This window comes from Methylobacterium phyllosphaerae (assembly GCF_001936175.1).
Classification (GTDB): domain Bacteria; phylum Pseudomonadota; class Alphaproteobacteria; order Rhizobiales; family Beijerinckiaceae; genus Methylobacterium; species Methylobacterium fujisawaense.
On record NZ_CP015367.1, the window covers coordinates 1,180,029 to 1,222,500 of the forward strand.

Annotated in this window: 37 protein-coding genes and 1 tRNA gene (2 of these 38 only partly in view); 24 read left to right on the forward strand and 14 right to left on the reverse strand. The window is 72.4% G+C overall.

All coding sequences use genetic code 11. The features are described 5' to 3' along the window. A protein-coding gene (gene cobD, locus MCBMB27_RS05175; RefSeq protein WP_075380014.1) for a threonine-phosphate decarboxylase CobD crosses the window boundary here: on the forward strand, nt 1-432 show its 3' portion. Its footprint begins 588 nt before the window's first position; only the last 432 of its 1,020 coding nucleotides appear in the window; the start codon falls outside the window, past its left edge; it ends in the stop codon at nt 430-432. On the opposite strand, the gene MCBMB27_RS05180 is transcribed toward cobD, so the two are convergent. Further along, nucleotides 425-1,600, reverse strand: coding sequence for an MFS transporter (locus tag MCBMB27_RS05180; RefSeq protein WP_043389410.1), 1,176 nt, complete (start codon nt 1,598-1,600; stop codon nt 425-427). The genes cobD and MCBMB27_RS05180 overlap by 8 nt on opposite strands. A 331-nt stretch (nt 1,601-1,931) precedes the next feature. Between MCBMB27_RS05180 and MCBMB27_RS05185 the strand changes: the two genes are divergently transcribed. The 3 genes from MCBMB27_RS05185 (at nt 1,932) to MCBMB27_RS05195 (ending at nt 5,431) form a co-directional block, all read left to right on the forward strand. Beyond that, the gene (locus tag MCBMB27_RS05185) at nt 1,932-2,123 is read left to right on the forward strand and encodes a hypothetical protein (RefSeq protein ID WP_043352836.1); all 192 of its coding nucleotides are present in this window, start codon (nt 1,932-1,934) and stop codon (nt 2,121-2,123) included. Nucleotides 2,124-2,371: 248 nt separating this feature from the next. Next, nucleotides 2,372-3,781, forward strand: coding sequence for a malonyl-CoA decarboxylase (locus MCBMB27_RS05190; protein WP_043389412.1), 1,410 nt, complete (start codon nt 2,372-2,374; stop codon nt 3,779-3,781). A 132-nt stretch (nt 3,782-3,913) separates the two neighbouring features. Continuing rightward, the gene (locus MCBMB27_RS05195; protein WP_043389413.1) at nt 3,914-5,431 is read left to right on the forward strand and encodes a malonate--CoA ligase; all 1,518 of its coding nucleotides are present in this window, start codon (nt 3,914-3,916) and stop codon (nt 5,429-5,431) included. Nucleotides 5,432-5,543: 112 nt separating this feature from the next. Here the strand turns inward: MCBMB27_RS05195 and MCBMB27_RS05200 are convergent, their stop codons facing one another. The 4 genes from MCBMB27_RS05200 to MCBMB27_RS05215 all read right to left on the reverse strand — a co-directional run bounded on the left by MCBMB27_RS05200 (nt 5,544) and on the right by MCBMB27_RS05215 (nt 7,796). Next, nucleotides 5,544-6,374: a hypothetical protein gene (locus tag MCBMB27_RS05200; protein WP_043389419.1), complete on the reverse strand. Its 831-nt coding sequence runs from the start codon at nt 6,372-6,374 to the stop codon at nt 5,544-5,546. Between the two features lie 105 nt (nt 6,375-6,479). Then, complete coding sequence (locus MCBMB27_RS05205; protein WP_170861816.1) at nt 6,480-6,851, reverse strand: DUF3618 domain-containing protein; 372 nt, start codon at nt 6,849-6,851, stop codon at nt 6,480-6,482. Between the two features lie 5 nt (nt 6,852-6,856). Continuing rightward, nucleotides 6,857-7,270 (reverse strand): phage holin family protein, encoded by a 414-nt coding sequence (locus MCBMB27_RS05210; RefSeq protein WP_043389422.1) that lies wholly within the window; start codon nt 7,268-7,270, stop codon nt 6,857-6,859. Between the two features lie 4 nt (nt 7,271-7,274). Then, nucleotides 7,275-7,796 carry a hypothetical protein gene (locus tag MCBMB27_RS05215; RefSeq protein WP_043352818.1) on the reverse strand — a complete coding sequence of 174 codons (522 nt, stop codon included), beginning with the start codon at nt 7,794-7,796 and terminating at the stop codon, nt 7,275-7,277. A gap of 392 nt (nt 7,797-8,188) precedes the next feature. On the opposite strand from MCBMB27_RS05215, the gene MCBMB27_RS05220 reads away from it, so the two are divergent. Both MCBMB27_RS05220 and glgX read left to right on the forward strand, forming a co-directional pair. Then, a complete protein-coding gene (locus MCBMB27_RS05220; RefSeq protein ID WP_043389425.1) occupies nt 8,189-9,610 on the forward strand; it encodes an alpha,alpha-trehalose-phosphate synthase (UDP-forming) in 1,422 nt (473 codons plus the stop codon). 54 nt (nt 9,611-9,664) lie between these two features. Further along, entirely contained in the window at nt 9,665-11,785 is a 2,121-nt protein-coding gene (gene glgX, locus MCBMB27_RS05225) for a glycogen debranching protein GlgX (protein WP_043756656.1), read from the forward strand. A gap of 24 nt (nt 11,786-11,809) precedes the next feature. Here glgX and MCBMB27_RS05230 read toward each other — a convergent pair whose 3' ends face one another. Together MCBMB27_RS05230 and MCBMB27_RS05235 are read right to left on the reverse strand one after the other, a co-directional pair. Continuing rightward, a complete protein-coding gene (locus tag MCBMB27_RS05230; protein ID WP_043356665.1) occupies nt 11,810-12,754 on the reverse strand; it encodes a ribose-phosphate pyrophosphokinase in 945 nt (314 codons plus the stop codon). 169 nt (nt 12,755-12,923) lie between these two features. Continuing rightward, nucleotides 12,924-13,160, reverse strand: a complete 237-nt coding sequence (locus tag MCBMB27_RS05235) for a DUF4170 domain-containing protein (RefSeq protein ID WP_043356667.1) — start codon at nt 13,158-13,160, stop codon at nt 12,924-12,926. Nucleotides 13,161-13,329: 169 nt separating this feature from the next. Between MCBMB27_RS05235 and MCBMB27_RS05240 the strand changes: the two genes are divergently transcribed. Next, a complete protein-coding gene (locus MCBMB27_RS05240) occupies nt 13,330-13,734 on the forward strand; it encodes a hypothetical protein (RefSeq protein ID WP_043356668.1) in 405 nt (134 codons plus the stop codon). 25 nt (nt 13,735-13,759) lie between these two features. Here the strand turns inward: MCBMB27_RS05240 and MCBMB27_RS05245 are convergent, their stop codons facing one another. The 3 genes from MCBMB27_RS05245 to MCBMB27_RS05255 all read right to left on the reverse strand — a co-directional run bounded on the left by MCBMB27_RS05245 (nt 13,760) and on the right by MCBMB27_RS05255 (nt 15,588). Continuing rightward, nucleotides 13,760-14,032, reverse strand: a complete 273-nt coding sequence (locus MCBMB27_RS05245; protein WP_043356670.1) for a hypothetical protein — start codon at nt 14,030-14,032, stop codon at nt 13,760-13,762. A 210-nt stretch (nt 14,033-14,242) separates the two neighbouring features. Then, a tRNA-Sec gene (locus MCBMB27_RS05250) sits at nt 14,243-14,335 on the reverse strand. Nucleotides 14,336-14,460: 125 nt separating this feature from the next. Then, a complete protein-coding gene (locus MCBMB27_RS05255; protein ID WP_236952910.1) occupies nt 14,461-15,588 on the reverse strand; it encodes an oxidoreductase in 1,128 nt (375 codons plus the stop codon). A 382-nt stretch (nt 15,589-15,970) separates the two neighbouring features. Here MCBMB27_RS05255 and MCBMB27_RS05260 point away from each other — a divergent pair, with 382 nt between their 5' ends. The 8 genes from MCBMB27_RS05260 (at nt 15,971) to MCBMB27_RS05295 (ending at nt 26,477) form a co-directional block, all read left to right on the forward strand. After that, complete coding sequence (locus MCBMB27_RS05260) at nt 15,971-18,304, forward strand: sensor histidine kinase NtrY-like (RefSeq protein WP_418287725.1); 2,334 nt, start codon at nt 15,971-15,973, stop codon at nt 18,302-18,304. Then, nucleotides 18,301-19,665, forward strand: a complete 1,365-nt coding sequence (gene ntrX / locus MCBMB27_RS05265) for a nitrogen assimilation response regulator NtrX (RefSeq protein ID WP_012318476.1) — start codon at nt 18,301-18,303, stop codon at nt 19,663-19,665. Before MCBMB27_RS05260 ends, ntrX begins: the two co-directional genes overlap by 4 nt. A 200-nt stretch (nt 19,666-19,865) precedes the next feature. Further along, entirely contained in the window at nt 19,866-20,117 is a 252-nt protein-coding gene (hfq, locus tag MCBMB27_RS05270; RefSeq protein WP_007563033.1) for an RNA chaperone Hfq, read from the forward strand. A gap of 279 nt (nt 20,118-20,396) precedes the next feature. Further along, nucleotides 20,397-21,821 (forward strand): GTPase HflX, encoded by a 1,425-nt coding sequence (hflX, locus tag MCBMB27_RS05275; RefSeq protein WP_043389440.1) that lies wholly within the window; start codon nt 20,397-20,399, stop codon nt 21,819-21,821. After that, entirely contained in the window at nt 21,821-23,146 is a 1,326-nt protein-coding gene (locus tag MCBMB27_RS05280; RefSeq protein ID WP_043389442.1) for an adenylate/guanylate cyclase domain-containing protein, read from the forward strand. The genes hflX and MCBMB27_RS05280 overlap by 1 nt, the downstream gene beginning before the upstream one ends. Nucleotides 23,147-23,323: 177 nt before the next feature. Then, on the forward strand, nt 23,324-24,250 hold the full coding sequence (locus tag MCBMB27_RS05285; protein WP_051976367.1) for a putative selenate ABC transporter substrate-binding protein: 927 nt from the start codon (nt 23,324-23,326) through the stop codon (nt 24,248-24,250). 5 nt (nt 24,251-24,255) lie between these two features. Next, complete coding sequence (locus MCBMB27_RS05290; RefSeq protein ID WP_043389445.1) at nt 24,256-24,936, forward strand: ATP-binding cassette domain-containing protein; 681 nt, start codon at nt 24,256-24,258, stop codon at nt 24,934-24,936. Next, on the forward strand, nt 24,936-26,477 hold the full coding sequence (locus MCBMB27_RS05295) for a PhnE/PtxC family ABC transporter permease (protein ID WP_075380017.1): 1,542 nt from the start codon (nt 24,936-24,938) through the stop codon (nt 26,475-26,477). Before MCBMB27_RS05290 ends, MCBMB27_RS05295 begins: the two co-directional genes overlap by 1 nt. Before the next feature lie 117 nt (nt 26,478-26,594). On the opposite strand, the gene MCBMB27_RS05300 is transcribed toward MCBMB27_RS05295, so the two are convergent. After that, a complete protein-coding gene (locus MCBMB27_RS05300; protein WP_043389447.1) occupies nt 26,595-28,871 on the reverse strand; it encodes a TonB-dependent siderophore receptor in 2,277 nt (758 codons plus the stop codon). A gap of 239 nt (nt 28,872-29,110) precedes the next feature. Continuing rightward, nucleotides 29,111-30,412 carry an alpha/beta hydrolase gene (locus MCBMB27_RS05305; protein ID WP_075380018.1) on the reverse strand — a complete coding sequence of 434 codons (1,302 nt, stop codon included), beginning with the start codon at nt 30,410-30,412 and terminating at the stop codon, nt 29,111-29,113. 291 nt (nt 30,413-30,703) lie between these two features. Here MCBMB27_RS05305 and MCBMB27_RS05310 point away from each other — a divergent pair, with 291 nt between their 5' ends. Continuing rightward, nucleotides 30,704-30,889 carry a hypothetical protein gene (locus tag MCBMB27_RS05310; protein WP_053609826.1) on the forward strand — a complete coding sequence of 62 codons (186 nt, stop codon included), beginning with the start codon at nt 30,704-30,706 and terminating at the stop codon, nt 30,887-30,889. Nucleotides 30,890-30,945: 56 nt separating this feature from the next. Here MCBMB27_RS05310 and MCBMB27_RS05315 read toward each other — a convergent pair whose 3' ends face one another. Continuing rightward, nucleotides 30,946-32,583, reverse strand: a complete 1,638-nt coding sequence (locus tag MCBMB27_RS05315) for an acyl-CoA synthetase (RefSeq protein ID WP_053609825.1) — start codon at nt 32,581-32,583, stop codon at nt 30,946-30,948. Between the two features lie 79 nt (nt 32,584-32,662). Beyond that, nucleotides 32,663-33,277 (reverse strand): PAS domain-containing protein, encoded by a 615-nt coding sequence (locus tag MCBMB27_RS05320; RefSeq protein ID WP_051044948.1) that lies wholly within the window; start codon nt 33,275-33,277, stop codon nt 32,663-32,665. 318 nt (nt 33,278-33,595) lie between these two features. Here MCBMB27_RS05320 and MCBMB27_RS05325 point away from each other — a divergent pair, with 318 nt between their 5' ends. From MCBMB27_RS05325 to MCBMB27_RS05360, 8 genes are all read left to right on the forward strand, one after another. Beyond that, nucleotides 33,596-34,243, forward strand: coding sequence for a ParA family protein (locus tag MCBMB27_RS05325; protein WP_043354541.1), 648 nt, complete (start codon nt 33,596-33,598; stop codon nt 34,241-34,243). Continuing rightward, nucleotides 34,227-34,565: a ribbon-helix-helix domain-containing protein gene (locus MCBMB27_RS05330; protein WP_043354543.1), complete on the forward strand. Its 339-nt coding sequence runs from the start codon at nt 34,227-34,229 to the stop codon at nt 34,563-34,565. Before MCBMB27_RS05325 ends, MCBMB27_RS05330 begins: the two co-directional genes overlap by 17 nt. A 281-nt stretch (nt 34,566-34,846) precedes the next feature. Continuing rightward, on the forward strand, nt 34,847-36,178 hold the full coding sequence (locus MCBMB27_RS05335) for a septal ring lytic transglycosylase RlpA family protein (RefSeq protein ID WP_043761076.1): 1,332 nt from the start codon (nt 34,847-34,849) through the stop codon (nt 36,176-36,178). Between the two features lie 172 nt (nt 36,179-36,350). After that, nucleotides 36,351-37,595 carry a D-alanyl-D-alanine carboxypeptidase family protein gene (locus MCBMB27_RS05340; protein ID WP_043354561.1) on the forward strand — a complete coding sequence of 415 codons (1,245 nt, stop codon included), beginning with the start codon at nt 36,351-36,353 and terminating at the stop codon, nt 37,593-37,595. Nucleotides 37,596-37,605: 10 nt separating this feature from the next. Further along, nucleotides 37,606-38,328 (forward strand): dTMP kinase, encoded by a 723-nt coding sequence (gene tmk, locus MCBMB27_RS05345; RefSeq protein WP_078947163.1) that lies wholly within the window; start codon nt 37,606-37,608, stop codon nt 38,326-38,328. A gap of 375 nt (nt 38,329-38,703) precedes the next feature. Continuing rightward, nucleotides 38,704-39,756 carry a DNA polymerase III subunit delta' gene (locus MCBMB27_RS05350; RefSeq protein ID WP_043354545.1) on the forward strand — a complete coding sequence of 351 codons (1,053 nt, stop codon included), beginning with the start codon at nt 38,704-38,706 and terminating at the stop codon, nt 39,754-39,756. Nucleotides 39,757-40,749: 993 nt separating this feature from the next. Beyond that, entirely contained in the window at nt 40,750-42,327 is a 1,578-nt protein-coding gene (gene metG / locus MCBMB27_RS05355) for a methionine--tRNA ligase (RefSeq protein WP_075380019.1), read from the forward strand. A 32-nt stretch (nt 42,328-42,359) separates the two neighbouring features. Then, on the forward strand, nt 42,360-42,472 hold the start of the coding sequence (locus MCBMB27_RS05360) for a TatD family hydrolase (RefSeq protein WP_075380020.1). Its footprint extends 691 nt past the window's final position; only the first 113 of its 804 coding nucleotides appear in the window; the start codon lies at nt 42,360-42,362; the stop codon falls past the right edge of the window.

Here is a 42,472-nt window from a genome sequence, read left to right on the forward strand (position 1 = left end):
CCGGGCCTCGTGGTGCTGCGCTCCTTCGGCAAGACCTACGGGCTCGCCGGCCTGCGCCTCGGCTTCGCGGTGGCCGATCCCGGCACGGCGGCCCGGATCGCCGAGGCCCTCGGACCCTGGGCGGTGTCGGGCCCGGCCCTGGCGATCGGGCGCGCCGCCCTGTCGGATGCGGGCTGGCGCGCGCAGGCCGCGGCGGCGCGGTCCGCGGACGCGGCCCGCCTCGACCGGATGATCGCCCGGGGCGGCGGCCGGATCGTCGGGGGCACCAGCCTGTTCCGGACCGCCGACTTTTCCGACGGGCCCGACCTCTACCGGCGGCTCGCGGCGGCCGGGATCGCGGTGCGGCGCTTCGCGGATCGCCCGGAGCGCCTCCGCTTCGGCCTGCCGGCCGGGAAGGCGGCGTGGTGCCGTCTGTCGCGGGTCCTCAGGTAGACCGCACGCCGGGCGGATGCGGATCGCGCGCCGCCACGATCACGGCCAGCGCCGAGAAGGCGAGGCCCACCGCGCAGACCCCCGCCCAGCCGACCAGCAGGAACGCCTGCGAGCCGGCATAGGCGCCGAGCGCCCCGAACACGAACAGGGTCGTGAACAGGACCGTGTTGATGCGGCCCCGCGCCCCGGGGACCAGGGCGTAGGCCCGCGTCTGGTTGGCGATGAGGGCGCCGTTTATGCCGATGTCGATCAGCAGCACCCCGAGGGCCACCGCGACGAGCGACCACGTCCCGCCGGCCCAGAGCACCATGAAGGACAGCGCCACGAGCAGGCTGCCGCCGAGCACCACGGGCTTGGCGCCCCGCCGGTCGGTGAAGCGGCCCGACAGGGGGGCCACGAAGGCGCCGCAGACGCCGATCACCCCGAACAGCCCCGCGCCCGCGGCGGAGAGTCCGAAGGGCGGCCCCTCCACCAGCAGCGCCAGGGTCGCCCAGAAAGCGTTGAAGGCGGCAAACAGCAGCGCCTGCGACAGGCTCGCCGTGCGCAGCACCGGCTGCGTGCGGGCGAGGTGCAGGATCGACAGCATCAGGGCGCGGTAGCGCAGCGGGTGCGTCTGCACCGTGTGGGGCAGGGTGGCCCGGGCGATGGCCGCCATGGCGAGCGCCAGCAGGGACGCGACCAGGAAGACCGGCCGCCATCCGAGATGCGCCCCCAGGACGCCGCTCGCCGTCCGGGCGAGCAGGATGCCGGTGAGCAGGCCGGTCATGACCTGGCCGACGATCCGCCCGCGGCTCGCATCCGGGGCGAGTTCCGCCGCGAACGGGACCGCCTGCTGGGCCGCGCTGGCCAGCACCCCGACCGCGAGGTGGGCGAGGGCGAGGCTCGCGAGGTTCGGGGCCAGGCCCACCGCCAGCAGCGCCAGGGCGAGTCCGAGGCATTGCCCCACGATCAGGGTGCGGCGCGGCAGGGCATCGCCGAGGGGCACGAGCCCGACGATGCCGAGCCCGTAGCCGACGAGCGCCGTGGTCGGCACCCACAGGGCGGCGCGGTCGCCGAACTCCGCCACGATCAGCCCGAGCAGCGGCTGGTTGTAGTAGATGTTGGCGACCGCTCCGCCGGCGATCAGCGTCAGGCCGAGCCGGGCCTTCGCGTCGAGCGTCGTGGTCACGGCTGGGTCGGGGGCAGGCAGGCACGCCGCCGCGGAAGGGCCATGGTCGGGTCCGTGTGCGGGAGAGGTCCGGGCCGCGAGCGATACGGGCGGAGCGTGCGGTGGAGCAAGCTGCGGCGATGCATCCCTGCCGGCACGTCCCCGGCCCCTTCACCGGAACCGAGGGCGCCCCATATGCGGAAGATGCAGCCGGCGCCGTCCGCACGCGAGCGGGCGCCGCAGGCCATGCACCGGGCGTCGAGCCGATAGAGGTTCCGAACCGGATTACGAACGAGAGGGCGGTTTCGTTCCGGATGAACGGGGCCGGAACCGCCGCAGCAGGGAGTACGGGATGCCGAACTACCGCATCGACTTTGCCAAGGAGATCCTCGGGGTACCGTTCACGGTCGGCTCCGTGGCGATCACGCGGGCCCGCGATCCCGAGCGCGCCCGCCGCGCCGCCGAACTCCGCTTCGCCCGCCAGCACGGCGTCGGCGACTGGCGGGAGCGGGCCGACCTCGCCACCGTCGCCGAACAGCTCTGACGCACCCGCCCCGGGATCGTCACACGACCTTCGTGCCGCTCCCGCACGCTGGGAGCGCGCCGTTCGGGCCGGTCAAGCTCTGGTCGCGGCGGCCGCGGCGCCGTAGAATGGCGGGCGGATCGGGACGCTGAGCGAGCCGCCCCGGAGTGGGCGGCGGCTGCCGGATCCGCACGCGCCCGTCCGACGAGCCGGCGTCGCGGGGCCGGAAGCGTCTCGAATCCGGGTCGACGGGGGTCAGTGCAAGGGTCATGGCGGCGATCTCCTTCTTCGGCGACCTGCTTCAGACCATCAGCGAGCGCGGCCGCGACCTGATCGGCATCGGGCGCGGGGACATGACGTCCCGGGCCAGCGCGGGCGACCTCGTCAAGCTGTGCGAGGACCTGATCTCCCGGCGCGGCGAGGCCTCCGGAGTGGCGCTCGCCCGCCTGATCCTCGACCGCTACGCCAGCTTCGGGCAGGCGGAGCGCCACGCCTTCCTGCGGGCCATCGCCCTCGATTTCGATGCGGACCACGAAGCCGTCGACGAGGCGATCGCCGCCTACCGGGCCGCCCCCTCCCGCGCCCGCCTCGGCAGCCTGCACGAGGCCGCCGAGCCGCGCAGCCAGGAGCTGATCCGCCGCCTCAACCTCGCCCGCGGCGGCACGCTCAGCCTCGTGCGGATGCGCGAGGACCTGTTCGACCTGCGCCGGGCGCTGCGCGCCGGCGACGAGGCCGACCCCGCCCTGATGGACGCCGTCGACAGCCTGGACAGCGATTTCGAGCACCTGTTCGCCTCGTGGTTCAACCGCGGCTTCCTGGTGCTGCGCCACATCGACTGGACGACGCCGGCCCATATCCTGGAGAAGATCATCCGCTACGAGGCGGTGCACGCCATCGCCGACTGGGACGACCTGCGCGCCCGCATCGAGCCGCCGGACCGGCGCTGCTTCGCGTTCTTCCACCCGGCGCTGGCCGACGAGCCGCTGATCTTCGTGGAGGTGGCGCTCACCGACCAGATCGCCCCGGCCATCGCCCCGATCCTGTCGCGGGAGCGCAAGCCGCTGCAGCCGCAGGCGGCCAACACGGCGGTGTTCTACTCGATCTCGAACTGCCAGAAGGGGCTCGCCGGCGTCACCTTCGGCAATTTCCTGATCAAGCAGGTGGTCGAGGACCTCACCCGCGAGGTGCCCACGCTCAAGACCTTCGTGACGCTGTCGCCGGTGCCGGGCTTCGCCGCGTGGCTGGCGCGGGAGCGCCGGGCCGACAGCCCGCAGGGCCTGCTGCCCGAGGATGTCGAGGTCCTGCGGGCGCTGGACGACCCGAACTGGCCGGCCGACAAGGCCCGGGCCGAGACGGTGCGCCGGGCGCTGATCCCGGCGGCGGCGGCCTATTTCCTGCGCGCCAAGAACGAGCGCGGCCGCCCCCTCGACCCGGTGGCCCGGTTCCACCTCGGCAACGGCGCGCGCCTCGACCGGATCAACTTCCTGGGCGACACCTCGAAGAAGGGTCTGGCCCAGTCGCACGGCCTGATGGTCAACTACCTCTACGACCTCGCCGCCATCGAGCGGAACCACGAGACCTACGCCAATCTCGGCACCGTGGTGGCCGCGCCGGCGGTGACCCGTGAGCTGCGCGCCAAGCTGCCGCCGCCGCGGGCCGTGGTGCTGGCCGAGGCGTAGGATCCGGGCCGGTCGGGGCCCGCCTGTCACCGCCGGGCCGCGGAGCCCCACCGGAAAGGGCTCGCCGGAAGGCCCTCCGGGCGGTTATGGGTGCGTCAGACAGACAGGTCCCGCGACAGCTCTAGCCTCACGATGACGAACCACCTCTTCTCCCTGGTGCGGGACGGCGTCCCCGATCCCGCCAAGACCGTGATCGAGACCCCTGAGGGCCGCCGATACTCCTACGCGGACCTGATCGCCCGCTCCGGCGCCTACGCGGCGGCCCTGCGGGCGGCGGGCGTCGAGACCGGCGACCGGGTGGCCGTGCAGGTCGAGAAGAGCCCCGAGGTGATCTTCCTGTATCTCGGCGCGGTCCGGGCCGGCGCCGTGTTCCTGCCGCTCAACACCGCCTACACCCCGGCGGAGATCGGCTACTTCCTGAACGACGCCGAGCCCGCCGTGTTCGTCTGCGACCCGGGCCGGCGCGACGCGCTGGCGGAGGCCGCCGCGGGCGTGCGCCGGATCTGGACCCTCGACGGGGCGGGCGGCGGCAGCGCCGCCGAGGCCGCGGACCGGGCCGGGGATGCGGGGAGCGCCTTCGCCGACGTGCCCCGGGGCCCGGAGGATCTCGCGGCGATCCTCTACACCTCCGGCACGACCGGGCGCTCCAAGGGCGCCATGCTGACCCACGACAACCTCGCCTCGAACGCCCGAACCCTCGTCGATTTCTGGCGCTTCACCGCCGACGACGTGCTGATCCACGCCCTGCCGGTGTTCCACACGCATGGCCTGTTCGTGGCGACCAACACGGTGCTGGCGAGCGGCGGCTCCATGCTGTTCCTGCCCCGCCTCGACCCGAAGCTGATCCTGAGCCTGATGCCCCGGGCCAGCGTGCTGATGGGCGTGCCGACCTTCTACACCCGCCTCCTCAAGGAGCCGGGCCTCACGCCGGAGGCGGCCGGAGGCATGCGCCTGTTCGTGTCGGGCTCGGCGCCGCTGCTCGCCGAGACGCATCGCGCGTGGCAGGCCCGTACCGGCCACGCCATCCTCGAGCGCTACGGCATGACCGAGACCAACATGAGCACCTCGAACCCCTATGCGGGCGACCGGGTCGCCGGCACGGTGGGCTTCCCCCTGCCGGGCGTGTCCCTGCGGGTGGTCGATCCGGAAACCGGCGCGGCCCTCGGTCCGGACGCGGTGGGCATGATCGAGGTGAAGGGCCCGAACGTGTTCCTGGGCTACTGGCGCATGCCCGAGAAAACCGCGGCCGAGTTCCGGGCCGACGGGTTCTTCATCACCGGCGACCTCGGCAAGGTCGATGACCGGGGCTACGTCCACATCGTCGGGCGCGGCAAGGACCTGATCATCTCAGGCGGCTTCAACGTCTACCCCAAGGAGGTCGAGACCGAGATCGACGCGCTGCCGGGCGTGGTCGAATCCGCGGTGATCGGCTTGAGCCATCCCGATTTCGGCGAGGCCGTCACCGCCGTGGTGGTGGGGGGGCCGGGATGCCCGGACGAGGCCGGCGTACAGGCCGCCCTGGAGGGCCGGCTCGCCCGGTTCAAGTGCCCCAAGCGCGTCCTGTTCGTGAGCGAGCTGCCGCGCAACACCATGGGCAAGGTGCAGAAGAACCTTCTGCGGGACGCGCATGCGGAACTCTACCGGGACTGACGATCCGATCCGCCGGCCGGGACCGGCGGATCGGGAATCAGGCCGCACCGTCGTCGCGCGCGGCGGGATGACGGTGCGGGCGTAACGCGACGGTGCCGATCCGGAACGCGGATCAGAGATTGTGCTCCTTCCGCTCGCCCTCCCGCGGCGTGTGGCTGTCCGGATCCACCACCTTGCGGGCGGCCGCGTTCAGGTTGTCCGGATCGAGGGCGGTCTGGACGAAGTCGCGGCCGATGCTGGTCACCTCGCGGGCGTAGCGCAGGCCCTGGTCGCGGACCTCGTCGGCCCAGGGACCGATGCTCCGATCCTCCTGGCGGGTGCGCGGCAGCAGCGCGCCGAGCAGAAGGCCGGCGGCCACGCCGACCACGCCGACGAGGAGGGGATTGTCGTCCACGAAGCGCTCGACGGCGGTGCGGCCGCGGTTGAGCCCGTCGATACCCTGGGTGGTCAGGTCGTCCAGCGCCCGCATGTTGCGCCGGCGCAGCGTGCCGGCCCGCTCCCGGACCTCGTCGTAGGCGGACGCCGCGCGGTCGCGGGCCTGATCGGCGGCGCCGCCGAGACGGTTGCCGACATCGTCCGCGAAGTCCGACACCGTCTGCCGTGCCTGTCCGGCGAGATCCGCGGCACGGTCACCGGCCGCCTGGACGCCCTCCTTCACGGTGGCGGAGGCGGCGTCCACCCGCGAGGCGCCGGTGGCGCCGCCGCTCGAATGGCCGCCGGCCGAGAGGGGCGCGGCGCCGTGCGGCAGCGGGTCGTGCAGCCCGCGGGGGTCGGGCCGGAGCGTGAAGTCTCCCGCCGCCGCGCCGGGGATCCCGCGCGGGTCGCCGAGACCGGCCGGATCGGGCCGCAGGCTCCCGTCCCGAGCGCCGTGCGGCGGCGCCTCGCCGGGGCGCGGCTCGGGAATGCTGGAGGGGGTGGCGGGGGTACCCGGCTTGTCGGTCATGGCGGTGTCCTCGAATGTCGGTCCCGGCAGCCCGCCTTCGGCGCCGGTCTGCCCGGCCGTCCGGCCGGGCGCGGGAGGTTTCTCGGTCCGGGCCCCGCCCGGTCGTCAGATCTCGGTCGTGTCCAGCGGATCGCGGGCCGGGCGCGCGGTCGGAAGGTCGGGGTCGTAGCCGCGGGCCGCGCCGGTGTTCAGGGTGGGCACGCGCTCCGCCGAGACCTCGGTGCGCCGGCGCTGGGCGTCGCGCGCCATCCGGTTGAACAGCAGGCCGACGCCGGCCGCGATCAGCAGCACCGGCACCGGGTTGCGGCGCACCGCCTCCAGGGCCGAGTCGTAGGTGCTGTTCAGGGCCGGCACCCGCCGGGCATTGCCCAGCATCTCGTCCACGAGGTTCGGCACCGAGAGCCGCCCCTGGATGCGGTCGATCGTGTCGTCGAGCCGGGCGCGGCTCTCCTCGATCTCCTTCTCGAGGTCGTTCATCGTACTCATCCGGACACGCGCTCCGACAGGGCCTGGGCATCCTGGCGGACCTGGCGCGTGGTGCGCTTCGGGGCCAGGGTCGAGAGGGACAGGACGCTGCGCGCCCACAGGGCCATCCCGAGGGCGAGGGCCAGCAGCACGCCGCCGACGATCAGGGCCGAGAGCCACTCGGACCCGACGATGGTGGCGAGCCATTTCACGAAGGCGCCGATCAGGACCAGCAGGGCGACCACGGCGAACACCGCCGAGCCGACCATGCAGGCGAGGCCGACGATGAGCTGGCGGATGTTGCCGGCCATCTCGGCCCGGAACAGCGCGATCTCCTTGCGGGCGAGTTCGTTGGTCTCCCGCAGGGCATCGCCGATGAGGCTCTGGATGCTGGAGGCGCCGGTCTGGCGCGGGTCGGAGCCGTGGGTCATGGCGTCAGGCCCGGAAGCTGTCGCGGGCATCGCCGTCCGGCGCCTCCGGCGGCAGGCTCGACGACTTGATGAAGCGGGCGGCGATCAGGCCGGCCACGAAGGTCCCCACCGCCACCGCCACCGGCGCGCGCCGGGCGAAGGCCTCGGCCTCGCTGTAGAAGTCGCCGAGGCTGCGGCGTTCGATGGAGGAGCCGAGCTGCTCCAGCCCGTCGGCGGCGCTGTCGAAGAAGGCGCGCACGTTCGGCTTGTCGCCGAGGTCGCGGCCGGAATTGCGGATCGTCTGGGCCAGATCGTGGACCGACTGGGCCGCATCGCTCTTGCGCTGCTCGACATAGGTCTGGGCCTGCAGCCGGGCCGCGTCGAGCAGCCCGCGGCCGCGTTCGGCCGCCACGTCGGCCAGCCCCTCGACATCGCCCTGCAGGGCGCGCCACTGGGCACGCTCCTCCGCGGCGGTGTGCGGCGCCGCGCCGTGCGGATCCGCAACCGGGTCCACGGGGGCGCCCTGCGGTAACTCGTTGCCGGCCATCTCGAAAATACTCCTCGCGGCGCGGGTACGGAGCCGCTCGCGGCGACCGCGAGCCCCGCGATGGCTGAGTAACCGACTCGGCTGTCACGGGTTCCGGTCCCGGTGCACAGTTCCGATCTGCGCACGGGCTCCGACGGGACGGGCGGCACCGCTCACTCCACGTTCAGGCACGATCTGCCAGAACCGCCACGCTTGCACAACGCGCCCGATCGGGACGGAGCGGCCCCCCTGTCCCGGAACGGTAGGGCCTCGACTTGACCCGCGCCCGGCTTCACGCTTGGGTTGCCTGACAAGCAACAAAGGATCGCGCAGGCCCCCCGCGCGTTCTGACATGTTAGTGAAGTCTCGATGCAGGCGCGGCCGGCCGCGCCCCTGATCCGGAGCCGACCCGCGTGGCACGCCTTGTGATCGTATCGAACCGCGTCGCCATCCCGGAAGAGGGCGGCAAGGCGGTGGCGGCGGGCGGCCTCGCCGTCGCGGTCAAGGAGGCCTTCACGGCCTATGAGGGGCTTTGGTTCGGCTGGAGCGGCACCATCTCCGAGGAGCCCTCCGAGGAGCCGACGCTGATCGACCGGGGCCGGGTCCAGTACGCGGTCGTCGACCTCTCGCCGCAGGACCACCTCGAATATTACGCCGGCTTCGCGAACCGCGCCCTGTGGCCGATCATGCATTACCGGCTGGGGCTCGGCGCCTTCTCGCGCTCGGATTATGCCGGCTACAGCCGTGTGAACCGGACCTTCGCGCGGGCGCTCGCCAAGCTGGTGGAGCCCGACGACATCATCTGGGTGCACGATTACCACCTGCTGCCGCTCGCCGCCGAGTTGCGCGGCCTCGGGCTCGACAACCCGATCGGCTACTTCCACCATATCCCCTGGCCCGCCGCCGACGTGTTCAACTCGCTGCCGGCGAGCGGCGAGCTGCTGCGTGCCATCGTCGATTACGACCTGATCGGCCTGCAGACCGAGGCGGACGTGCAGAACCTGCAGCGCAACCTCGTCGATACCCAGCGGGCGATCCCGCTGGGCGGCGGCTCGCTGATGGTGGATGGCCGCCGCACGCGGATCCGCGCCTTCCCGATCGGCATCGACGTCGCGGGCTTCAAGGAGGCGGCCGAGAAGGCCAACGCCAACAAGGTCGTGCGCGAGACCATCGCGGGCCTGCGCACCCGCAAGCTGCTGATCGGCGTCGACCGGCTCGACTATTCCAAGGGCGTGCCCGAGCGGATGGAGGCGGTGGAGAGCTTCTTCGCCTCGAATCCCGACCAGCGCGGCAACGTCACCTACATCCAGATCACGCCGAAATCCCGCAGCGAGGTGCCCGAATACGAGCAGCTCTCACGCGACGTGAACGAGAAGGTCGGCGAGATCAACGGCTCGCTGGGCGACCCGGCCTGGACGCCGATCCAGTACATCACCAAGGCCTATCCGCGCCCGGTGCTGGCGGGCCTCTACCGGGCGGCCCGGGTCGGCCTCGTCACGCCGATGCGCGACGGCATGAACCTCGTCGCCAAGGAATACGTGGTCGCCCAGTCCGAGGACGATCCGGGGGTTCTGGTCCTGTCGAAATTCGCCGGCGCCGCCCGGCAATTGCCCGAGGCGCTGCTGATCAACCCCTACGACCGGTTCGAGGTGGCGGAGGCGATCCGGGCCGCGCTCTACATGCCGAAGGCCGAGCGTGTGGCGCGCTGGAAGCCGATGGTCGAGCGCATGACCCGCGAGGACGTCGATTGGTGGGCGCGCAACTTCCTGGCGGAGCTCGAGAATTTCCGCACCATGGAGCGCGAGGCCCCCACCGCCGCCGCGGCCGCCGAATAGCCGGCGCAGCCCGCTGATTCCGCCTGCAGCCCCCCGTGTGACCGGACGCCCCACATGATCGCCGTCGATGACGGGGTGCCGGCGCCGCTCGGCGCCCATTTCGACGGGCGCGGCGTCAACTTCGCCCTCTTTTCCGAGCACGCCACCGCGGTCGATGTCTGCCTGTTCGAGGCGGGGGAGCGGCACGAGACCCGCACGGTGCGGCTGCCCTGCCGGACCGACGACGTCTGGCACGGCTACCTGCGCGGCGTGCTGCCGGGCCAGCTCTACGGCTACCGGGTGCATGGCCCCTGGGATCCGGCGTCCGGCCACCGGTTCAACGCCTCGAAGCTCGTCCTCGACCCCTACGCCCGGGAGATCCGCGGCCGGATCCGCTGGCACGATGCGCTCTACAGCCATCGCCGGGGCGGGCGCGAGGACCGGATCGACCGGCGCGACAGCGCGGTCTACATGCCGAAATGCGTGGTCACCGCCCCGGAGGTGCCCGATCTGGCCCTCACGCCGGTGCGGCGGCCGCTGGCCGAGACGGTGGTGTACGAGGCGCACGTCAAGGCGCTGACCCGCACCCATCCCGACATCCCCGAGGCGGAGCGCGGCACCTACGGGGCGCTCGCCCACCCGGCGATCATCGAGCACCTCGTCAGGCTCGGCGTCACCGCCCTGGAGCTGCTGCCGATCCAGGCCTTCGCGGACGACCGCTTCCTGGTGGAGAAGGGGCTCGTCAATTTCTGGGGGTATCAGCCCCTGGGCTACTTCGCCCCGGAGCCGCGCTACCTGGGGGAGGGCGGACTGGGCGGCCTGAAGGCGGCGATCCGGGAGCTGAACGCTGCCGGGATCGAGACCTGGCTCGACGTGGTCTACAACCACACCGCCGAGGGGGACCACACCGGCCCGACCCTGTCGTTCCGCGGCATCGACAACGCCAGCTACTACAAGCTCGATCCCGCCGACCCGCGCCGCACCATCGACTGCACCGGCTGCGGCAACACCTTCGACGCGAGCCATCCGCGGGTGATGCAGCTCGTGCTGGATTCCCTGCGCCATTGGGTCACCGCCTACGGCATCGCGGGCTTCCGCTTCGACCTGGCCTCGAGCCTCGGGCGCGCGCCCTTCGCCTTCACCCCGCAGGCGGCCTTCTTCCAGGCGGTGGCGCAGGATCCGGTCCTCGCCCGGGTGAAGATGGTGGCCGAGCCCTGGGATATCGGGGAGGGGGGCTACCAGCTCGGCGGCTATCCGCGCGGCTGGAGCGAGTGGAACGACAAGTTCCGCGACGCCGCGCGGGGCTTCTGGAAGGGGGATTCCGGCACGCTCGCCAAGGTCACGCAGGGGCTGACCGGCTCGCGGGAGGTGTTCGCCCCGTCCCGGCGCTCGCCGCTGGCCAGCGTCAACTTCATCGCCAGCCACGACGGCTTCACCCTGGCCGACACGGTGGCGTACGAGCAGAAGCACAACGAAGCCAACGGCGAGGACAACCGCGACGGCCATAACCACAACGTCAGCCGCAACTACGGCGTCGAGGGCGACACCGACGACACGGCGATCCTGGCTCTACGCGCCCGCCAGAAGCGCAACATGCTGGCCACCATGATGCTGGCCCAGGGCGTGCCGATGCTGCTGATGGGCGACGAGCGCTCCCGCAGCCAGGGCGGCAACAACAACGCCTATGCCCAGGACAACCCGACGAGCTGGATGGACTGGAGCGTCGATCCGGATCCCGCCCTCACGGATTTCGTCGCCAACCTGCTGGCCCTGCGCCGGGCCCAGCCGGCCCTGCGGCGGCGGCGCTTCTTCACCGGCGCGCTGATCGACCCCGACGAGCCCCTGCGCGACGTGCACTGGCTCTCCCCCGAGGGCACCGAGATGGAGGGCCGCCACTGGTCCGACGACGGGCTCCAGGTGTTCGGCATGCAGATCGGCAACGACGGCGATCCGGGCGACCGCCTCCTGATGCTGTTCAACGCCGGGGAGGGCGCCGTCCCGTTCCGCCTCGCCCCGGTGGTGGGCGGCCCCTGGACGCCGGTCTTCGACACCGGCGAGCCCGCGGGCGCCCGCGCGCCCGGCACGCCGGCCGTCGAGTCCGGGGCCGCCGTGCCGCTGCCGGGCCGCACGGTCCTCGTGCTCACCGCGCCGGGGACGGAGACCGGAAACCGGGGCGGCTGGGTGCCGGAACGCTAGGGGCAGGAGCCCCCCGCGGATCCGTCAGTCGAACAGGCTGGAGACGCTGGATTCCGTCGCCGTGCGCCCGATCGCCTCGCCCAGCAGCGGCGCGATGGTGGCCACGCGGATGTTGCGGGCGAGCTTGACGGCCTGCGTCGGCTGGATCGAGTCGGTGATCACCAGCTCCTTCATCCGCGAGGCGGCGATGCGCGAGACCGCGCCGCCCGACAGCACGCCGTGGGTGATGTAGGCCGAGACGTCCTTGGCGCCGGCATTGAGCAGGGCCTCGGCGGCGTTGACCAGGGTGCCGCCCGAATCGACGATGTCGTCCACGAGGATGCAGGAGCGGCCCTCGACCTCGCCGATGATGTTCATCACCTCGGACTCGCCCGGGCGCTCGCGGCGCTTGTCGACGATGGCCAGCGGGCAGTCGATCCGCTTGGCGATGGCCCGCGCCCGCACCACGCCGCCGACGTCGGGCGAGACCACCATGCGGTTGTCGCCCGGCAGCCGCTCCTTGATGTCGCGCACCATCACGGGGGCGGCGAACAGGTTGTCGGTGGGGATGTCGAAGAAGCCCTGGATCTGGCCGGCATGGAGATCGAGGGTCAGGACGCGGTCGGCGCCCGCCTCGGTGATGAGGTTCGCCACCAGCTTGGCCGAGATCGGCGTGCGGCCGGAGGTGCGCCGGTCCTGCCGCGCATAGCCGAAATACGGGATCACCGCCGTGATGCGCCGGGCCGAGGATCGGCGCGCGGCGTCGATCATGATCAGCAGTTCCATCAGGTGGTCGTTCGCCGGGAACGAGGTCGACTGGACGATGAACACGTCCTCGCCGCGCACGTTCTCCTGAAGCTCGACGAAGATCTCCATGTCGGCGAAGCGCCGGACCATGCACTTGGCCAGCGGCAGTTCGAGATAGGCCGCGATCGCCTCGGCCAGGGGCCGGCTGGCATTCCCGGCGATGATCTTGATCGAGGATTTCATGGGCGGCCGCTCACTCGCGGCCGGACCTTACCGCCGCTCTTGTCCAGACCGGTCTCCCGAGGAGCCGGAACGATCCGATGACGGGCGAGGCTCTTAGCAGCGGGCAGGAACTGTCACAATGCCTTCACGGCCGCCCAGCACTCGCCGCCGACAGGTAGAGCGGCGGCGCTCAGGGAGCCGGCGGCTCCAGCAGGCGGTGCAGGTGCACCACGAAATAGCGCGTCTGCGCGCTGTCGACGGTGGCCTGGGCCTTGGCCCGCCACGCGGCCTGGGCGGAGGCGTAGTCCGGGAAGATGCCGACGATGTCGAGGCCCTTGATGTCCCGGAACCGGACCCCGTCGAGATCCTGCAATTCACCACCGAAGACCAGGTGCAGCTTCTGGTCGCTGTCGATCGCCGTCGCCATGGCCTCTCCTCACGTTTCTCCGCGGCGCTCGCAAATGGCGGGCCTCCGGTCAAGCCTGCATGGTCGCAGCCGAGCCCTGAACCCGCCGCAGGTCTGCGCGGCGGCCGGGTTCCGGGCGCAGCGCCGCGCCGGATGCGCAACCTCGGATGCGTCATGCTACGAGCGGACCATGACACGCCGACCTCTCGCTCTCCTCGTCCCCGTCGCGGTGACCGTCAGCCTCAGCGCGGCGCAGGTTCTGGCGCAGCAGGCGCCCCGGGCGCCCCGCGCCGCCGGATCCGACAGGAGCGCCCCCGACCGGCGGGGCGGGCCACCGGTGATCGGCTGCCCGTCGCTCGCCAATTACCGGATGCTGATGCGCGACGGCGCGGCGGCGGCCGCGGCGCATCTGGCCGATCCCAAGGCGGACCATCTCGGCTGCTCGGCGCTGGCGCGCACGGAATTCACCGGCATCGTCGACAAGGTGACCCTGGGCGGCCAGAGCTACGATTGTGCCGGCGTGCGCGGCACCACGGCCTGCCACTGGATCGCGCCCGGGACGATTCCCGAGACGCCCGCGCCGGCCAAGCGCTGACCCCGACGGGACTCTCGGTCCGGCCTCAGCGCAGATGGCCGCTGGCGCGCAGGTCGCGTTCGACCGCCTCGTGGACGGCCTGGAGCGGATTGTCGTTGATGGCGGCGGGGGGAAGCAGCGGCGTCATCGCGGCGGGCCGCGTGTCGAAATCCGGCAGGATCGCGGATTGCGGCGCCGGCGGGCGCACCGGCACGTCTGCCGGCATGCGTGCCGGCAGATGTGCCGGCATGCGCGCCGCGAGGGTCCGCAGCGCCTCACGGGCGCCGGAGGGCAGGAGCGTCACGAGTCTGTTCAGCATGGCCGGCCTCAGCGCGCACGGCCGGCCGGGGCCGGCGGGAACGGGACGGTGGCGGCGGAACGGTTCTTCACGGGGACACCAGCACGGGATCGGTCGCGGGAAACGAACCGGCCCCCCCACAGTTCCGACAGATCAGTATTGCCAAATTTTCGGCGCGTGTCGCCTGGATACAGGCGAACACTGATTTGTCGGTTGAGGCAGTCTGAAGAATGGCGGAAGCGGATGGGAATCGAACCCACCGTACGCTGTTGGCGTACCGCTGGTTTTGAAGACCAGGAGGGCCACCAGACCCCGTTCGCCTCCGCCACCGGGGTTACGGGCCGCCGCCGGACGGGTCAAGGTCCAGGACACCGGCAGGCGGGCGTGGCGGCGGGCCAGCGCGCAAAGGTCGCGGGCCGGGGTCGGGGTCGCGGGTCGGGGGCTGCGGGTCAGGGATCCCGCTCGTCCGGCGCGCGCGTCAGGCGGACCGAGGTCCCGGTTCGCGCCGACATGAGCGCCGCCTCGAGGCAGGCCATCACCCGCACGGCCTCCAGCGCCTCGGTCTGGTCGACCGGGGTGCGGGCGATCGCCCCGGCCACGGCGCGGTAGAATGCGCGCTGGTCGCCGGCCAGCGCCGGTGCGCGCGCCACCCGCCCGGTCGCGTCGTGGATCTCCAGCCCGTCCGGATCCGCGCCCCAGCCGGCGGCCCCCGGCTTCACGCCGGCCAGCAGCTGCTGCTCCTGGATGTCGGCACGGTGTTTGATCAGGCTGCCGGCCTCGCCGTGCACCAGGAAGCGGGGCGATCCGCCGGCGGCCAGCATGCTGGCATGCAGCACCACGCGCAGGCCCGGATAGTCCAGCACCGCATGGGCCCAATCGTCGGCCTGCGCGCCGGGGCGGAGCCGCGCCAGATGCGCGCTCACCCGATCGGGCAGACCGAAGAGCTGGAGCGCCTGGTCCACCAGATGCGGACCGAGATCGTACCAGATCCCGCTGCCCGGGCCGGGCCCCTCCCGCCAGCGGTCGCGGACCTCCGGACGGAACCGGTCGAAATGCGATTCGAAGTGCCGGACGCGGCCGACGCGCCCCTCCGCGACGGCTTGGCGGACGCTGAGATAGTCGCTGTCCCAGCGCCGGTTGTGGAAGACGCGCAGCAGCCGGCCCCCGCGCCGCGCCGCGGCGGCCAGCCCGCGCGCCTCGGCGAGGTCGAGGGTGAAGGGCTTGTCGACCACGACGTGCTTGCCCGCCGCCAGGGCGGCCCGCGCCAGGGGCGCGTGGGTGTCGTTCGGGGTGGCGATCACGACGAGGTCGACGGCCTCCGCCGTGGCCACCGCGACCGGATCCGCCGACACCCTCACGTCGGGCAGGTCGGCCCGGACCCGGGCGGGCGCGCTCGAGCCGACCAGCCGGAGGTCGAGTTCCGCCACGGCGCCGATGAGCGGGGCATGGAAGGTCCGGCCGGAATAGCCGTAGCCGATCAGACCGACCCTGATCCGTTGCCCTGCCTGCATGCCGCGCCCCCAGCTCTCCGGGGCGACGCCGAGACCCGCCGCACCCGACTTCTGGCCCCCCGGCACCGCCGGTCCCAGCGCGCCACCCTACACCCCGCAGTCCGCGCGTGGCTGGACCGGCCGCGCGCCGCGCTCCGGAGGACGCGGGCGGCCACCGGGACCGGGGCCCGCGGTCCGGACTGTGGTCGTGGCTGTGGTCGTGGCTGTAGTCGTGGCGGTCGCATGCGACGGATCGCGCCGCCGATCCGCCGCCCGGAAGCCCGGATTCGTATTAATTCCGCCACACTGTTGTGGCCCTGCACCAGTCATGCCGTTCCTGAGACGCCCACGGACAGAGGAAGGCTCCACGCCGGCACCCGAGAGGGCCGGCGACGGGGCTGGACAAGACGTGGCTCAAGGGGCGGCTGAAGCCGCTGGCCAGCAGGCCGCGGACCAGCGGGACGCGGGTATGCCCGCGGGTTCGGACGCGCCCCCGCCGTCCGGGACGCCCCTGGCGGAATCCCTGCAGCCCGGCCCGCGCGGTCCGGGCTGGTTCGGCGCGGCCATGGTGGTCACCGCCCTGGTCTCGGCGCTGGCGACCTTCCTGATCCTGGCCGGGGTGATCCGGGTGACGCCGACGCCGGCCTACGGCGTGACCCTGCTCGCCATCAACGCCGCCCTGGTGCTCGGGCTGGCGGTCATCATCGCCTGGGAGGCGCGGGTCTTCCTGCACGCCCGCAAGGCCAATGCCGCGGTGGCGCGGCTGCACACCCGCATCGTCGGCCTGTTCAGCCTGATCGCGATCCTGCCGACGATCCTGCTCGCCGTGGTGGCGTCCGTAACGATCGACCGGGGCCTGTCGCTGGGCTTCACCGACCGGGTCCGCGACGTGGTGCTGAAATCCGTGGAGGTGGCCGACGCCTACCAGGAGAACCAGTGCCAGAGCCTCGCCCGGGAGATCCGCATCCTCGCCGACGACCTGACCCGGGCCCGGCCGAATTTCGACGTGAACCGGGACTGGTTCCAGACCTTCCTGACCACCCGGGCGACCAATCTCGGCCTGCCGGTGGCGCAGATCATGCGCGGTCCCACCGAGGTGGTGGCCCGGGCCAAGATCGACGTCCTGAAGACGAACCGCCTGCCCTCGGCGGCGGCCTTCGAGGACGCGGCCAACTCGGCCGACCCGATCTGCCTCCTGCCCACCGAGGGCCGGGTCTTCGCCGCGCTGCTGCGCATGCCGGCCTACGACGACGCCGTGCTGATGGTGCAGCGGGAGGTGAGCCAGCTCGCCATCGAGTTCCCCGGCGTGTCCCGGGCGGCGGCGGCCGAGTATCTCACCTACGATTCGCTGCGCCGCTCGATCCAGATCACCTTCGCGTCGGTGTTCCTGCTGATCGCGCTGATCGCGCTGCTCTCGGCCGTCTGGTTCGGGATGAACTTCGCCAACCGGTTCGTGGCGCCGATCCGGCGGCTGATCAACGCCGCCGACCAGGTGGCATCGGGCAACTTCTACGCCCAGGTGCCGACCAAGAAGACCAGCGGCGACCTCGCCCATCTCGGCGAGAGCTTCAACAAGATGACCCAGGAGCTGCGCCGCCAGCATGCCGGCCTGATCGCGGCGAGCGACCTGATCGACACCCGCCGCCGGTTCACCGAGGCCGTGCTGTCGGGGGTCTCGCCCGGGGTGATCGGCCTCGACGCGGCGGGCTTCGTCACCATCGCCAACCCGGCCGCCGAGCGGATGCTCGATCTGCCGAGCGACGCCCTGGTCGGCCAGCCGCTGGCCCGCGCGGTGCCCGAACTCGCCCCCGTGCTCGCCGAGAGCGAGGCGCGCTCGCGCAGCCTGCAGCAGCAGCAGATCCAGCTCACGCGCTCCCGGGGCGAGCGCACCATCACGGTGCGGGTCACGAGCGAGCAGGCGCAGGGCGCGTCCCGGGGCTCGGTGGTGACGCTGGATGACATCACCGACCTCGTCCAGGCGCAGCGCAGCTCCGCCTGGGGCGACGTGGCGCGCCGCATCGCCCACGAGATCAAGAACCCGCTGACCCCGATCCAGCTCTCGGCCGAGCGGATCCGGCGCAAGTACGGGAAGGTCATCACCGCCGACAAGGAGGTGTTCGACCAGTGCACCGCCACGATCGTGCGCCAGGTGGACGAGATCAAGCGCATGGTCGACGAGTTCTCGGCCTTCGCGCGGATGCCCAAGCCCGCGATCGCGCCGAACGACCTCACCGAGATCGCCAAGCAGAACCTGTTCATGATGCGGGTCGCGCATCCGGATATCGACTTCGCCTTCTCGGCCCAGAGCGGCGCCGGGGGATCCGAAAAGATCGTGGCGGCCTTCGACATCAGGCTGCTCAGCCAGGTGATCACCAACATCCTCAAGAACGCCGTCGAGGCCGTGGCCGAGGTGCCGGAGGCCGAGCTCGGCAAGGGCAAGATCGCCTTGAGCCTCGCCGTCGAGGACGGCTTCGCGGTGATCGCCGTCACCGACAACGGCAAGGGATTTCCCGCCGAGGGGCGCCAGCGGCTCCTCGAGCCCTACATGACCACCCGCGAGGGCGGCACCGGGCTGGGGCTTGCCATCGTCAGCAAGGTGCTTGAGGAGCACGGCGGCGGGATCGAGCTGAACGACAATCCCGCCGGCCGCGGCGGCCAGGTGCGGATGCGGGTCCCGCGCGAGCACGGGCCCGAACCGTCCGGCGCGGGTCCCGACACCAAGACCCCCGAGACGAGTCCCGTCACGACAGAGGAGAAGGGCGCCGCACCGACGGCCCCCCGGATCGCGGAGATGCACGCATGAGCGCCGATATCCTGATCGTCGACGACGAGGCCGACATCCGCGACCTCGTGGCCGGGATCCTGGACGACGAGGGCCACCGCTGCCGCACGGCCGGCGGCTCGGACGAGGCGCTGGCCGCCATCGAGGCGCGCCGGCCGCACCTCGTCTTCCTCGACATCTGGCTGCAGGGCTCCCGGCTCGACGGCCTGCAGGTGCTCGACCTGATCAAGGCCGCCAACCCCGACCTGCCGGTGGTGATGATCTCGGGCCACGGCAACATCGAGACCGCGGTCTCGGCCATCAAGGCGGGCGCCTACGACTTCATCGAGAAGCCGTTCAAGGCCGACCGGCTGATCCTCGTGGCCGAGCGGGCGCTGGAAGCCTCCCGGCTCCGGCGCGAGGTCCGCGACCTGACGGCGCGCTCCGGCGCCACCAACCGGATCGTCGGCACGTCGCTGGCCATCAACCAGCTGCGCCAGACCCTCGACCGGGTGGCGCCGACCAACGCCCGGGTGATGATCACCGGGGCCTTGGGCTCCGGCAAGGAACTCGCCGCGCGCAGCCTGCACAAGGCCTCGGCCCGGGCGAACGGCCCCTTCGTGCTGCTCAACGCGGCGGCGATCCTGCCCGAGACCATGGAGGCGGAGCTGTTCGGGGTCGAGGGCGAGAGCGGCCGCCGGGTCGGCGCCCTGGAGGAGGCCCATGGCGGCACCCTCTACCTCGACGAGGTCGCCGACATGCCGCGCGAGACCCAGAACCGGATCCTGCGCGTGCTGGTCGATCAGAACTTCCAGCGGGTCGGCGGCACGACCCGGGTCCACGTCGACGTGCGGATCATCTCGTCCTCCTCCCGGGACCTCCAGGAGGAGATCGCGGCGGGCCGCTTCCGCGAGGACCTGTTCCACCGCCTCTCGGTGGTGCCGATCCGGGTGCCGGCCCTGTCGGAGCGCCGGGAGGACGTGCCCGAGCTGATCCAGTTCTTCATGGACAACATCTCGTCCCAGACCGGCCTGCCCAAGCGCCGGATCGCCGAGGACGCCATGGCGGTGCTGCAGTCGCACAACTGGCCCGGCAACGTCCGCCAGCTCAAGAACAACGTCGAGCGGCTGATGATCCTGACTCAGGCCGACCCGGAGCAGGAGGTCACCTCCGAGATGCTGCCCTCCGAGATCGGCGCCCTGGTGCCGACCACCCCGGGGGGCGCGGGCGGCGAGAAGCTGATGAGCCTCGCGCTCCGGGAGGCCCGGGAGATCTTCGAGCGGGAATACCTCGTGGCGCAGATCGCGCGGTTCTCGGGCAACATCTCGCGCACCGCCGAGTTCATCGGCATGGAGCGCTCGGCCCTGCACCGCAAGCTGAAGTCCCTGGGCATCGGCCCGTGAGGCTCCGGAGCCGGGGCGCGCGTTGAGGGCGGGGCCGATCCGTCACGGATCGGCTGGAACGGGGGTTGCTTGCGCCCACGCTTTCACGGCGTCATGGTATTTGTATACATGGGCCCTGGACCGGGTGTTCGGACGATCCGGCCGGCGGCATACGACTCATCCCGGACGGAGCGATCCGGGACAACAAGAAGGCTAAGAAGATGGCGGGCGAACGCGCACAGAACCTTCAGGACACGTTTCTCAACCATGTCCGCAAGAACAAGATCCCCCTGACCATCTTCCTCGTCAACGGCGTCAAGCTGCAGGGCGTCGTGACGTGGTTCGACAATTTCTGCGTGCTGCTGCGCCGGGACGGGCATTCGCAGCTGGTCTACAAGCACGCGATCTCCACGATCATGCCGGGCCATCCGGTGCAGCTGTTCGAGCCGGACGAGACCGCCGAGAAGGCGTGAGGGCTCGTCGCCCCGGGCGCCCGGGGCGAGGCCGGCGGATCGGACCGACCGAGGCCGCTGCCGAAGCTGGGACCGGTCCGGGGCTGTCGCGCGGGGCGAGGGCGGCCTCCGGACCGATGCCGCCGCGCGGCCTGGTTCCCGATGCCGTCGCGGATATCCGCCACCGCCCCGGCCCGGCATATTGACCCGGCATCTTGGCTGAGGTCGCCCGCATCCCCATTCTGTCGGATCCGACCTCTCCAACGAAGCCGCCGGCCTCCCGGCGGTCACAAAGGCTGCATGAGCGAGACGCTGACGTCCGGCGAAGCCCGCCTCCAGGCGCAGGCCGCCCCCGAGGGCGAGATCGCCGCGGCGACCCACACCCTGGTGATCGGCCCCTATCTGGCCCGCGGCGCCTCGGGGGCCGGGCAGGGGGGCGGGCAGGGGGCCGCCGCGCCGTCCCGCTCCGTGGAGGCCCGCCTCGACGAGGCCACCGGCCTCGCCGCGGCCATCGAACTCGACGTGGTCGAGAGCCTCGCCGTCAGCCTGCCGCGGATCCGGCCCTCGACCTATCTCGGCAAGGGCCGGGTCGAGGAGATCGCCGGCCTGATCCGCGCCCGGGAGATCGGCCTCGTGGTGATGGACTGCGCCCTGTCGCCGGTGCAGCAGCGCAACCTGGAGAAGGCCTGGGGCGCCAAGGTCATCGACCGCACCGGGCTGATCCTGGAGATCTTCGGGCGCCGCGCCTCGACGCGCGAGGGAACCCTTCAGGTCGAGCACGCCCACCTCGCCTACCAGAAGTCGCGCCTTGTCCGGTCCTGGACCCACCTGGAGCGCCAGCGCGGCGGCTTCGGCTTCCTGGGCGGCCCCGGCGAGACCCAGATCGAGGCCGACCGGCGCATGATCCAGGAGCGCATGACCCGGATCGAGCGCGACCTCGACGCGGTGGTCCGCACCCGCGGCCTGCATCGACAGAGCCGGGCGCGGGTTCCGTATCCGATCGTGGCGCTCGTGGGCTATACCAACGCCGGAAAATCCAGCCTGTTCAACGCCTTGACCCGAGCCGAGGTCACCGCCAAGGACATGCTGTTCGCCACCCTCGATCCCACCGCCCGGGCGACCAAGCTGCCCCACGGCGAGACCGTGATCCTGTCCGACACGGTGGGCTTCATCTCCGACCTGCCGACGCCCCTGATCGCCGCCTTCCGGGCGACGCTGGAGGACGCCATCGAGGCCGACGTGCTGCTGCACGTGCGCGACGTCAGCCACGTCGATTCCGAGGCCCAGGCCGAGGATGTCGGCGAGGTGCTGCGGGAGCTCGGCATCGAGACCACGGCGGACCGGATCATCGAGGTCTGGAACAAGGCCGATCTCCTCGACGACGACGAGCGCACGCGGCTCCTGAACCTCAGCGGCCAGGCCAAGGCCCGCAACGACCGCGACAGCGCCGCGCCGGTCCTGGTCTCGGCGGTCACCGGGGAGGGGCTCGCCGCCCTGACGGCCCGGATCGAGGCGCGGATCGGGCGCAACCGCGCGAGCTTCGCGGTGGCGCTGCCGCCGGAGGACGGGGCGGCGCTCAACTGGCTGTACGAGAACGCCGAGATCCTCGACCGCCGGTCGGAGGCCGACGGCACCCTGCATCTCGCGGTCCGGATCGCCCCCGAGAAGGAGCCGCGCTTCCTCAACCGCTTCGCGGCGGCCCGGCGCCTCGGCCGGGGCGGTTGATGGCCTCCGGCAGCTTCGGCAATCCACCGCTTCCCGGCCTGCAGACCATGCGGGCGCCGGCGGCGGGCCGGGCGGATCCGGGATCGGACGACGAGGCGGTGCTGCGGGCCATGCAGGCCGGCGGCGGCCTGCGCCTGCTCGGCCTGCGGATTGTGATCGTGCTGGTGCTGCTGATGGCGGCCCAGGCCTATGACGGCTCGCTGCATGCCCTGAGCCACTGGCTCATCCTCGGCTTCTACGGCCTCGGCACGGTCTGGTTCGGTCTCCGGGAGCGGGGCGGCGGCCCCGCGGCCAACGTCTACAGCTGGGCCGGCACCGGGCTCAACGCCGGTCTCGCCGTCTACGTGATCATCGAGCACATGCTGGCCGGCGGCGGGGCCGGTCTCGGCGCCGACGCGGTGAGCCGCCTGCCCGCCTTCCTGCTCCTGCTCCAGACCGGCCTGAGCATGCGGGTGGCGCAGACCCTGCTGTTCTGCGGCGTGGTCACCCTCTGCTGGAGCGCGGCCTTCCTGGTCGGGCTGCTGCATCCGGACCTGTTCCCGAACGCCGAGACGTTTCCGACCGCGCAGCTCACCGGGCTCGCCACCTTCATGGCGGCGGGCCTCCTGGTGGTCGACGGCATGATCCGCCTGCGCGCGGCGGTGGCGCGGGCCCTGCGCATGGAGCACGAGCGGGCCCAGCTCGCCCGCTTCGTGCCCGACACGGTCGCCCTCGATCTCGCCGCCGAGGACGGGGATTCCGGCCTCGGCATCCACCGGCGCCACGCCTGCCTGATGATCCTCGACATCCGCGGCTTCTCGCGGCTCTCCCGCGAGCATCCGCCGGAGGCCATGGTCACGGCCCTGCTGGCGGTCCGGGCGGCCGCCCAGGCGGCGGTGGCGGAGCAGGGCGGCCTCGTCGACAAGTATATCGGCGACGCGGTGCTGGTGCAGTTCGTCGTCGGCCACCCCGACGCCCAGGCCCGGGCGGCGCTTGCCTGCGCCCTGTCGATCCGCGACCGGATCGCCGCCCTCAACGCGTCCCGCGCCCGGGAGGGGCTGTTCCCCCTGCGGGTCGTGGTCGCCCTGCACGCGGGCGACCTCCTGGTCGGGGTCTTCGACGACGGGGTGCGGGCCGAGTACACGGTGCTGGGTCCGGCGATGAACGCCCTGGCGCGGATCGAGACCCGGGCCAAGGCGGCCGAGATCGAGCTCGCCGCCTCGGGGGATTTTCTGGATCTGCTCGGCGGCGTGCTCCCGGCCGGGATCCGGGCCGTGCCGGTGCCGGACGCCGCCCTGCCGGAGCCCCTCACCCTGGCGGCGATCACGGTGGCGCCGGGCGCCTGAGGCGGCCCGGGCAGGACCGGGACTGCGGCACGCCGATCGCATTCGGTCTCGCCCGGCCGCTTCCGACGCCGCAGGGCGCCGGAATCGCGCGGATTGAGGCTGGCGGGCCGGGCGTCTTCTGCTACGTCCGCCGGATTGTCAGCCCACCGTGCGTGGGCACGGTGCCACGAGGAAACGATGCTGGGATCGAAGCGGGGATCGAAGCGGGAATCGGGATGGTTGGGGCGGCTCGCCCTGGGAGCCCTGGCGGCCCTGGCCGGCGCCGGGCCGGTGCGGGCGCAGGAGACGGCAGCCCCGAAGGCGCTCCCGCCCCTCGTGTTCACCGGCATCCCCGATCAGGACGAGAGCCGCCTGGTCGAGCGCTTCGGCAAGGTCGCCGCCTATCTGGAGGCCAAGCTCGGCGTGCCGGTGCGCTACATCCCGGTGAAGAGCTACCCGGCGGCGGTCACCGCCTTCACCAACGGGCAGGTGCAGCTCGCGTGGTTCGGCGGCTTCACGGGCGTCCAGGCGCGCAAGGCCGTGCCGGGCGCCCAGGCGATCGCGCAGGGCGCCGAGGACGCGGCGTTCAAGACCTACCTCATCGCCAACGCCGCCACGGGGCTGAAGCCCGACAAGGCCTTCCCGAAGGACATCGCGGGCAAGACCTTCACGTTCGGCGCCCGCGCCTCGACCTCCGGGCGGCTGATGCCCGAGTATTTCATCCGGCAGGCCTTCCCGGGGCAGAGCCCCGAGCAGGTCTTTGCCCGGGTCGGCTTCTCGGGGGATCACAGCCGCACCATCCAGCTGGTCCAGTCCGGCGCCTTCGCGGTGGGCGCCGTCGACTACTCGGTCTGGGACCTCGACGCGAAGGCCGGCAAGGTCGACCGACAGGCGGTCTCGGTGATCTGGGAGAGCCCGGCCTTCCCCGATTACCAGTGGACCGTGCGGGGCGACGTGGAGCAGACCTACGGCGCCGGCTTCACCGAAAGGCTGCGGGGGGCGCTCGTCGGCATCACCGACCCGGCGATCCTGGAGCCGTTCGGGCGCTCGAAGTTCATCCCCGTGACCAACGCCGCGTACGAGCCCCTCGTCGCGGTCGGACGCTCCACCGGCCTGCTGGACTGACGTCCGTGGCGGGCGGCGCGCAAGCCCGGGCGGCCATCGTCCTCCGGAACGCCTCCGCATCCTATGGCGGGCGTCCGGTGCTTTCGGGCCTCGACCTGACCGTGCGGGCGGGGGAGCGCGTCGCGCTGATGGGCCGCTCCGGGGCGGGCAAGTCGACCCTGATCGGCCTGATCCACGCCCAGGCGCCCGAGCAGGTGGCGCTGGTGCCCCAGGCCGCCGCCCTCGTGCGGCCGCTCTCGGTGTTCCACAATGTCTATATGGGCCGCCTCGACCGGCGCTCGACCCTGCACAACCTGCGCACCCTGGTCCGGCCGGCCCGGGCGGACGTCGCCGCGGTGGAAGCGGTCCTCGACCGGGTCGGGCTCGCGGACCGGCTCTGGGCCCGGGCCGGCGAACTCTCCGGCGGCCAGCAGCAGCGCGTCTCCGTGGCCCGCGCCCTCTACAACGGCCGGCCGATCCTGGTCGGGGACGAGCCGGTCTCGGCGCTCGACCGCCAGCAGGGCGCGCGGATCCTCACCGAGCTGGCCCGCAGCCACGAGACCCTGATCCTGGCGCTCCACGACGTGGCCCTGGCCCTCGCCCAGACCGACCGGATCGTGGTGCTGGAGGCCGGCCGGATCGTCCTCGACGCCCCGTCGGCGGGCCTCGATCCGGCGCGGCTCAGCCCGTTCTACGCGGCCGCCTGATGCGCAGCCCCGCCTTCCTGCCGCGGCCCGGCTACGCGGCGGTGAGCCGCTGGTTCCTGGCCGCGGCGCTCACCGGCCTGCTGGTGGCGGACCTGCAGGTCACGACGCTCCACCCCTTGGCCGACCTCGCCCGCCTTCTCGGCGGCCTGATCCGGCCCGATTTCCCCGCGGTGGAGGGCTGGAGCGTCGTCTACACCGTCGCCTTCGCGATGCTCGGCGTCGGGCTCGGCGCCGGGACGGGGCTGCTGCTGGCGATCCCCTTCGCCCGCTCGCGCACGGTCCGGCTCGCCTGCGCGGGCGTCCGCGCCGTCCACGAGCTGTTCTGGGCCCTGCTGCTGATGCAGGTCTTCGGGCTCTCGGCGACCACCGGCGTGCTCGCCATCGCGCTGCCCTATGCGGGGATCTGCGCCAAGGTCTATGCCGAGCTGATCGAGGAGGCCGACCTCGCGGCCGTCCGGGTCCTGCCCGCGGGCACCGGCGCGGTCTCGGCCTTCCTGTACGCCCGCCTGCCCGAGGTGGCCGGGCGGATGCGCGACTACACCCTCTATCGCCTGGAATGCGGCCTGCGCTCAAGCCTCGTGCTCGGCTTCATCGGCCTGCCGACCATGGGCTTTGCCTTCGAATCCGCCTTCCGCCAGGGCCGCTATGCGGAAGCCGGGGCGCTGCTCCTGATCTTCTACGCGCTGATCGGCACGCGGCGGCTCTGGGTGCGGGCCCGGACGCTGCCTCTCCTCCTCGTCGGATCCGTGCTGGCGCTGCCGCCCACCGTCGGCAGCGCGGCGATCGGCCCGAGCCTCGCGCGCTTCCTCGGCCACGACATCGTGCCGGCGCCGCTCCGGGACGCCGCCCTCGCCGAGCCCGAGACCTGGGTCCGGCTCTGGTCCTGGCTGCGCCCGATCCTCGCCGGGCAGGTCCTGCCCGGCACCGCGCAGACCCTGATCCTGGCGCAGATCGCGCTGGTGGCCACCGCCCTCGGGGCGCTGGTCCTGTTCCCGCTGACCGCGCGGCGCTTCGCCGGCCCGGTCGGGCGGCCCCTCGGGCGGGTGCTGCTGGTGGTGGTGCGCTCCACGCCGGAATACGTGCTCGCCTATCTCGGCCTGCAGCTCCTGGGCCCCTCGATGCTGCCGGCGATCCTGGCGCTTTCGCTGCACAATGCCGGGATCGTCGCCTACCTGATGGGCCGCCACGCCGACGCGATCCCCTACCGGGCCGACGCGCCCCGGGGCCTCGATCTCTACGCCTACGAGACCGTGCCGCGCCTCTACGGCCAGTTCCTGGCCTACCTGCTCTACCGCTGGGAGCTGATCCTGCGGGAGAGCGCGATCTTCGGCATCCTGGGGGTCACGACGCTGGGCTTCTACGTCGACGCGGCGATCTCAGAGCTGCGCCTCGACGTGGCCGTGGTGCTGATCGCCGCCACCGCCCTGGTGACGGTGGCGGTCGACGCCCTCTCCCGGGCCCTGCGCCGGTCCCTGCGGATCGACGCCCTGCCGACCCGGCTCTCCGGGCCGCAGCCGATCACCGGGGCGGAGCCGACCTGAGCGGGATCGGTGACGCCGGCCCAGACGGGGCGCCGGCCGGCGATCCGCGGCGCGAACCGAACCCGGGTCGCCCGGAGCCTGCGCCGGACCGGGACCGTGAAACCCGGGCGCCCCGCCTCACCACTTGTAGCTGATCTTCGCCAGCACCCGCCGGGCATCGCCGTAGAAGCAGGAATTCTGCGCCTGGCAGGAGGAGACGAAGCGCCGGTCGGCGAGGTTCGTGGCGTTCACCTGGAAGCGCCAGTTCTCGTAATCGTAGTGCACCTGCGCGTCGAACAGCACGTAGTCCGGCAGGCGCAGGGTGTTGCCGACGTCGGCGAAGGAGCGGCCGATGTAGCGCACGCCGCCGCCGAAGCCGAAGCCGCGCCAGTCGCCGGTCGGAATCGTGTAGTCGAAGAACAGGTTGGCGAGGTTTTCGGGGGTGTTGACCGGCACGCGCCCGAGTTGGTCGACGGTGCCCCGCACGGTGTTGATCCCGAAGACCGTGAAGGAGCCGACGACGTTGAGGCCGTCGAACAGGTTGGCCACCAGCTGCGCCTCGAAGCCGGTGGAGCGCACCGCGCCGAGCTGGCTCTGGAACAGCGTGTTCGCCGGGTTCGGCGTCAGCACGTTGTTGCGGTGGATGTCGAAGCCCGCGAAGGTCAGGAAGTAGCCCTGGCCCGGCGGCTCGAACTTGACGCCGCCCTCGATCTGGTCGCCCGTCTCCGGCTTGAAGGTCTGGCTGTTGATGTCCGTGCCGATCAGCGGCTGGAACGAGGTCGAGTACATCACGTACGGCGCGAGGCCGAAGTCGAAGTTGTAGATCGCCGCCGCCCGGTAGGTGAAGGCGCTGTCGTTGCGGCCGTTGCTGTTGGCGGGGGTCAGGCGGTCGTAGACCCGGTTGTCGACGAAGTCCTGCCGGCCGCCGAGGATCAGGCTCAGCTCCGGCGTGAGCTTGATCTGGTCCTGGAAGTAGAGCCCGACCTGCTGGAACGAGTCGGCGTTGATCAGGTACGGCGAGGCGGAGACCGTCTGCGGACCGTAGACCGGCGCGAGGATGTTCAGGTTCGGGGCTGGGAAGCCCGAGGCCTGGTTGTCGTGGATCTGGAAGTTCCGGTACTCCACGCCCATCAGGAAGTCGTGCCGGAAGAAGCCGTCGGAGAACTGCGCCTCGGCCTGGGTGTCGACGTCGAGCTGGGCGACCTTGGCGTGGTCCCGGAACAGGTAGCGGGCGAGCTGCGTCTGCTGCGGATCGGCGTAGCCGAGCTGGCCGATATAGGAGTTCTGGTAGCTCTCCGCGAAGGCGTAGCGGGCGTTCTGGCGGACCGTCCAGGTCTCGTCGAAGGCGTGCTCGAACTCGTAGCCGATGAAGGCCTGGTCGCGCCGGAAGGTGTTGAAGCCGGCATCGCCGACGTTGAGCGCGCGCGGGATGCGCAGGCCCAGCGCGGTCGGCTTCACCGTGCCGTAATAGGGCAGGAAGTTCGAGGTCACGGCGGAGTTGTCGCGCTGGAAGCTCGACAGGATCGTGAGCCGGGTCGCGCCGTCCGGCTTATAGGTGAAGGCCGGGGCGATGTAGTAGCTGTCGTCCGGCGCCCCCTGGACCTGGGTGCCGCCGTTGCGGGCGTAGCCGGTCAGGCGGGTGAACCAGTGGCCCTCCCGATCCGCCGGGCCGCCGACGTCGAAGGCGGCGTAGCGCTGGTCGAAGGAGCCGCCGCCGACCTCGATGGAGCCGAACGGCGTCTCGGTCGGGCGCTTGGTGACCTGGTTGATCAGGCCGCCGGGATTGCCGGCGCCGAACAGCACCGCGGCGGGGCCGCGCAGCACCTCGACGCGCTCCAGCCCGTAGGTGTTGACCCGGTAATACGCGAATCCGTAGTTCAGGAGCTGCAGGCCGTCGCGGTAGAGGCCGTAATCGCTCGCCACGAAGCCGCGCAGCTGGAAATAGTCGAGGCGTGAATCCGCGCCGAAGGTGCCCGCATAGGTGCCGGCCACGTACTGGGTCGCCTGCTGCAGGGTCTGGGCGTTCTGCGTGTCGATCTGCTGGCGGCCCACGACGGTGATCGATTGCGGGGTCTCGATCAGCGGGGTGTTGGTCTTGGTGGCGGTGGCCGAGCGCCGGGCCACGTAGCCGTCGATCGGGCCGGTCGGGCTCTCCACGGCGCGCGCGGGCGCCCCGGCGCGGACCGCGGAGGCCGGCCCGCCGCCGCCCTGGCTCTCCACGCTGAGCTCCTCGAGCTGCACGCTGCTGCCGGCCGGCGCCGCGGCGGCACCGCGGCGCGGCGCGGCGTCCTGCGCGCGGGCCGGGCCCGGCGCGGCCTGCGCCAGGACGGCCAGGGAGGCGCCGGCGAGGAGGGTGCGCAGGGTGACGCGCCGGACGATGCCCGTGGCGCCGGGGAGGGGGTGGGCGGCTCTCATGATCTCTTGCCGGATGCGACGCTGCGGGCAGCCGGCCGCGTTCGCCGGATTCGCCCCCGACGTGTCGGCCGCGCTGTTTAGAATCGTGATAAACTACTGTAATACTTGATCTTTCCAGCCCCGGACTACGGGCAGCCGGGCGCGGCCGCAAGCAGCCTTCGCGCGGAAGACGAGGGCTGTTGCCATTTCAACACGTATCGGTGGTGCAGCGACCGGGCCCGCGGCCCGGCGGCCCGGGGCTACTTCACGCGGCCCGCGATCCAGCCGGCCAGGACGTCCGCCACGGCGTCGCTGTTCGTCTCCAGCATCATCATGTGGCCGTTGCCGTGGAGGCCCTGATCGGCCAGCCGGACCACGTCGGGCTTGGCGCCGGCCTGGGTCAGGAAGGCGATGGTGCACTCGTCGTAGGTGGCGTGGAACGAGGCCTCCGCGGTCACCACCACGGTCGGCACCTTCGCGAGGTTCGGCAGGGCCCGGACGGGCTCGCCCTGCAGCCAGCAGCGGATCCGCCCGTCGCCCCCCTTCGGGTCGCCCCCCTTGGCGTCGGACCCTTTGGCCTGCTGCGCCACGATCAGGTCCTCGGGGGCCTTGACCGGGGGATCGAAGGTCAGCGGCATGCGGGTCAGGCCGTAGGCCCGGGCGCGCCCGTCCCCGGTCTTCTCCCAGAACTCCTTGCCGCCGCGGAACTGCACGTCGAAGAAGGGCGGGCCGTTCGGCTCGACGGCGACATGCGCCTTGACGAGGTCCGGCCGCGCATCCGAGGCCGCCCAGCCGAACAGGGCCGCCTGGCCGTGGGTGATCAGGATCGCCGGACCGATCTTCTCCAGCAGGGCCAGCAGGGCGGGATCGACCAGCTCCTCGGTCTGCTGGCTGTTGGCGAGGAAGGGGACTTGGCTGGCGAAGAACTGATCGAAGGCGGCGTTGCCCGGCACGCCCGCCCCGCCCGGCCAGCGGGTGTGGAGCTTGGCCTGCGGGTACAGGTCGTAGACCTCCGGGGCCGTGTGGGTGCGCTCCAGGCTGCGGGTGCCGAGCCGGTCGTAGGGGCCGTAGACCTCCGGGTTGGTGCCCGAGCGCCCGCGCCCGACCTGGTCGACCACGTAGACCGGGTAGCCCTTCTCGACGAAGCGCTGCACCCAGCCCGGGCGGCCATCCGCGGTGGCGAGGTAGTTCACGCCGGTCTGGGCGAGGCCGTGGACCATCACCACCGGGTAGGCTTGCGTGATCCGGGCCGGGCTGCGCGACTGCACGAACATCTGGCCGACCATCACGGTCTTGTCGCCGAGCTTCTGGTAGCGGCCGCCGATGTAGAAATAGCCGGCGCGCGTCACCGGCTCGGACGGTCCCGCCGGGGCGGAGGCGGGCGCCACGCTCTGGGGGGCGGCGGCCTGCGCCGGCGGCTGGGCCGGGACAGGGCCCTGGGCCCGGGCCGGCCCCGCCGCCAGTCCCGCCGCCAACCCGGCGGCCAACCCGGCAGACAGGCTCAGCCCCTGAACGGCGAGCAGCGCCGCGCGGGCGCCGTTCGCGATGCCGTTGCCGGCCATGCCGTCTCTCCCGGATGCGCGCCACTCCGCGCGGGCGCTTATTGCGGGAAACGCAACGTTCGGCCAGCCGGGAAAGCTGCACCATCCCGCCCGCGATGTCCGCGGCGGGGTCGGGCGAAGCGTCACGGCAACCGGATCGCGGCCGAGCCCGGCCCCCGGCGCATGCCAGGCGCGCCCGCGGCGGTGCTGGCGCGGCGCGGGCGGCACGCCCACCTTGGGATCGCATCGGCGCCGCTACGCGCGCCCCTCGCCCGGATCACCCGCGGCGGGGCAAAGCCAAGGACTCCAGCCGTGGATCCCGCAACCGCCAAGACCCTGGTTTCCGCCGCCCTGGTCGCCGCCATCAGCCTGTTCAGCGTGGTGTCGCTCCAGGCCTTCGTCGCTCAGATCCTCGCGGACCTCCGCGACGCCGGGTCCGCCCCCAGGGCGGTGCCGGTCCCGGTCCGCGTCGACCGCCGGATTCCGCCGCAGGCCTGATCGGTCCGAGCGGGCGGCGTCAGCCCCGTCCGCCGGGATCTTCCGACGGATGCCGGTCAGGTCCCCTCCTGCCGGGCCCGCTCGCGCAGGATGAACTTCTGCACCTTGCCGGTGGAGGTCTTGGGCAGCTCGCCGAACACCACGTGGCGGGGGAGCTTGTAGGAGGCCAGCCGCCCCCGGCACCACTGGATCAGCTCGTCGGCACTGGGGGATGCGCCGGGCTTCAGCTCCACGAAGGCGCAGGGGGTCTCGCCCCATTTCGCATCGGGCTTGGCCACCACCGCCGCGGCGGCCACCGCCGGGTGCTTGAACAGGGCGTCCTCCACCTCGATCGACGAGATGTTCTCGCCCCCCGAGATGATGATGTCCTTCGAGCGGTCCTTGAGCTGCACGTAGCCGTCCGGGTGCTTCACTCCGAGGTCGCCGGTGCGGAACCAGCCGCCCTTGAAGGCGGCCTGCGTGGCGGCGGGATTCTTGAGGTAGCCGCGCATCACCACGTTGCCGCGCATCATCACCTCGCCGATCGTGGCCCCGTCGGCGGGCACCGGCTCCATCGTCTCAGGGTCGCGGACGTCGAGGGCCTCGAGCACCGGATAGCGGACGCCCTGGCGCGCCTTCTTGGCCGCCCGCTGGTCGGCCGCGAGGGCGTCCCAGTCGCCGTGCCAGGCATTCACAACCGCCGGCCCGTAGCTCTCGGTCAGGCCGTACAGGTGGGTCACGTCGAACCCGGCCTCCGACATGCCGGCGAGCACCGCCTCCGGCGGCGGCGCGGCGGCGGTGAAGAACGCGACGCGCTTGTGCAGGTCGCGGCGCTCGGCATCGGAGGCGTTGATCAGCATCTGCATCACGATCGGCGCCCCGCAGAGATGCGTGACCCCGTGCTCGTCCATCAGCCGGTACATGGCCTCCGCCCGGACCTGGCGCAGGCAGACATGGGTGCCGGCCACCACCGACAGGGTCCAGGGGAAGCACCAGCCGTTGCAGTGGAACATCGGCAGGGTCCAGAGATAGACCGGGTGCTGGCCGAGCCCGCCCGTGATGACGTTGCCGAGCGCGAGCAGCGCCGCCCCCCGGTGGTGGTAGACCACGCCCTTCGGGTCGCCCGTGGTGCCCGACGTGTAGTTCAGGGCGATCGCGTCCCACTCGTCGTCCGGGAGACGCCAGTCGTGCTCCGGGTTGCCGCCGGCCAGAAACGATTCGTAGTCGGTCTCGCCGAGGCGGGCGCCGGGGCCGTCGTATTCGGGATCGTCCACGTCGATCACGAACGGCTTGGTCTCCAGCCCCTCCAGCGCCGCGGCGGCCGTGCGGGAAAATTCGCGGTCGGTGATCAGCACCGCGGCCTCGCCGTGTTCCAGGCAGAAGCGGATCGCGCCGGCGTCGAGGCGGGTGTTGAGGGTGTTGAGCACCGCCCCGGTCATCGGCACGCCGTAGTGGCACTCGATCATCTCGGGGGTGTTGGCCAGCAGCGCCGCCACGGTGTCGCCCCGGCCGATCCCGCGCGCCGCCAGCGCCGAGGCGAGGCGGCGCGCCCGGGCGTAGAGGTCCCGGTAGGAGCGCCGCAGGGGGCCGTGGACCACCGCCACGTGCTCGGGAAACACCCGCGCGGCCCGGTCCAGGTAGAGCAGGGGGGTCAGCGGCTGGTGGTTGGCCGGGACGCGGTCGAGGTCGCGGTCGTAAATCGTGTCGCGGGCCATCCCCGTCCTCCCGGCAAAATGTTGCCGGGACCGTAGCTTGCCGGGACGGGCGCGATCAATCGGGCGGGCGCGGGCATCCTCAGTGGCGGGGCTCGTCCTCGGGCTCGGGCAGGAAGCGGGCGAGTTCGAAGCCGATCTCGATCATCAGGTGCTCGATCCGGTCGGTGAGGGTCGGCCGGTGCAGGGCGCGGGCGAGGTCGCGCAGGGCGATGATGTGCTCGGCCATCCGGTTCACCACCCGCTCGCTCTGCACGAGATTGGCGGCCTGCTCCTCGGTGCGGTCGATGGCGATGCCGCGCCCCCGGGTCGCCCCGCCGGCGGGGTCCCGCTCGATCCGGCCGCGCATCAGCAGCGTGCGGATCCCGGTGCGCGTGTCGCGGGTGCGGAACTCCGCCTCGACCGGACCGCCGGTCTCGGCCATCGCGTGCAGGTAGCTCTCGATCCGGATGCGGTCCTCGGGATGGGTGTGATCGAGGAACACCTCGAGGGACACCCCGCCGGCGGCGGCCTCGGGGTCGAGGCCGAGCAGATCCGCGAAGGTGGCCGAGAGCGCCAGCTGCCCCGCCCAGTAATCGTGGGCCCAGGTGCCCACGACGCCGGAGGCTTCCAGAACGGCTTGCGGGATCGGGGCTTCGGCCGCGCCAGTCCGCGCCGGGGCGACACCCGCTTTTAAACTTGAGGTTTTCACCCCCATCGGACTCCTCGTCTCACCCGCGCTCACGCTACGGTATCCGAGCGCCGCTGGAAAGGCTGTTAACTCTCTATATGCTAAGAATCTTAACCTGAAGTTTAGATGGATAGCCTGTGGCCGCATTGGGCCTGGATCTTCGGAACGACGCGCCGTCTTAACGGGTCGTTAACCATGTCGGCCGCAACCTGCCTCGGGACATCCTTGGGTCACAGGATCGCGGCACGCCGCAAATTCCATACCTGAGGTTGATCCAGACGGCGCAGCGACCGGCGGTCGCGGGCGCCCGAACGGATGCACGGGGCCTTCTGGAGGACGCCCAGGATGAAAGCGATCACCTTCGTCACGCAGAAGGGCGGCAGCGGCAAGAGCACGCTGTGCATCTCCCTGGCGGTGGCCGCCCGGGAAGCCGGCCACACGGTCTGCATCCTGGAGATGGACCGGCAGGCCACGATCTCCGACTGGCTCGACCACCGCACCGCCGACGGCCCCGAGGTGGCGCAGATCGACGCCACCCAGATCGACGCCGTGATGGAGCGCCTGCGCGAATCCGCCTACGATTACGTGTTCATCGACACGCCGGGGGTCGATTCCACCGGCACGCTGTCGGCGATCCGCGCGGCGGACCTGTGCATCATCCCGTGCCGGCCGACCCCCGCGGACCTGCGGGCGTTCAAGCCGACGCTGGCCGCCGTCTACCGGCTGGAGAAGAAGTTCGCCTTCGTGCTGAACCAGACCCCGCCGCGCTCCTACCGGGTCCGCGACGCCGCGGACGGGCTGGCGGTGCTCGGCATCCTGCCCGACGTGAACATCGTCGCCCGCACCGACCACCAGGACGCGATCGGCCTCGGGCAGGGCGTCACCGAATTCAACCCGAAGGGCCAGGCCGCCGGGGAGGTCCGCCGCCTCTGGTCCTGGATCGAGCGCCGCACGCAGCCCCTGAGGACGGGTCAGCATGTCCAAGCCGCCTAAGCTCAGCCTCGCGGCGATCGTGGCCTCGGCGAGCCCGCAGGTGAAGCCCCTCGCCCGATCCGCGCCGGCGGTCCGGCCGCAGGGCGCCGAGATCGTGTCGTTGACCCTCGCGCCTCCGGTGCCGAAGCCCGCGGCCACGCTCAAGCAGCGGGCCCGCCAGATGTCGGTCTATCTGGAGCCGCCGGTCTACGACCAGCTGCGCGACCTCGCCTACGCCGAGAGGACCAAGATGCACGCCCTGATTCTGGAGGGCCTCGATCTGCTGTTCAAGCAGCGCGGCGCCCAGTCGATCGCGCAGCTGACCGACGCGCAGTCCCGCTGAGGGCAGGCGGCTCCGCCTCCCTCCCCCGCGGCGGGGAGGGAGATGCCCTCCGGGAGCGCCTTTCCCCTTCTCGAACAGCCTTTTATGCGTCGATCCTGAGATCACGCACAAACCGCCCGGCGCCGTCGGGCGCAGCGCCTGAACCCCGACCTCCGGCAACGTTCAGGCTTCCTTTACGCGATCCCTACAATTCTGGGTGGACCCGGCCGCGGGCCTCTTGGCGCGTCCGGATCCGGTCCGGTTCGGGCCCCGGCCACGCGTAGAGTTTGGTGACCCCCACGATGGTGCGCACGACGCTTCCCCGGCCGGCGCGCCTCGCCCTGCGGCTCATGGCCGTCTCGGGCGTGGCCCTGGCCACCGCCAACTGCGCCACCTCGCCCCAGCAGAAGCTCGCCGCCGGGAACGGTATCGACCCGAAATACGGGGTCAAGGCGAGCCCGCGCCTCTACAACGAGGGCGACGTGATCCCGAAGGGCGGCGGCCGCCGCTACACCGGCAAGCCCTACGTGGTCGCCGGCCAGACCTACGTGCCGAAGGAGAATCCGAACGGCTACGTGCGCGAGGGGCTCGCCTCCTGGTACGGCTCGGCCTTCCACGGCCGCATGACCGCCAACGGCGAGGTGTTCGACCGCCACTCGATCGCCGCCGCCCACCCCACCCTGCCGCTGCCGAGCTACGCCCGGGTGACGAACCTCGACAACGGCTACTCGATGGTGGTGCGCGTCAACGACCGCGGCCCCTACCATGCCGGGCGCGTCATGGACGTGTCGGAGGAGGCGGCCGACGCCCTGGGCTTCCACCGCAAGGGCACCGCGCATGTGCGCGTCGAATATGTCGGCAAGGCCTCGGTGGCCGGCAGCGACGACCGCAAGCTGCTCGCCAGCCTGCGCACCGACGGCCGGCCGGCCGGCCGCTCGACCGTGATGATGGCCGATCTCGGCCCGACCGAGGACACGGAGCGCTACACGCGCTCCGCCCCGGCGCCGCTGGCCTTCCGTCCCGCCCAGGATTCCGCGTCGGAGCCCGCCGAGACCCCGGCCGCGCGGCCCGAGAGGACGGCGCCGGTGCGCGCGCCGATCATGCTGGCCTCCGCCGCCGTGACGGTCCCGGCGGCCGTGCAGCCCACCGCCCCGCGGGTGCGGGAGTTCCGGCCCGCCCCCGTCCAGACCGCCGCCGCCAAGGGTGGCGGCGTCGGGGCCGGCAACCTGAAGGTCGCGGGTCTCAACCCGGCCCTCGCCCAGGGAGCGCCCCAGGCGCCTGGGCATGCCGCTGCCGGGAAAATCGCCTCGAAACCCGGCTCGGCCGCCCGTCCGGCGCTCGCCGAGGTCCACGGCCGGGGGGCTCCGGCGCCCGGCCCGACGAAGCTCGCCAAGGGCCCCTCCGCGCCGCCCTCCGCGCCGCTGCCGGCTTCGGCCAAGCTCGCCATGGCACGCCTCGCCGCCGTGCCGGCCAAGCCCGCGGCAGCCGCGCCGTCCAAGGCGGCGCCCGGCAAGTCCGCGGCGCCTGCCAAGTCCGCAGCGCCTGCCAAGTCCGCGGCGCCCGGCAAGGCGTCACCGAGCAGGATCGCCGCCCCTGCCGGCGCCCATCACGCCCGCCTGGCCGGGATCTACTGACGCCGCCCGCGGCGTCGGCCATCGGGGCCTCGGCCGGATCCCGGCCGGGTCTCGGCCGCCGATGCGGCATTTCGCGTTCGATCCGGCGCCGAAACCGTAATATGGTCACGCTTGTTATTGGGATACGGCCGGGATGCTTCCGGGCCGGCGGCAGGCGTGGGACGGAACGGTGATGCGCAGACCCCTTCTCACCCTCCTCGCGGCCGCCTGCGCCCTGGGCGCCGGCCTCGCCGCCGCCGCCGCACAGAGCTTCCAGACCGCGGCCCCGCACGCGATCCTGATCGACGCCGATTCCGGCTCGGTCCTGTTCGAGAAGGCCGCCGACGAGCGGTTCTCGCCGGCCAGCATGGCCAAGCTGATGACCACCGACATCGTGTTCGAGGCGCTGAAATCCGGCCGCCTCTCCATGGACACGGAGTTCACCGTCACCGAGGACGCGTGGAAGCGCGGCGGCGCCGGCGGGGGCGGCTCGTCGATGTTCGCGCAGGTCAACAGCCGCATCAAGATGGCGGACCTGCTGCGCGGCCTGATCGTGCAGTCGGGCAACGACGCGGCGATCACCATCGCGGAGAACATGGCCGGGTCCGAGGAGGCCTTCGCGGGGCTGATGAACCAGCGCGCCAAGGAGATCGGGCTGACGAACTCGACCTTCCGCAACGCCACCGGCTACGCGGCGCCCGACCAGAAGGTCACGGCCCGGGACATGGCCAAGCTCGCGCTGCACATCATCGACACCTACCCGGATTACTACAAGATCTTCTCCGAGAAGGAGTTCACCTGGAACAAGATCCGCCAGCAGAACCGCAACCCGCTGCTCGCCCTCGACATCGGCGCGGACGGGCTCAAGACCGGCTACCTGGAGGAATCGGGCTACGCGCTCACGGGCTCGGCGGTGCAGAACGGCCAGCGGCTCGTTCTGGTGGTCTCGGGGCTGAAGAGCGCCCGGGACCGCGCCTCCGAGTCGCGCAAGCTGATGGAATGGGGCTTCCGCGCCTTCGAGCCCCGGCAGGTCTTCACGCCGGGCGAGACCGTGGCCGAGGCCTCCGTGTATGGCGGCCAGTCGGGCTCGGTGCCGCTGGTGGCGAAGAAACCCGTGCGGGTCCTGCTGCCGCGCGGCTCCAGCGACCGGGTCAGCGCCAAGGTGATCTATACCGGGCCCCTCGTCGCCCCCGTGGAGGAGGGCCGGCGAGTCGGCGTCCTGCGCATCCAGCGCGGCGACACGGTCGCCCTCGACCAGCCCCTCTACGCCGGCGCCTCGGTGGAGCCCGGCACGCTGTCGCAGCGGGCGATGGATGCGGCGCTGGAATTCGGCACCGGCCTCGTCCGCAAGGCCCTCGACCGGGCCGGCAAGGGCGGCGACAAGGGTGGCGACAAGGGAACGGACAAGGGTGCTGCCGGGGCGGCCAACCCCTCGTGACGGCGCGCGCGTGACCGTGCTGCGGCTCCGGGATCCCGCGGAGGCGGGCGGCGCCTTCCTCACCTTCGAGGGGGGGGAGGGGGCCGGCAAGTCGACCCAGATCGCCCGCCTCGCCGCGACCCTGCGCGCGCAATCGGGCCGGGCCGTCTGCGTGACGCGCGAGCCCGGCGGCTCGCCGCGGGCGGAGGAGATCCGCACGGCCCTGCTCGACGGCGTCGCCAAGCCCTACGGCCCCTTCGCGGAAGCCCTGCTGTTCAGCGCCGCCCGGATCGACCACCTCGACCGCTTGATCCGTCCGGCCCTGCGCCGGGGCGAGATCGTGCTGTGCGACCGCTTCATCGACTCGACCCGGGCCTATCAGGGCGCCGCAGGCGGCCTCGATCCCGGGATCGTGGACGCCCTGGAGCGGGTCGTCGTCGGCCCGACCCGGCCCGACCTCACCCTGATCCTCGACCTCGCCCCCGAGGCGGGCCTCGCCCGCGCGGCCGGGCGCGGCGCCGGGACGGGACAGGGGGCCGACCGGTTCGAGGCCGAGGCCCTCGACTTCCACATCCGGCTGCGGGAGGCCTTCCTGGCGATCGCCCGGGCCGAGCCGGAGCGCTGCGCGGTGATCGACGCGTCCCGCGATCCCGACGCGGTCGAGGCGGCGATCCGGGCCGTCGTCGCGTCCCGGCTGCCCGAGCTTCTGCCCGACCGGCCGAAGGGGACGGGCAGAAGCGGCGATGCGGTGTGAGCGGCGGCGCTCCGCGGCCGGTTTGCGGCGTGCCCCGTCCGGGCTATCGTCCGGATGGAAACCGCCGCTCCCTGGCGCTGACCCGTCAAGGTCGAGCCGGCGCACGATCACGGGGTGCAGGGCGCGTCGGCGGTGGAACCTCCGCTCGCCCTTCGTTCCGCGCGCGAGAATGCCGGAGAGGCCCATTCTCGGCACGCAGGCTCGGCACGCCGGGCCGCGCGCGACCGGCACGGGGTGGGTCGGTGAGGCCCGGGCGAGGCCGGTGCGACCGGCCCAGGGGCGTTCCGAGGGGCGCTCTCGGGGGCGCTGGGCACCGCCCCCGTGGGCTTCCGGAAGCGCAGCGGTGCCGGAACCGCCAGAGGAGCGAAGGCTCGCATGAAACCCGTGGACCGCGCCGCCGACGACGTCGAGCCCGGAGACCTGTCGGGCATCCCGCGCCCGCGCGAGACCCTCGGGCTCGTCGGCCACGGGGCGGCGGCCGACGCCTTCGCGGCCGCGATCGCGGCGGGCCGCCTGCACCATGCCTGGCTGATCGGCGGCGCCCCCGGCATCGGCAAGGCGACGCTGGCCTACCGGGTCGCGCGCCGCCTGCTCGCCCATCCCGCGGGCGGCGGGCCGGCGGGCCTCGACGTGCCGGCGGACGATGCCGTCATCGGCAAGGTGGCGGGCCTGTCGCACCCGAATCTGGTGGTCCTGCGCCGCCACCGGACCGCCGGCACCAAGACGCTGCCGACCAAGATCTCGGTCGACATGGTGCGCCGGGCCCTCGACCTCTTCGCCTCGACGGCCACGGATTCCGGCTGGCGGGTCTGCATCCTCGACAGCGCCGAGGATCTCAACGCCAACGCCGCCAACGCCCTGCTCAAGGTCCTGGAGGAGCCCCCGCCCCGGGCACTGTTCCTGATCCTGTCCCACCAGCCCGGCCGGCTGCTCCCGACCATCCGCTCCCGTTGCCGGGTCCTGATGCTGCGCCCGCTGTCCCCCGAGGCGGTCGCCCAGGTGGTGCGCGGCCTGCCCGAGCCCTTCCCGCAACCCGACGAGGCCGCCCTGGCCCGGGCGCTGGCCCAGTGCGAGGGCTCGGTCGCCCGGGCGCTGGCGATGCTCGATCCGGTCACCGCCGGCCTCGTGGCCGAGATCGAGACCCTGCTGGCGCGGGCGCGCACGCCCGATTGGGGCCGGGTGCTCAAGCTGGCCGAGACCCTGGCGGGCCGCGACGCGGAGGCGCGGTTCGAGGCCGCCCAGGACGCGGTGCTGCGCTTCGTCTCGGCCGAGATCGACCGGCGCCGGGACGAGCCCCCCGCCCGCCTCGCCGCCCTGGTGGAGGTCGCCGACCGGTTCGGCCGCGCCGCCCGGGAGGCGGCGATCTACAACCTCGACCGGCGCCCGGTGATGCTGTCCCTGTTCGGGGACCTCGCCGAGGTGGCGTAGGGCCGGACGCGGCGGTGCCGCGGGCGATGGGCGCCGTGAGAGGCCGCCGCGTGAGGCCGCCGCATCCCGTCGTCCCGGGGCCGCCCGGCGGGGCCTGGGATCCAGACACGCCGAGGCGGCACGGCCTCGCACGGACGGTGTTCCCGGGTCGCCCGGCTCCGGCGTGCCCCTCCGGGTCCGGGTTCGTCTGCGGCGCCCCGGGGTGACCGCGCGGATCGATGGGCGCAGGGCATCACCGCCCGGACGCGCCGCCCGCACCTTGACAATGTTCCTATTTTGTGCTTCCTGACCGCACCTGTCCGCGGCGTCCCGGGAGCGATCCCGGGGCGTCCTTCGGGGACCCGCCCGGTGGCTGACCGGGCGGGTCCGGGGGCGGGGCGGCGCCCGCGTCGGTGGCTCTCAGCCGCCATCGCCCCGGGCGGCGGACCGGTGCGGGGCGTGTCTCGGAAGCGGGCGTGAGACCGGGCGGCAGTTTGCCCGGCGGGGTCGAGGAAATGCCCCCGCGCCGACCCGCCTCTGGGCCGACCCTGAGCGACCTGCGGACCCGCCCACTACGAGGCGGGGGGCGGCTGGAAGGCCACGGCGCTGATGCGGGTTCCGGAGGTGCGGGCACGGCGTGCCTGGGCCTCGCCCGAGACCGCTAACAGGGAGTCGCAGGACCGGGGCGCTGGAGACGCCGCGACGAGAAAGACGGCACCGGCCGGGGGAGGCGCCCGGTCGATGCCGCGGGGCGCCGCGGGGATCGGATCCCGCGCGACTTTGGCCGACACCTGGGTTCCCGCGGCGTCCCTCGTGTTCGCTCCCGGGCCATGCCCCCGGCGCCATCGGCGCGCGGGGACGATGACGCATGTCCGGAGACGGTCGACGACGGCCGCCTCCCGGACCGGCCGCCGTCGCGGCAGCGCCGGTCTTGCCGGCCGCGACGGTTGCGTCCCGGCTCCGGTCGCGCGACAACGCGGGCAGCTTCCCGCGCTCATCCGGAACACCACAGACGTGACGTCCAACGCCCCGGCGCCCCTGAAAAAAACCTTCGGCCTCTCGACCGCGATCTCCTACCCCAACGGCGCGCCCCATATCGGCCATGCCTACGAGGTGATCGCCGCCGACGCCATCGCGCGCTTCCACCGGCTCGACGGCTACGACGTGCTGTTCTCCACCGGGACCGACGAGCACGGGCTGAAGATCCAGCAGGCCGCGACCCGGGCCGGCACCACCCCGCGCGCGTATGTCGACGGCACCGCCGCCCGGTTCCAGGCGATGGCCGACCGGCTGGACTGCGCCTACGACCGCTTCATCCGCACCACCGAGCCCGGCCATTCCGCCGCCGCTCAGGAGATCTGGCGGCGGATGGAGGCCAACGGCGACATCTACCTCGACAAATATGCCGGCTGGTACTCGGTCCGCGACGAGGCCTATTACGACGAGGCCGAGACCCGGCTCCTGGAGGACGGCAGCCGCCGCAGCCTCGCCACCGACACGCCGGTCGTGTGGATGGAGGAGGAGAATTTCCTGTTCCGGCTCTCCGCCTATCAGGACCGGCTGCTGCAGCTCTACGCGGACCAGCCCGACTTCATCGGGCCGGACACCCGCCGGAACGAGGTGGCGAGCTTCGTGCGCTCCGGCCTCAAGGACCTCTCGGTCAGCCGCACGAATTTCGACTGGGGCGTGCCGGTGCCCGGCCATCCGAGCCACGTCATGTACGTGTGGGTCGATGCGCTCACCAATTATCTCACCGTCACCGGCTTCCCCGACGGGTCCGATCCGCGAAAAAAATTCTGGCCGATGGATCTGCACATCATCGGCAAGGACATCGTCCGGTTCCACGCGGTCTACTGGCCGGCCTTCCTGATGTCGGCCGGGCTGCCCCTGCCCAAGCGCGTCTTCGGCCACGGCTTCCTGCTCTCCAAGGGTGAGAAGATGTCGAAGTCGCTGGGCAACGTCCTCGACCCGTTCGAGCTTGCCGACACCTATGGCGTCGACCCGGTGCGCTACTTCGTGCTGCGCGAGGTGCCGTTCGGCGGCGACGGCAGCTACAGCCACGAGGCGATCATCGGCCGGATCAACGCCGATCTCGCCAACGACCTCGGCAACCTCGCCCAGCGCTCGCTCTCGATGGTGGCCAAGAACTGTGACGGTGCGGTGCCGGATCCGGGCAGCCTGGACGAGGCCGACCGCGCCCTGCTCGCCCAGGTCGATGCCCTGCCGGAGCGCGCCCGCACCCTGATGGGCGACCTCGCGCTGCACAGCATCCTCGCCGAGATCTGGGCCGTGGTGGCGGAGGCGAACCGCTACTTCGCCGCCCAGGAGCCCTGGCGCCTGCGCAAGTCCGACCCGGCGCGGATGAACGCCGTGCTCTACACGACGCTGGAGGCGTTGCGCGTCTTCGGCATCCTGACCCAGCCCTTCGTGCCGGGGGCGGCCGCCAAGCTCCTCGACCTGCTGGCGGTGCCGGCCGACCGGCGCAGCCTCGCCGCCGTGGGGGAGGGGGGCCGGCTCGTGCCGGGCACGGCGCTCGCCGCCCCCGCGCCGATCTTCCCGCGCTTCGAGCGCCCCGAGACCCCGTCCGCCTGACGAATCTTGCCGCCCGACGGCCCCGAGACCCGATGCTCATCGACAGCCACTGCCATCTCGACTTCCCGGATTTCGCCGCCGACCTGCCCGGGGTCATCGCCCGGGCGAAGGCCGCGGGCGTCACCGGCATGCTCACCATCGCCAC

Excerpts from the sequence above, each read along its gene's own strand:
- MCBMB27_RS05185 (WP_043352836.1), top strand. The coding sequence starts at position 1,932 with ATGCCGAACTACCGCATCGACTTTGCCAAGGAGATCCTCGGGGTACCG.
- MCBMB27_RS05190 (WP_043389412.1), top strand. The coding sequence starts at position 2,372 with ATGGCGGCGATCTCCTTCTTCGGCGACCTGCTTCAGACCATCAGCGAG.
- MCBMB27_RS05195 (WP_043389413.1), top strand. The coding sequence starts at position 3,914 with ATGACGAACCACCTCTTCTCCCTGGTGCGGGACGGCGTCCCCGATCCC.
- MCBMB27_RS05200 (WP_043389419.1), bottom strand. The coding sequence starts at position 6,374 with ATGACCGACAAGCCGGGTACCCCCGCCACCCCCTCCAGCATTCCCGAG.
- MCBMB27_RS05205 (WP_170861816.1), bottom strand. The coding sequence starts at position 6,851 with ATGAACGACCTCGAGAAGGAGATCGAGGAGAGCCGCGCCCGGCTCGAC.
- MCBMB27_RS05210 (WP_043389422.1), bottom strand. The coding sequence starts at position 7,270 with ATGACCCACGGCTCCGACCCGCGCCAGACCGGCGCCTCCAGCATCCAG.
- MCBMB27_RS05215 (WP_043352818.1), bottom strand. The coding sequence starts at position 7,796 with ATGGCCGGCAACGAGTTACCGCAGGGCGCCCCCGTGGACCCGGTTGCG.
- glgX (WP_043756656.1), top strand. The coding sequence starts at position 9,665 with ATGATCGCCGTCGATGACGGGGTGCCGGCGCCGCTCGGCGCCCATTTC.
- MCBMB27_RS05230 (WP_043356665.1), bottom strand. The coding sequence starts at position 12,754 with ATGAAATCCTCGATCAAGATCATCGCCGGGAATGCCAGCCGGCCCCTG.
- MCBMB27_RS05235 (WP_043356667.1), bottom strand. The coding sequence starts at position 13,160 with ATGGCGACGGCGATCGACAGCGACCAGAAGCTGCACCTGGTCTTCGGT.
- MCBMB27_RS05240 (WP_043356668.1), top strand. The coding sequence starts at position 13,330 with ATGACACGCCGACCTCTCGCTCTCCTCGTCCCCGTCGCGGTGACCGTC.
- MCBMB27_RS05245 (WP_043356670.1), bottom strand. The coding sequence starts at position 14,032 with ATGCTGAACAGACTCGTGACGCTCCTGCCCTCCGGCGCCCGTGAGGCG.
- MCBMB27_RS05260 (WP_418287725.1), top strand. The coding sequence starts at position 15,971 with ATGCCCGCGGGTTCGGACGCGCCCCCGCCGTCCGGGACGCCCCTGGCG.
- ntrX (WP_012318476.1), top strand. The coding sequence starts at position 18,301 with ATGAGCGCCGATATCCTGATCGTCGACGACGAGGCCGACATCCGCGAC.
- hfq (WP_007563033.1), top strand. The coding sequence starts at position 19,866 with ATGGCGGGCGAACGCGCACAGAACCTTCAGGACACGTTTCTCAACCAT.
- hflX (WP_043389440.1), top strand. The coding sequence starts at position 20,397 with ATGAGCGAGACGCTGACGTCCGGCGAAGCCCGCCTCCAGGCGCAGGCC.
- MCBMB27_RS05280 (WP_043389442.1), top strand. The coding sequence starts at position 21,821 with ATGGCCTCCGGCAGCTTCGGCAATCCACCGCTTCCCGGCCTGCAGACC.
- MCBMB27_RS05285 (WP_051976367.1), top strand. The coding sequence starts at position 23,324 with ATGCTGGGATCGAAGCGGGGATCGAAGCGGGAATCGGGATGGTTGGGG.
- MCBMB27_RS05295 (WP_075380017.1), top strand. The coding sequence starts at position 24,936 with ATGCGCAGCCCCGCCTTCCTGCCGCGGCCCGGCTACGCGGCGGTGAGC.
- MCBMB27_RS05300 (WP_043389447.1), bottom strand. The coding sequence starts at position 28,871 with ATGAGAGCCGCCCACCCCCTCCCCGGCGCCACGGGCATCGTCCGGCGC.
- MCBMB27_RS05305 (WP_075380018.1), bottom strand. The coding sequence starts at position 30,412 with ATGGCCGGCAACGGCATCGCGAACGGCGCCCGCGCGGCGCTGCTCGCC.
- MCBMB27_RS05315 (WP_053609825.1), bottom strand. The coding sequence starts at position 32,583 with ATGGCCCGCGACACGATTTACGACCGCGACCTCGACCGCGTCCCGGCC.
- MCBMB27_RS05320 (WP_051044948.1), bottom strand. The coding sequence starts at position 33,277 with ATGGGGGTGAAAACCTCAAGTTTAAAAGCGGGTGTCGCCCCGGCGCGG.
- MCBMB27_RS05325 (WP_043354541.1), top strand. The coding sequence starts at position 33,596 with ATGAAAGCGATCACCTTCGTCACGCAGAAGGGCGGCAGCGGCAAGAGC.
- MCBMB27_RS05330 (WP_043354543.1), top strand. The coding sequence starts at position 34,227 with ATGTCCAAGCCGCCTAAGCTCAGCCTCGCGGCGATCGTGGCCTCGGCG.
- MCBMB27_RS05335 (WP_043761076.1), top strand. The coding sequence starts at position 34,847 with ATGGTGCGCACGACGCTTCCCCGGCCGGCGCGCCTCGCCCTGCGGCTC.
- MCBMB27_RS05340 (WP_043354561.1), top strand. The coding sequence starts at position 36,351 with ATGCGCAGACCCCTTCTCACCCTCCTCGCGGCCGCCTGCGCCCTGGGC.
- MCBMB27_RS05350 (WP_043354545.1), top strand. The coding sequence starts at position 38,704 with ATGAAACCCGTGGACCGCGCCGCCGACGACGTCGAGCCCGGAGACCTG.